The sequence below is a fragment of the Vibrio sp. Isolate34 genome (genome assembly GCF_022397915.1).
Taxonomy (GTDB): domain Bacteria; phylum Pseudomonadota; class Gammaproteobacteria; order Enterobacterales; family Vibrionaceae; genus Vibrio.
The window spans coordinates 115,344-172,079 of sequence record NZ_JAKEUO010000012.1 but is presented as its reverse complement, the minus strand read 5'-3'; the positions used below and the strand labels follow the sequence as shown (position 1 = coordinate 172,079).

Below are 56,736 nucleotides of genomic sequence, written 5' to 3'. Positions count from 1 at the left end.
CTCATAACGTATTGACGTTTACAGAGAGTCACTTCGTGTGTTTATCAACAAGTAACAATCCCCCCCAAAAAAAAGGTTCATCGCGGATTAGCGGGAACTAAAAACAAAAACGGTAGTAAGTGATATGGTTTAGTCGCCAAACAAAAATCATACACAAACTACCGTTTTCATGCCGAATCATACTTTCCTATCGTCATTCTGGGAAGGCTTTAAAATAGTAAAGTCTCACCAGACAGCATCACTTATTACACTAACTCTTAAACCGAACTCTGAGGCTAAATGCTTTTGCGGTCTTGAAGCCGAGGCTATCCATGAGTATCAATGGCGTCATGTGAAAGAGGCCATGTTGCTCGGTGTTCCTGTCGAACTTTCCGTTCAAACTCGAAGGATTAAGTGTCGTGACTGCGGCATAAAAACAGAGTCTCTATCTTGGTTGGAGCCTTATGCTCGTATAACGAAGCGCCTAAAAAGCTATATAGAACAACTACTGCCTCTTCTTCCCATTAAGCATATCTCCCAGTTAACGGGCGTTCATTGGCACACCATTAAAGAGATAGATAAACGTCGACTTCGCCAAGTTGTACCGTCAGTGAAATGGGAAGGGCTAAGGCCGTAGCCGCAAGGACATACGACCGTTCTTCGAGCAGTTAGGCAAGTATGGCAACAATATCGAAGCGGTCGCGATGGACATGAATACGGCTTTTGACCTTGAAGTTCAAGCGCACTGCCCGAACGCAAAAATCGTTTACGACTTATTCCACGTTGTTGCTAAGTTCGGTCGTGAGGTGATGGATAGAGTCAGAGTCGACCAAGCTAACAAACTCAAGCAGGATAAAAAAGCGAGGCAATGGGTGAAACGCTCACGCTGGGTACTGCTGAAAAACAGAGGTAATTTAAATGCACGACAAGATAGCTATCTTACTGAAATATTGAATATCAATAAGGACTTAATGACCACTTATATACTCGGCTCACAACTCAAAGAGCTTTGGTATTGTGAATCAGAAGCACATGCTAAGGGGCTCTTACCGCCAAGCCAGCTAGCGCCAACACTGCTGGATAAAGGTCAGTATATTGCATCTGAAGCCAGCTTTTATCGTGTGTTAAAAGCGGCAGGACAACTTAACCGTAGAGGCCGTCAACGTAGCCGTAAAAAATCATCGAAACCAACAAGCTACACAGCAACAGGTCCAAATCAGGTATTTACCTGGTATATAACGTGTCTACCTTCAGGTGTTCGTGGACAACATTATTACCTTTATCTCATTGAAGACATCAACAGTCGAAAAATCGTCAGGTATGACGTCTATACCGAGAGTGCGGAGAGATGGCATCTCAGCTGCTTCAGCGCACGCTGATGTGGGAGCAATGCTTCAATCAAGCGTTGGTGCTGCACTCAGATAATGGTACGCCAATGAAATCGTTAACGTTCAAGGCAAGAATGGAGGAGCTTGACATTACATCACCTTACAGTCGTCCTCGTGTGAGCGATGATAATCCGTATGTTGAGTCACTGTTCCGAACGCTGAAATATGTCCCAAGCTGGCCATCAAAAGGGTTCGAAAGCCTCAAACGAAGCCGTTCTTGGGTGGAAAGCTTTGTAATCTGGTACAACACCAAGCATAAACATAGTCGCCTGAATTACGTGACACGTTCAGAGCGACATAGTGGAAAAAGATGCTGAGATTTTAAGAAAAAGAGTAAAGGTGTTGATGGCTCATCGCCAAGCAAAACCAGAGCGTTGGTCAGGTAAAATACGCAACTGCGAACCAATCGGAGAAGTTCACCTGAACCCAGAAAAAGAAGCTGCTTGATAATTAGTCAAGTAGTGACAACTAGCTTGAAAAACGCCGAAAGCTGTAGTTCTTAATGTATAAACTTGAGGTTTTAGTGGTGTAGCAGTTGTAGGGAGAGGATGGTTCGATTGTAGGAAATGCCCTACATAAATCATTTAAGCTGTTATTAATCAGTATCTTAAGTTTAATGTTTGATTGTGACCAAATTGACTTGTTTTAGCTAGGCGGTAATCTAACTTTCTTAGTTAAGTTTGGTCTTTTTATGCGTTCGTTAATTCTTTTAGCATCCCTCATTGTTGTCTCTTTTTCATCTTATTCTCAAGCAGAAAATCTGTCTCTTAGTGCTCAAGAACGTGGGTTTATTGCAGAGCACCGAGTTATAACTGTTGGGTTGCTTTCACATGAACGGGCGCCATACGCTACAAGTTATGAGTCGGGTACTTCTTTTGGAATTAACAATGACTACATGCAGAACATTGCTCAAATATTAGGTTTTGAGCTTGAGTATCAGCCTTACCCGTCTGTAGATTCTTTGTTGGACGCAGTTGAAACAGGCAGTGTAGATATTGCTTTAGGAGTTAGATATACAGATGAGAGGAGCAATGTATTCCTATTCTCAGAACCTTTTTACAATGGTAGCGCAGCAACCTGGTACCGTAACAAAAAAGCGCAATTTATCTCTCCTAAACTGCTGAGTTGGAGCTGTGTCGAAGGCTCTGTTTATTGTGGGATTCTTGAAGAGAAAAAAATCCCCAACATTTTCTCTGTCCAACATTTTGACCAAGCCATCGCATTAGTGAATAGCGGAGTAGTAGATGCTATTGCTGGCAATTTCGTATCTATCAATTCTTATCTTAATGACCATGATGTTATTCGAGGTGCGGTTAAAATACCTGATTGGTTAGAGACAGATGCGCTTCATGCCATTGGCAATCAAAATCAAACACAGCTTCTTGCACTGATAGATAGAGTGCTTCAAAAAGAAAGAAAAGGTTTAAATCAACCTTCTATTCGCTCATTAAATCCATACCACTTGAGTGAGCAATTAGCTCGCGCGTATAAGCAAGCTCGAAAGAGTGACGCTGATATTGAATATTCAATGCAGTTTGACCTGTACCCGCTGTCTTTTAAAAACTCCAAAAATGAAGTAGATGGTTACTTCCATGACTTTATGGAGTTATTACAAGCACGATCAGGTTTACAGTTTTCGCTTAAACAATCAGATCATTACACCACATGGCAGATGCTAGAAAGAGGAGATATTGACGTCGCTCCTGTGGTGCAAGGTATTGGTATTGATAACGAAAAATACATTACCTCCGAGCCTTTCTTTACCCAAGTTTATTGGCCTGTGATCAAGAACCCTGGGATCATCGCTCGGATATTTGAGCCCACAAAGAGGGATCAAAAAGCTGGGGTATTAACTAACTCAAGCTCTAAAAAGTTTTCATATATAAAAATGGTTGTGAAGGGGGAGGTCGTTCCATATGACGATGTACAAGATCTTCTGGAAGATTTAGCCAATAACAAGATTGAAATTGCCTACATACCACAGGACATGACTCAGTCATTAGTTATACAAGACAAAAGCGATGAATTCTTGCTCGACCCTGATTATGCGATTGAGCTTGACCTCGTTTTTGCCATGAAGAAGAACAACTTGTTATTACAAGCGTTAATCAACAGCGTACTCAATACTATTGATAACAATGAAGTGGAAAAATTAAAGCATGGGTATCGCCAGTTTAAGGTCGTGAATGGGTTTGATAAGCATGATGTCTACATCATTGCTGGTGGTCTTTCGTCGTTTATTTTTTTCATGGGTACGCTGATCTATTTTGCAATCACCAACTTGAAATTAAAAATGCGCGTGACGCAACAACTTGCAGAATCGGCTGAATCAAAAAAGGAGTGGTTGAAAAGCATCGTAGAAGAGTTGCCAAGTACGATTTTTATTCAAGATGAACAGAATGAAATTGCTCACACTAACTGTAAATCATACCTAGCTAATGAATGTTCAGGCTGCTCGTTACTGTCTCAAAAAAATAATGACAATCATGCAGTGTGCACTTCTCAGAAAGTCATAGAAAGTAGTGCACCAGTAACCGATAGCTGCCAAGCCAAGAATTGTTTAATCGGTATCGAACAGTTTGAAAGAACAAGGAAAAAACTGAGCTCACCAGCCAGTGGTAAAGGTTACGTGCTTTCAATACTTAATGATGTAACAGAGCAAAAGCAGTATGAAGAGCAATTGATTGAGGCTACAAAAGCCTCAGAGCTTGCAACCAAAATGCGTGAGCAATTTCTCGCGACAATGAGCCATGAATTAAGAACCCCGATAGCAGCTTTAAGCAGTTCGTTGGAAATGATTGAACGTCATAACCAAGATGCGGGAATCGCGCTTATCACCCCATTAGCTCAACAATCCTGTGTGCACTTGAACCGATTGGTCGATGAGATTTTGGACTTCTCAAAGCTTAACGCCAATGAGCTTTCCATTGAGCCGACAGAACTGGATTTCTTACAACTAGTGAATGAAACGACTAAGCCATTTGAATCTCGTGCATTAGAAAAGGACCTACAATTTGCTGTCGATATTACCCAGAACGGTTCAGGTATCATCATGATTGATGGCGTCAGGTTCACGCAAATCGTCAATAATTTACTCTCCAATGCGATTAAGTTTACTCAGGTTGGAAGCATTAATGTACACAGTTATATTTCCAATAACACACTGTATTTCATGGTAAAAGATACTGGGATAGGTATGTCTACATCCCAACTCAATGATGCATTTAAGCCATTCACACAAGCCGATAATTCAATTGAACGCAGTTATGGAGGAACCGGCTTGGGTTTAAGTATTGTCGATCAACTCGTAAAAAATATGGGAGGAAAAATCATGGTCGAAAGTGCGCTTAACCAAGGCACTTCCATTGAGGTGACATTACCTATTACGGTAGTAACTAAGAGCCAGTCAAATAAAAACCTGAGCGTTAAACAAGATGCTGCAACCATAGCTCAGCAAGAGTTTGCAGCACTGAATTTACAGGTTTTGGTTGCAGAAGATAACGCAATTAATCGTCATTTGATGCAGATGCAGCTGAAAGATATGGGTATCAGCCCTGTGGTTTGCGTTAATGGGCAAGAAGCATACGCTCTATTGACTCAGCCTGAAAATAGCTTTGACGCACTGATTACAGATTGCCATATGCCAATACTTAACGGTTATGAGTTGGCATTTATTATCCGATCAAATGAGAAGTTAGCGGATCTCTTCGTTATAGGTTGTACGGCTGAAGATCCTAGGTTGACCGAAAAGAAAAATGGACAAAATTCATTCGATATTCTTCTCCATAAACCTTATGGGATTGAAGATCTTTACCAGCCTTTAAGCCTTGTTCAAAAGACAAAAGATCAAAAAGCCAAAGATCAAAAAACGAATGAATTACCACTGGAGGTCCGATGGCTGGACTCGTTCCCCAAGCATGAAGCGCTCACCATCGCTAATATTTTTAAGACCTCAATGGAAGAAGATCTTGAGGCGTTAACCCTTGCTGAATCAGAGAAAAAGATACGCTCAATCGCTCATCGAATTAAAGGTGGCTGTTTCGCCGTCGGCATTGAAGAATTAGGAAAGCGTGCTGGTGAATTAGAAATAACGAGCTCTTCAGAGGTCAATTCTCTTAGGGAGGATCTAAAGAACCAAATGAATGTTGAAATTATTAGAGTTAAAGCGTGGTGTAAAAACAATGGATAACATAAATATACTCATAGTCGATGATCAGCCATTGCAACTTCATGTTCTGGAGTGGCTTTTGCGTGATATAGGCATGACTGATGTAGACAGTTGCTTATCAGGCAAAGAAGCGATTCGGCAGGGTAAAGTTAATCAATACGACTTGATATTTGTTGACCTTAATATGCCGGATATTGATGGCGTCGAGCTACTTGTTGAATTGAATAAAATCGGATATGCCGGCGGGATAGTTATTTTAAGTGCGGTTGATGCTTCAGTTTTAAATACTGTTGGCTATCTTTGCCATAAGCTGAAATTTGGGTTTGTTCAAGAGTTAAGCAAGCCTTGCCAAACCAATGATTTGAACAAACTACTTAGTGACTTTGTTTACAGTCGACCAAAGCAAGGGGCTATTGCAGAGCTGTATTCGCCTAGCCAATTAGAACTGCAAGAGGCAATCGGGAAAGGGCAGCTGATTAATCACTATCAACCTCAATTTGATTTCAATAGCAGCAAACTTGTCGGTGTCGAAGCTTTAGTTCGCTGGAATCATCCAGAAAAGGGCTTAATTCCACCTCATGTTTTCCTTTCGCAAATAGAAAAGTTTGGCATGGATAAAGAACTGTTTGATGCCGTACTATCTAATGCGCTCACGGATATTTCATTAGGTCATATTACTTGTTCGGTATCCATCAACGTTGGGCAAGCCAGTATAGACCGTAGCCTTTTCTCCGATCATTTACTCGACTCTTGTCAGCAATTCAATGTCGATCCTGCAAGTTTAGTCATTGAGCTGACTGAAACCGATGCCTATAACGACAGTATTAACATACTCAAAAACTTAGCTAGGTTGCGGTTAAATAGAGTAGGGGTGTCTATTGATGATTTTGGCACTGGCTATTCATCACTTATTAAACTGGCACACTTACCTTTTACTGAGATGAAGATTGATAGAGGTTTCGTCACTGATTGTATTAATGATGAAACGAAAAAGACCATTATTGAAGCCACCGCTAACCTAGCAAAAAAGCTGAATATTCAAACAGTAGCTGAAGGTATAGAAGACCAAAACACTTGGAATCTTATTCACCAGTTTGGTGTAGATATCTGCCAAGGGTACTTCACGGGTAAGCCAGTACCAGTGGAACAAATAAAACCTTTATGTGCAGGCTTAAGGAAGGAGTACTGTGATGCTTAGGGGATTAGTGAACTGCTTGGTGGTGGATGATCATCCTTTAGTATGTGTGGCCATTGAGACACTATTAAAAAATATTGATTATATTCAATCAGTAACCAGTGTCCATAATGGCAACACTGCCCATAAAATAATAAAAAACAGGCCTATTAATTTGCTAATTTTGGATGTGAATTTAGGTGATTCCGACGGTTTCGACTTCTTGAGAAGAGCGAAAGCCCATGGTTATACAGGTAAAGTGTTGTTTATCTCATCAAGCGATAATTCTATACACACCAATACTGCATTTAAAATGGGAGCCGATGGTTATTTATGTAAGTCGGAAAACTTTCACTTAATCGCTGATGCCATTGATAGTATTGTAAAAGGCTATTCTATTTTCAAATTTAGAAATAATAACCAGAATGTTAGCACGACGGAACTTTCGAAAAGAGAAACAGTTGTTTTCAATTACTTAGTACAAGGAAAGTCAAATAAGTATATAGCAGATGTATTGTCATTAAGTGCTAAAACAGTCAGTACCTATAAACGTAGAATTTTAGATAAATATAAAGTTACTAATATTATAGAGATAATCAAAGCGAGTGAATGCTAAATGAGATTTTTATTGAAAAGGTTGTGGGATAACCTAATTTATTCTTTTTTAATTTCACTGTTCATTTCAACGTTTGTCACTTTTTATGCGGTGAATGATTTTGTTGAAAAGGAATCAGTGAAATTTCAATCTATCAAAAACAACTTCATTGGTAACAAATCAATCATTATATTGTTAGGAATGCTGACGGAAGAAGCAATAAACCACTCGAATACCGAACAAAAACCAAGCAAAATAGCCATGAATGGCTTTTCTGGTATCTATCGATATGGTACTGACTCTGAATTGTCAGAGCAAGAAGGGATCGTTTATGAAACCATGACTCGGGTAATTAGTCTTATGCCGCAAAGTATAGAAACTAATGTAACAATACTTTATCGCTCCTTTAAAAGCAGAAAACTCTTTTCTACAACAGATTTCAATAATTTAGTTCTGGGAGATAAAGCTTTCTCGCCCGAAAGGTGCGAAGTCTCAGGCACCTGCACTGTCAATGCCACTAAGAATCAACTCATTGACCGCGTGGTTGTCTCGCCGATTTATCAAAGTTTGTTCTCAAACCGTCTCACGCTAAGTATCACAACTCCGGTGTATTATTCTGGAGAAATCATTGGTGAGTACTTGGTTAATATGTATTTAGACGATATCCCCATTTTAAAAGGTAAAGAGATCAGTACTGAGAAAAGAGGGCTCTATAAAACAACAATCACTGAAGAACTGGATTACCCATTATCTGGCTTTTCATATGTACTAGAATTCATGACAGATAATCGCTCGCTATTAATCTACAAAATACCCTTCATAAAGCTAGTCATAGATACGCTTTGGATAAATGGCATTATTTTTTGTTTTGTCTTCACTTTGCTCTGGAAAATGAATCAACTGGATGTAAAGAAAGAAAAGTTAAAAAATGCAGAAAGAGTGGCTACCAGCGATGAGTTAACAGGCTTGTATAACCGAGCAATATTCAAGGATGATTCGTTTAAACTAGTGGTCGATAAATATGATTTATCCATCATTGCGATTGATGGAAATAAAATCAAAGCAATTAACGATACTTATGGTCATGCTGTAGGTGATGAAGCGATTAAACATATCGCAGCGTGTATGAAGCGTATTTTTAGAGAAAGTGACTACCTTATTCGAACTGGTGGAGATGAGTTTTTAGCTCTGTTACCTAACTGCAATATGGCTGTCGCCGTTATTCTTGCTGAAAAACTTAATGACGCGGTTTCTTCTTCGCGAGTAGCTTTTAGCCATATTAAAGTCAGCGTTAGCGCAGGCATTGTGGAGCAGCATATTGGTGAAACATTAGAGTCGGCAATTGGCCGAGCAGATTCTGAGCTTTATAAGGAAAAAAGCAGTTACAAGGGGAAAAGAGAGCAATGCACCTATGGAGAAGAATAGTCAGCTAAGTTAAGCTGTTAACAATCAATTTCGTTATTGGAATTCATAATGATTAATGACTTGAACTATAACCTTCTGCGAGAGCTTTCTTTACTTTATCGATACAGAAGTATGAAAGTAGTTGCTAACAAATTAGGGGTAACCGAAAGTGCCGTAAGTAAGCGTTTAGCTCACTTGAGGGCACATTTTGACGACCCTTTGTTTGTGAGAGTTGCCGGGGCACTGGAACCAACGCATTTTCTTGATGGTATTATGCCAGGGGTGAATCAAGGGCTGGAGTTACTTAATCAATCATTACGTCAAACGCAGAAATTCGTTGCTGCTGAATATGACGAAACGATCCGAATTGCTATTCATTCACTGACGATGGAACGCTATGGCTTAGAAATTTACAATGCGATCAGAGCACAATTTCCTAAACCTATGATCTCTATTGAGACATGGTCATCTCAAACTGAAAATGACATTTTGGATAACCGCATACAAATAGGGATTAACTTTTTCCATGAAGAGCGTAGAAAGTCTCTCTATCAAGCTCGCTTAGCTGAAATAAAAGCCGTTGTCGTAGTTTCAGCCAATAGTAATGTAAATACATGGGAAGAAGCCATCAAACTTCCCTTTATTTTTTTTCGTATCCCTGGTTGGAATGACGAGCACCACAGGTTTACTGATGAGTGTGCCAAGAAAGGTATCTTCTTCGATTATCAAGCAAAAACCGATGATATGGCAGTGGCGTGTCAGTTAGTGAATCAAAATGGTATGGCAGTGGTCAGTTTGGAGCGAGTCGTTGAACATTCTGATCTTAAAAGTATCAAAGTTCCGAGTGATTTTGCTTTTGACATCCCTATTATCACTTGTTGTCGTTTAGTGAATAGAACGAACCCATTGCACGATGCCTTGATTAACATAATCAAGGCAATAGTCGTTTAATGTAAATTATCGCGTGAGATAAGCTCATTGATTTTGATGAGCTCAACCACGGTTGAAGCTGAAAACTTTGAGAGCACACGAGATTTATACGTACTGATGGTCTTTTCACTTAAGAAGAGCAATTCTGCAATTTGCTTATTTTTGTAGCCTTTTATTAGATACTGAAAAACCGTTAACTCTCGACTCGAAAGGTTATCAGTGTTGATGTCGACTTTTGAATCGTCTTGCTTAAACAAATTGTAGCCGCGAAGAATATGCGACATTGCATCTCGCACAATAAGAGTCGGTTCTGTTTTACTAATATAGCCATTGGCACCATTCTTTTTAGCCAAAGCGGAATGCAGGCTGTAATCAAACCTTGAGATAAACAGAATTTTCCCTTGATAGCCCGTCGCTTTTGCTCGCTTCATTAACTCAAATCCATTGTCTTGACCTAACTCTACATCCATTGTTAAAAGGTCAAAACGTTCCTTCTTCAGTTGCGATAAAGTGTCTGCGACGGAGCTGGATTCTTTCACTTCAGCGACGGTTTCTAAGCTTAATAACTGCTGACTTAGTGTCTCTCTTACGAGTGGAAAACTATCAATGACTAAGCAGCGTTTGGGTTGAGTGCTTAACATATTTAACCTCTGTGGATGCAGGGAGCGGTAAATATATCGAATTTATGAAGGAATGTTTGGAATACCTAACTTGACGAAATGGAAAGATCACGAGTGAGCGTTTTTCTAGAGATAAAGATAGAGATAGAGTGAAAGTGGGTGGCTCACTCTATCTCCATGTGCTTTTGTCTATTGAAAACCTATCGGATTGGTAACGACTAGAACTGACATTAAAGAACTACTTGAGTTTAAAGAAGCTGATATTGTCCGCTAAAGTTACAGACATTTTAGCCAGTTCACTGGAAGCTTGGTTATTATCATTGGTCATAGATACCGTTTGTTCTACTCGGTCTTTAACCATAATAATGCTTTGGTTAATCATTTCTGCCGTTGCACTTTGTTCCTCGGTTGCCGTCGCAATCTGTGTATTGAGGTTGTTAGTTTGATTAATCTGCTCTTTGATCGTAGAGAACGCTTCATTGGCTAATTCAGCCTGTGTGACAGTATCAGTCAGCATTGCTTGGTTTTCATCAATAGAACTCACGACTTGATATGTATTCTTCTGTAATGTTGATATTTGGTCTCCGATTTTCTCAACCGCTTTTTGAGTCTGTTGAGCCAGTTGTCTTACTTCGTCGGCTACGACTGCAAACCCTCTACCTTGGTCACCAGCCCTTGCTGCTTCAATAGCTGCATTAAGCGCAAGCAAGTTGGTTTGTTCTGCAATGGTTTGAATCACTTCCATGACATCACTGACTTCTTCTGTCCCAACACGAAGCGTACTGACTTCTTGGCTAAGGTCACCCATTTGAACGACAAGGCTAGAAACTTTGCCCATCGCGTTGACCATAATATCGTGACCAACATCTGCCTGTTGTGTTGCTGATTCTGCTTCTGTAGAGGCCATATTCGCACCACTAGCAACTTCATTGATTGCAGCTGACATTTCATTAATTGCGGTGGCGACTTGTTCCGTTTCTAATTGTTGTTCTTGTGAGCCAATCAAAACCTGTTGATTGATAGATGAAAGTTCTTCAGAAGCTGATGCTAACAATTCAGAGCACTGAGTGATTTCACGTACAATGCTGTAGAACTTTACTTCCATGTCGCGTAAGGACTCACTCATTTGCGATATTTCATCTGAACCTTCAATTTCATACCATTGGATAAGTTCGCCAGACGCCATTCTATGCGTATGATTTCGTGCAAACTCAACCGGGCGGGTGATGCTCTTGGAGATGAAGTGAGCTAATACAAATACCACTGGCATTGAGACACTGATAATGGCAACTAACCATAAAATCGCGTTGTCAATTTCGTCTTGAATTTGCAAAGCATGGTTCTTTTGCAAAGAGAAAGCATGAGAGCTGATCAACTCGAGTTGTTCAGCTATTTTCGCTCCAGTAACGTTAAGTCCTTTATTCCAAACATCATTATTCTCACGTTGAATGTCTTTCACTTCCGACATTTTCTCAAACATGCTGCTATATAAAGTGACTAGGCGAGGTATCTCAATGTCTGGAAAGCTTTTATTAAAATCATCAAGTTCATCTAAAAGGTTCGAGTGTGATTTTTTATAGCTATCGTAATCTTCTAAATCGTGGCTTAACAAATACTTGGTCGATTGTTGAATGGTTTCTCTGTAATGGCTTTCTATGCGAGTGGTTGCTTTGAACAACTCTAAGTCATGTTCAGAATTTTTCTTCAATACATTAATCACTTGGCGAGTTTCACTATCAATCATCGTTAAATTGTCGGCTAATTTCCCTTGTATTTCGGAGAGCTCATTGGTGCGCATCAGTAACTGTTTGTATTGGTCAAGGTTCTCAATGATAGCTAGTGACTGCGCACTCTCCTTAGGATCTGTCATTTGTTCAAGTGCATTAGTCATCTCTAATTGAGTCGAATTGATGAGTAAGATTGCCTTATCAATATGAGTATCTTCTTGTGACACTCTGTAGGTAAGAGCATTGACTCGTGCTGTCAAAAGGGTTTCTTGGATCTCAGATGCGTCAATAGCGTGATGGTTGAGGTCATTAAATGAATAGAAGCTCTCTTGTATATCATCCATCGAATTGAACGAAACAATAGCGATAGTAATGGCAGCAAGGGAGTTAATAGCGATTAAAAGTAAAAACTTATGGGATATTTTTTTTATACGGTTGAACATAAGATCAAACCTTTGTTTGTGGTAATAATTTTGCGGAAAAGGTATAAAATATATAGGGGTGTGTAAAAATTCCCTATTATTGAGTAACGATTTAACCGTATGAATATAAAGTATAAATTTAGATTTGTAGGCGCTTTCTTACGCTAAATAAGTCTGTTTCTTAGCGGGGAGCGTAACTTTTCTTATCCGATGTAAGCTGTTGCATCAAGACACAACAGCTATTGAACGCTTAGACCTCGGCCGCAACCACGCGACCGCTAAAGTAATCGTTAGATATGATGTACTCGGCTGTTCTGGTGAGCTCGTCTTGAAGCTGGGCCCAGTGACAACGGTTGAACTTGCCATCGGCGTTGTGAATCGCAGGAACGACACCGCCAACACGGATCTTAAATGGGGTGAGTTCTTTGGCCCAGCTGTGGGTAAAACCGGTGATCATGGAATTGGCGCTTTCTAGTCCGGATACATCGTGAAAGTCGTCGTGCGATATGACATTCACGATAACCCCTTCTTTGTTTTCTTCTCGTAGCCTCTCAGCGCTGATTTGGCCAAAAGCAAAAAGGGTCGATGCCATAGAGGAAAGATCATTAATAAAGCTGCTGACGGGCTGATCACCAATTAGGCTCGGCATTGGTGAACTTATCCAGTTATTGACCAGTACATCGGGGGTGGTGTTGAAAGTGGTTTGGATAAAATCAAACACGCTGAGAATCGACTGGCTGTCATGGCTTTCGAGTGGGTAGTGGTAAACAGAATCAGAGAACCGAGCACATTGTAAATAAGTAGCCTGAAGCGCTTCGGTATCGTTATCACAAAGGATGACGGTGGCTCCAAGGTTCACAAAGTGGTTCGCAATCGTACCTCCCAGTCGCGAGCCGGCAGATGTCACCAATATGATTGAGCTTTTTATTTCCATCCCAGTACCTAAACAAATCATCCGTGTCGGATAAGAATGGGTTAAATTTCATACAGTGGGTGTGAATTGGTTCAAACTAAGGTGCGCCAATTAATAAGTTTTTATAAACTTAGTGGCACGTCACATTTTGTAGTAACTTCAAGCGGTAATCGACAACGAGAGTTTTGAGTATGCCCAAGGCTAGTGGTTCATATCACTCACGTGAATCATTCAAGAAAGTGAATTGATCAAAGCCGATAGAGATACAGAAATAAATCGAGAAAGCGGGGCTGAAGTTATGCCTGAGCTTGAATTTGATACTGACGTTGGGCAGTCGATAGTTCGTTGTAGAGTGTGGCATGAGGCAATTCAGGGACATGCTTGTTCGCCAGTTTACGTCGGTCGTGACCTGAAAGATTTTGGTAAACCTCTTCCGGGAAGTCAGCAGTATCTTCAGGCATAAAAGCCAAGGCTTCGGGTTTCAAGTAATGGCTGAGTTTTGCGCTGGCAAGGCTAGCCTGATGAAAATAATTAGATTGTTGCGCTGAAATCTCATACGAAGATTGGTTTGAACGCAGTTGCTGCGGTTCTGCTACGCCGAATTGCTTGCGTAGGCGATCTTCATTTGTTTCTGTAACTTCAATGGTATCGATAGGCGTGCAATCGCGAACATCATTAGAAAACATAGATAGCAGCAACGCGAAATCTGCACGGCGACCTTGCTCAACCGCTTGGCTGATTCCGATGCCGAACTTCAGTTCGTTGATGATTCCTGCTTTGTCTAAAGTATGTATTTGCATGACGCCTCTCGTTTGATACACCTTTAACGGCATGGAGTCGGCAAACTTTAGCCTTTAATTACAGGCGAATAGAGAATTCATGCAGGGCAATTAAGAAAGGTAAGAATAGGTTAAAAAGCAGGCTGGATTGGCTAATTTGTTTTGTATCTGTCGTATTGATAGGAATACGACAGATACAAAAAAGCTCACGCCGAGGCATGAGCTTTTAACAGGTAACTCGCTATAAATAGCGTAGCTTAAGTAATAGATTACTTAGCTAGGTTCTCTTCTACGAAAGACCAGTTTACTAGGTTCCAGAATGCAGCCATGTAGTCAGGGCGAACATTGCGGAAATCGATGTAGTAAGCGTGTTCCCATAGGTCAACAGTTAGAAGTGGAGTAACACCTTCTTCTGTTAGAGGAGTAGCAGCGTTAGAAGTGTTAACGATGTCTAGAGAACCGTCAGCTTTCTTAACTAACCAAGTCCAAGAAGAACCGAAGTTGTTGATTGCTGAATCAGTGAATTTCGCTTTGAATTCTTCGAAAGAACCGAATGCAGCGTTAATAGCTTCTGCAACAGCGCCAGTTGGTTCGCCGCCTGCTTTAGGAGCAAGACAGTGCCAGTAGAACGTGTGGTTCCAGATTTGAGCAGCGTTATTGAAAACACCACCAGTAGAAGTCTTAACGATCTCTTCTAGTGTTTTGCCTTCAAACTCAGTACCTGGGATAAGACCGTTTAGCTTAACAACGTAAGTGTTGTGGTGCTTACCGTGGTGGAAATCTAGCGTTTCTGCTGAGATGTGTGGTTCTAGTGCGTCTTTCGCGTAAGGAAGAGCCGGTAGTTCAAATGCCATTGCTCAATTCTCCATTGATATGAAAGAGTTAACTCTTTCGATTGCTTCCAGTGATATTATTATTCATGGCTCGCGATACTGCCAACCATGGTCAATTTGCTGACTTGCGATATAGTTTAGCAAGTTTTTACTTTATTAAAAGCTTATTTCATCACTTTTGTGTGAATTGTTAGCTTAGCTTATTAACCGCTTTTTTTATATGGTTTTTATTCTTTTGGTTTGGGGTAGAATAAAGGCAATAAAAGCCGTAATCCATTAACGAGGAAGCAATGGAAACTATCGATAAAATCAAACAGCAAATTGAAGAAAACACTATTCTACTGTACATGAAAGGTTCTCCTAAGCTACCTAGCTGTGGTTTCTCTTCTCAAGCGTCTCAAGCTCTAATGGCATGTGGCGAGAAATTTGCTTATGTAGATATTCTACAAAACCCTGATATCCGTGCAGAGCTTCCAGCTTACGCACAATGGCCAACTTTCCCACAACTTTGGGTTGAAGGTGAGCTAATCGGTGGTTGTGACATCATTCTTGAGATGTTCCAAAAAGGCGAACTTCAGCCAATCATCAAAGAAGCAGCAGCTAAAGTTGCTGGTGATGACACTGAGTAAGCTCTAGCCTTTGCGCTGAATAGTTAAAATGAGGGGCCTTAATTAGGCTCCTTTTTTGTTTGAATTGATCGAATCATTGACTCGATAAGGAACGAACAATGAACGTAAAACTTCATTATGTGCATGATCCAATGTGCAGCTGGTGTTGGGGATACAAGCCAACGCTTGAGTTATTGAAACAACAATTACCTGCGAGTATTGAGTTTAACTACGTAGTGGGTGGCTTGGCGCCGGATTCTGATGAGCCAATGTCAGAAGAGATGAAAGGCAAGCTGCAAGCGATCTGGAAGCAGATAGAAGCTAAGTTAGGTACCGAGTTTAACCACGAGTTTTGGACTGAGTGTAAGCCTGTTCGCAGCACTTACCCTGCGTGCCGTGCTGTAATTGCAGCAGGTTTTCAAGATCACTATGAAGCGATGCTGGAAGCGATTCAACACGCGTACTACCTTCGTGCGATGTTGCCACACAGCCAAGAAACGCATCTACAGTTGGCTGAAGAACTAGGCATGAATGTACAACAGTTTGAAAATGACCTTTCTAGTAAGTTATTGGAAAGTGAGTTAGATGACCAGTTAGGCTTTAAAGAAGCGATGGGGGTGTTTTCTTACCCAACGTTAGTGCTTGAAGTGAATGGCATTTTTAGTGAAGTTGAATTGGATTACCATTCAACGGAAGCGACGCTTAAGTCTATTCGCGAAATTCTAGTGAATAACGCTCCCGCTGCATAATCCAGCGAGAGCTGTCTGTATTGACGCAATGACTTCTAAGGCTTACTCATAAGAGTAAGCCTTTTTTGTTTGGCGTCGCTAGTTCATTGAGAGTGAAAGGAAGGAAGAGTGGAATGAACCCCCCAGAAACAAAAAGACCGCTCGAGGCGGTCTTGTTTAATGTATTGCTTCGTAGCTAAAGCATCGAATTACAGAAGCCTGACTACAGAACCATGGCTGCAATCCAACCGAATACGATCAGTGGGATGTTGTAGTGTAGGAACGTCGGTACTACGGTTTCCCATACGTGCTCGTGTTGACCATCAGCATTAAGACCCGATGTTGGACCTAATGTTGAGTCAGAAGCAGGAGAGCCCGCATCACCAAGCGCTGCAGCTGTACCTACTAGAGCGATCGTTGCCATTGGTGAGAAACCAAATGCGGCTGCTAGTGGAACGTATATAGTTGCAAGGATTGGAATCGTAGAGAATGAAGAACCAATACCCATAGTCACTAGTAGACCAACAATTAGCATAAGCAGTGCTGCTAGAGGCTTGTTATCACCGATGCTGGTTGAAAGCGCTTCAACCAAAGATTCAACGCCGCCAGTTTGCTTCATTACTGCTGCGAAACCTGCCGCTGCAATCATGATGAAACCGATCATTGCCATCATGTGAACGCCCTTGGTAAAGACATCTTGTGTCTCTTTCCAAGCGATTACGCCACCGAAGGTGAATACCATGAAACCAGCAAGAGCACCGATGATCATAGAACCCGTCGACAGTTGAACCGTTAGTGCTGCAACGATACCCGCCGCCGCTACTAGGATGTGCTTCTTGTTGATCTCTTTTGTCTCAGTTGAAACAATCGTGTGAGATGTTTCTTTGTACTGACGAGGCTTACGGTAAGTAAAGAATACTGCCGTTAGCAAGCCAAAGATCATGCCCGCAGCGGGTAAAAGCATCGCCATTGGTACTTGGCTTGCTACAACGTTTTCAAGACCATTGTCGTGAAGGTTTTTAAGCAGGATGTTGTTTAGGAAGATGCCACCAAAACCAATCGGCAAAACCATGTAAGGTGTAATCAAACCAAAAGTCAGCACACACGCAACCAGACGACGGTCTAGGTTCATTTTTGCGAATACGCCTAATAGAGGTGGGATTAAGATTGGGATGAAGGCGATATGTACCGGAATCACATTTTGCGAAGACATGGTCACTAAGATCAAAGACGCAAGGATGCCGTATTTAAGACCAGTCGATGCTGCACTGTTCTCTTTGCCGTGAATGCGTTTAATAACACTTTGAGCAAGTAGATCTGTGATACCAGAACGTGAGATAGCAACAGCGAATGTACCAAGCATAGCGTAACTAAGTGCGATCGTTGCACCACCGCCTAATCCACTTTCGAAAGCCGCGACTGCGTCGTTCAAGCTCATACCAGAGGCTACGCCGCCGATAATTGCACTGAACGTCAGAGCAACGACTACGTTTACACGCATCAAAGCTAAAACAAGCATGATGCAAACTGAAATTACAACAGGATTCATATTATTCTCGGGATGTTGTGTTTTTTATGAAGGCAATACGAAAAAACGTTTACCGACTCTATTTTTTATTCTTCGTCAACAAGAGGCCAACCACCAAGGGCTTTCCATTTGTTTACTATGCCGCAAAATAACTCTGTGGTTTTTTGCGTATCATACAAAGCAGAGTGTGCTTCTTTGTTGTCAAATTCCATCCCTGCAGTGCGGCAAGCTTTAGCCAAAACGGTTTGACCGTAGGCAAGACCACTAAGAGCTGCAGTGTCAAAAGTTGCAAATGGATGGAACGGGACGCGTTTAAGCTTACAACGCTCACTTGCCGCATTAACGAAGTTCAAATCGAATGTAGCATTGTGAGCGACCATGATTGCACGACTGCAATCTGAAGCTTTTTGTTCTTTTCTCACTAGCTTGTAGATTTCTTTAAGGGCTTCTTGTTCCGACACAGCACCACGTAATGGGTTAAATGGGTCTTTAATTCCGTTAAAGTCTAATGCTGCCTGCTCTATATTTGCGCCTTCAAAAGGCTCAATGTGAAAATGAAGCGTTGATGCAGGTTGCAGATCTCCGTTCTCATCCATTTTTAATGTAATGGCACAGATTTCTAATAATGCATCGGTTTCTGCGTTAAACCCTGCGGTTTCCACGTCGATGACCACTGGAAAATAGCCGCGAAAGCGTTTTTTTAGGGTCAGAGCTTCGTTTTCTACAGTCATGTTAGCCCAAATAAGTGTGATTAAGGCTGCATTATTGCAGATAATAGCAATGATAAAAACTAGGGAAGGGCAATAAATCATAAATTAGCCGACCCATTGCGGCTTGATAATTGCATATTTAAACGCGAGAGAAAAATGCGGCAATTGGCTGCATTGTTAAACGAATTGCTTAAGAGATACTCCACTTTATGAAGAAACAACTCATAACAGGTTCAATGCTATTTTCGCTTCTTATGTCGTCATCGGTAACGGCACAAGAAAAGCGTTACGGAGCATCTCCTCAACAGTCAACGTGGGAGATGGTGGCTAACACGCCACTAGAATGTCGCTTAGTTCATCCAATCCCAAATTTTGGTGACGCTGAGTTTTCATCTCGTGCGAGTAAAAAAATCATTTTGGACTTTGAGCTTAAAATGCGCCGGCCAATGGGTGCGACACGCAATGTCAGCTTGATTTCCATGCCACCACCTTGGCGTCCGGGCGAAAGTGCCGATCGCATGACAACCATTAAGTTCTTCCAACAATTTGATGGTTACGTGGGCGGACAAACCGCTTGGGGTATCTTGAGCGAGCTGGAGAAGGGGCGCTACCCGACATTCAGTTACCAAGAGTGGCAAAGCCGAGATCAACGTATCGAAGTGTCGTTGTCGTCGGTGTTGTTCCAAGAAAAATACAATGTGTTCAGTGATTGTGTTGCCAACTTACTGCCTTATAGCTTTGAAGATATCTCTTTCACTATCTTGCATTACGACCGTAACAGCGATCAGCTGAATAAGTCGTCACGTAAAAGGCTGAGCCAGATTGCCGATTATGTTCGCTACAACCAAGACATTGACCTTGTGCTGGTGGCAACGTACACCGACTCAGTTGACAGCAAGGGTATTAGCCAAAACCTTTCAGAGCGCAGAGCTGAATCGTTGAGAGAGTACTTTAAATCTTTAGGCTTGCCAGAAGACCGTATTCAAGTACAAGGTTATGGTAAACGTCGTCCAATTGCCGACAACAACTCGCCAATTGGTAAAGACAAGAACCGACGCGTTGTTATTTCATTGGGTAGAACGCAGGTTTAGCGCAAATAAAATCTAAAGCTCAAATTAAAAAGCCCGTCGCCACGGGCTTTTTGTATCTGAATCAACAGGCTAAGTGTTTCATCTGCGAAAGGAGCTTGCTTAGTTTAAGCGGAAGCGAGCGATCATTTCACAATTGGTCGCGGTATCGATCTTTTCCACCATAGAAGCAATTTTAGGGTTGGGATGGCGTTTCATGAAATCGATAAGCGCTTTCTTACAGCAACCAATTGAATCGATAAAGCTAGAACATTGCGTGTTAGGGCACTGAGGGATAAGAGTCAGCACTTTTTCTGAAGCTAATTGGAGATACTTAAGTTCGTACTCAGTATCACCGGCCCAGCGCCAGAATTGCGCAAGATTGTGGCAAGAAATCACTGAGATAAGTAGGCGTTCATCGGCCTGAATATCGGTACGTTCTGTAATTTCTTCGCTTAAGTTCAATGCTTGCTGATAGTGAAGAATACTTCGTACAGGATCATCGAGCTGCAATGCCGTATCGGCGAGTAACGTGTGTTTTTCCCATTCGCTAATCATTGTATTACCTCACTAATCAATAGGCTGTTAATTTAAATGATAATCATTATCATGTAAAGTTTCATCAGTGAGATTGTTAATAATATATAGGGCATGTTGACCTTTTGAGCTTGTTTTTGCAGCGAGTTGCTGGGTTTATATGGAAGGATGAGGCTTTGATACGTCGTTTTTTTGTAAGAGAAGTTGATAACGTAGTCGTTAATAACCAGCAAACGCTGCCCAAAGGGTTCGGCAAAAAGCGTTTTTCTCTTTGTTGAGGGAGACTTGCTTAAAATGACTAGGCTACGTCTCCCTCGCCGCGATTAAAACGCTTTTATCTCGAACAAAATTCAACCGCAAAACATCAACAAGCCCTAATAAAGAATATCGATTATGGGGAGAGTGATAAAAAAGAAGCGAGCATAGTGCTCGCTTCTCTGTTCATTTCATCAGGCGTTCTAGCCTAATCTTGCAAAGGTATTTAGGGATTAACCTTCTAGACCAGCGCTTGCTTGTTTGTTTTGAATCAGCTCAATCATATAGCCGTCAGGATCTTTAACGAATGCGATGTGCGTAGAGCCACCTTTTACTGGGCCTGCTTCACGAGTCACGTTACCGCCTGCTGCTTTAATCGCGTCACACGTTGTGTAGATGTCATCAACACCGATAGCAACGTGGCCAAACGCAGAACCAAGGTCATATTCAGTCGTGCCCCAGTTGTACGTTAGTTCAATCACAGCGCCTTGAGATTCGTCGCCAAAGCCAACGAAAGCCAGTGTGTATTCGTACTCTTTGTTTTCGTTCTTACGTAATAGCTGCATGCCCATTACTTTTGTGTAGAACTCGATAGACTTATCTAGATCACCAACGCGCAGCATGGTGTGTAAAATACGACCGTTTGACATGATTTGCTCCTAGCTTTAACTATGTTTACGTTTTTGTAATTCTGTTTTCTGCCGCGAGAAAAACGCGGCGATTTTTAGCCAATAGGCTGGTTAGCTTCTTTCGCTTAGGGCTAACAGCTTATGAGCCTAGACGTCTGTCTTCTCTTTGAACTCACATAGGTCTTCAATGATACAACTGCCACAACGTGGTTTGCGCGCGATACAGGTATAACGTCCATGAAGAATGAGCCAGTGGTGGGCATCCAATTTGAATTCTTTTGGAATGACTTTGAGAAGCTTAGCTTCAACATCGTCGACCGTTTTACCCATTGCTAGCTTAGTACGGTTTGATACACGGTAGATATGAGTATCAACGGCAATGGTTGGCCAACCAAAAGCGGTGTTCAATACTACGTTAGCTGTCTTACGACCAACGCCAGGAAGGGCTTCTAATGCCGCACGATCTTCCGGTACTTCACCGTTGTGTAGGTCAAGCAGCATTCGACACGTTTTAATGGTGTTTTCTGCTTTTGAATTAAATAGGCCGATTGTCTTGATGTACTCTTTCAACCCATCAACACCTAGGTCGAAAATGGCTTGTGGAGTATTGGCGACTGGGTAAAGCTTATCCGTTGCTTTGTTGACACTGACATCGGTTGCCTGTGCTGATAAAAGTACCGCGATCAGCAACTCGAAAGGGCTGTTCCAGTTAAGCTCAGTCTCTGGTTTTGGATTGTTTTCTCTTAAACGCTCAAGTATTTCTACTCGTTTTACATTGTTCATAGCGACATTACTTTCAAATAGTTAGGGCTTGAGTTCCGGAGTTGGTATTCAATAAACTCTCAATGCTCAGGCTTTATCATCGGTTACGCGCTCTTATGAGCGTCATTATTATGTGTACTTGGTCAATCTAATTACCTGCTGAGCGGTTGAGCTACTCAGCAGGGTTTAAGTTACTGTAACTTGTTAAGCATTGGTAACGCGAGCGCGTTCAATGACAGGTTTTTCTTGTTTAGGCTGTCTAGATTTTGCTTGGTTGTCGATGATGTTTTTCAAGGCAATCAAGAAACCAACACCAATAAAGGCACCTGGTGGAAGCAGGGCTAGCAAGAAGCTGTTATCAAATTGGAATATCTGGATTCGTAATACAGAAGCCCAATCACCAAGAAGCAGGTCTGCACCATCAAACAGAGTGCCGTTACCAATAACCTCACGCATTGCACCCAGTACAACCAGTACCGATGTCATGCCAAGACCCATCCAGAAACCATCTTGAGCAGCAGGCAGCACTTCGTTTTTAGAAGCGAAGGCTTCAGCTCGGCCAATGATGATACAGTTGGTTACGATCAGCGGGATGAAGATACCCAAAGACAGGTAAAGGCCATACGCGTAAGCATTCATCAGAAGTTGAACACAGGTTACCAGTGATGCAATGATCATTACGAATACTGGAATACGCACTTCTTTTGGTACGTGGTTACGAACCAGAGAAACAGCAACGTTCGAACCGACCAATACAAGCAGAGTCGCAATACCTAGTCCAAGTGCGTTCGTCACCGTTGAAGACACAGCCAACAGAGGACATAAGCCAAGAAGTTGAACTAGGGCAGGGTTGTTAGCCCACATGCCATTTTTGATTAGTGTTTTATGGTCACTCATTATTCACCACCACAATTTAGAGGTTGAGCAAGCAATGCTTGGTTGTTTTGGTTAACGTACTGAACCGCTTGCTTAACCGACTTAACGACCGCTCTTGGCGTAATGGTTGCGCCAGTAAACTGGTCGAAGTCACCACCGTCTTTACGAACCTTCCAACGGTCTAGATTAGAATCCGTCACTTGCTTACCTGCAAACGAAAGAATCCAATCACTCACACGTAGATCAATCTTATCACCCAAGCCAGGAGTTTCTTGGTGTGAAAGCACGCGAGTACCTAAAATCGTACCGTCGATTTTCATTCCAACAATGACTTTAATCGCGCCATTGTAGCCGTCTGGTGCAATCGCTTCGATAGCAATCGCGCTTGGCTCACCATTAAGTTTAGCGATGTAAGCTGGCATCGCTTGCTCAGTACCAAGTTCTTCTGCTTGAACCAAAGTACAAGACGAAAACAGTTCGTTGTCGTGAAGATCGTGTGGGATCACTTGGTTAAGAACAGACAGCAGTTGAGCCTGTTCTTGCTGTTTGATCTGATCTTTGGTCAGGTAGTGAGTCACCGCGACCAAACCTGTTGAAGCACACGCAAAAATCGCGAGTACAAGGCCGTTTTTCTTAATAGCATTTAGCATGGTATCCGCTCCTTAGTGACCGTATGTGCGAGGTTTGGTGTAGTAGTCAATCAGTGGAACACACATGTTGGCTAACAATACAGCAAACGCCACGCCATCGGGGAAACCACCCCAACTGCGGATAATAAACACTAACGCGCCAATCAGTGCACCAAATACCAATCGACCTTTTACTGTCGTTGAAGCTGAAACCGGGTCGGTTGCAATGAAGAATGCACCAAGCATGGTTGCGCCAGACAATAGGTGAATGGTTGGAGAAGCGGTTTCACCTGGAGTTAGGATTAAGAACACTAGGCTAAACAGAGCAAGGCTGCCGATGAACGCCACAGGAATATGCCATTGAATCACGCGTTGCTTGATAAGTACCAAGCCGCCAACTAGGTAAGCAAGGTTCACCCATTCCCAACCTACGCCAGCTAGCCAGCTAAATTGAGGTTGAGACAGAGCTTCAGACGCTGTGTTACCTGCCGTTAATGCCGTTTTGAATGCATCAAGCGGCGTTGCCATTGTAGTGCCATCAATACCAAGGCGTGCTTGTTGAAGAGACAAACCTTCGTTATTGAAACCCGTAAAGATCATCAAGAAAGAGTCAACAAAGCTTGTTGCTTCAGCGGTTAAGCTGGCTGGTGCATTCCAACTGGTCATTTGAACTGGGAATGAGATCAGCAAAACAACATAAGCCACCATCGCTGGGTTAAATGGGTTTTGCCCAAGCCCGCCATATAGGTGCTTTGCAATAATAATCGCGAAGAACATACCAATCACTAGAATCCACCACGGTGAGTGTGGAGGAATAGCGACACTGAGTAGCCAAGCGGTCACAACCGCACTGTAATCACGCAGCGCCATCACTGGCGGACGTTTTCTCAACAGCATTACGGCTGCTTCAAAGGTAAGAGCAAGTGCGATAGCAAATACTAACTGGATGAGCGTACCCCATCCAAAGAAGTAGGTTTGAGCTAGTAGACCTGGCAATGCACAAATAGCCACCCATTTCATGAGATCTGGGGTGCTTCTACGACTGTGTGCGTGCGGTGAGCTGGCGATAAAGAAGGCCACTACTCTTTCTCCTCATTGTTCTTTTTATCTTGCTCTTGCTGCGCTTTTCTTGCTTTAGCACGAGCAATTGCGGCAGCAACGGCTGCTTTCTTAGGATCGACGGGTTCTGATTGAGCCTCAGATTCAACCACAGTCTCTTTTTCAATTAAAGGTTCAGCTACAGGTTCGGGAGCGATTTCTTCAGCTTCGACCTGCTTAGCTTGCTGTGCTTTTTTCGCCTTAGCACGTGCGATAGCGGCAGCAACAGCGGCTTTCTTAGGATCGACAGCTTCTGGTTGAGCATCAGCTACTACTTCGATCACTGGTTCAGGCGTTTCTGCTGTCTCAGTCTGTTTCGCTTGCTGAGCTTTCTTCGCTTTAGCGCGTGCAATAGCGGCAGCAACAGCCGCTTTTTTAGGATCGACTGACTCTTGTTGAGTTTCAGCTTCAACTTCAATTACTGGCTCAGGCGTTTCTACTGTTTCAGCTTGTTTTGCTTGCTGAGCTTTCTTCGCTTTAGCGCGTGCAATGGCCGCAGCCACTGCGTCTTTTTTAGCATCGCCAGAGCTTCCAGTTGGAGCTTCACTTTCTGTTTGAATAGCCAATTCCGCTTGCTGTGCTTTCTTAGCTTTAGCACGAGCGATAGCTGCAGCAACGGCGTCTTTCTTAGCGTCGCCAGAGCTTCCAGTTGGAGCTTCACTTTCTGTTTGAATAGCCGATTTCGCTTGTTGAGCTTTCTTGGCTTTAGCGCGAGCAATAGCCGCCGCGACGGCGTCTTTCTTTGCATCGCCAGTACTTTCAGCAGGAGAGTCAGAGGCTGATTCTGCTTGTTGTGCTTTCTTGGCTTTAGCACGAGCTATTGCAGCAGCAACGGCATCTTTCTTAGCATCGCCAGTACTTTCAGTTGGAACGTCAGAAGCTGACTCCGCTTGTTGTGCTTTCTTTGCTTTAGCGCGAGCTATTGCAGCAGCGACAGCATCTTTCTTAGCGTCGCCAGAGCTTTCAGCTGAAGCATCAGAAGCTGATTCTGCTTGTTGTGCTTTCTTGGCTTTAGCACGAGCTATTGCAGCAGCAACGGCATCTTTCTTAGCATCGCCAGTACTTTCAGTTGGAACGTCAGAAGCTGATTCTGCTTGCTGTGCTTTCTTCGCTTTAGCACGAGCTATTGCAGCAGCAACGGCGTCTTTCTTGCCATCACTAGAGCTTTCAACCGGGGCCTCAGCCGAAGCTTGTTGCGCCTTGCGTTCTCGAGCTTGACGCTTACGCTCTTCACGTAGCTTCGACATTTCAGAGTTGTCTGGTTCAGCACCGTCTGCTTTCTGAGCCGCAGCTTGTTTCGCTTTTGCTTTAGCAATCGCAGCTGCAACCGCAGGTTTCACTGTTGGCTCTTCACTTGGAGCCTGATCAGCAGCGGCTTTTTGTGCTTTAACTCGTGCAATCGCAGCAGCAATTGCATCGTCACCGTCTGCCGCTTTCATGTCTTTGCGACGGTTATCCGCGGCTTTCTTGAAGCGGTTTTCGCGTTCTGCTTTGTCACGCTCCATACGAGCGTTTTTCTCTTCGAAACGAACCTTGGCGCGCTCTGCGGCCGTCGCTTCGTCTTTTCTTGTTTTGATTTCAGCTTTCGCTTGGCGATAGTACTGAACAAGAGGAATCTCACTTGGGCAAACAAACGCACAAGCACCACATTCAATACAGTCTTTAATGTTTAGCTCTTCGCATTTGTCCAGCTCATTGGCTTTCGCGTGCCATTGCAGCTGTTGAGGCAGTAGAGAGGCAGGGCAAGCTTCGGCACAAGCACTGCATCGAATACATTCCATCTCGTAAGTGCTTGGTGAAATTTCACGACGCGTTGGCGCTAAAATACAGTTCGACGTTTTCGTGATTGGCACATTGGCATGTGGCAAGGTGAAGCCCATCATAGGGCCGCCCAAAATCAAACGCGGCAGCTTTTTATCGGCTTTGTAGCCAAACTCTTCAAGCAACTCATGTACTGGCGTGCCTAATAACGCCCAAACATTACGAGGTTGTTTAAAGGTCTTACCGGTTAAAGTCACAACGCGGTTAACGACAGGTTCACCGTCGATTACTGCTCTCTTAATCGAGTAGAGAGAGCCTACGTTCTGAACCAAAACACCAATATCTGCAGGAATACCACCGGCAGGAACCTCTTTATTAGTGAGGATCTTGATGAGCTGTTTCTCACCACCAGAAGGGTATTTGGTTGGGATAACACGAATGACTATGTCTTTGTCTTTCGCTGCAATCTCAAGTGCTTTTATCGCGTCTGGCTTGTTGTCTTCAATGCCGATCACGGTCAGTTTTGGTTGAAGGATGTGTTCAACCACTTCGATGCCTTTGAGTACTTCTTCGGCATGTTCTTGAAGCAACTTGTCATCAGAGGTGATGTAAGGTTCACACTCAGCAGCGTTGACGATCAAAATGTCAGTACGACCAAGGCCTGACTGCAGCTTTTTCGCAGTAGGGAAGCCGGCGCCGCCCATGCCCGAAATACCGGCTTGACGAATCACATCAAGCAGTTCGTCTGAGGTCTTTGTTGAAAAGTCTTCAACTGGGTGTTTTTCAATCCAAGTGTCTAAGCCGTCAGGTTTAATGATTACACTGAGTTCGCTTAAGCCCGAAGGGTGAGCGGTAGTTCTTGGTTCGATAGCGGTAATCACACCTGACGTAGGTGCATGTACTGGTAACGTAAAACCCGTGTCCAAGGCTGTCAGTTGTTGGCCTTTTAGCACGGTGTCACCCGCAGCAACCAATAAGTTACCTGGCTTACCGATGTGCTGTTTGACAGGAAGAACGATTTCTTCAGGAAGCCTTGCATGAACGATGTCAGTGGTATTGGACTGTTTCTTGTTTTCAGCAGGGTGCACGCCGCCCGGGAAGTTCCAAATAGAGCCCGTGCGAATTTGTTCAATTAAAGAGATCATACTAACCCTACGCCTTAGGCTCTGACGCGGTCGCATCAGTTGCTTGGTTAGTGATATCTGTAACAGGAATGATGTTCATCTGCCATTTCCAATTTTCAGTCGTTGTTGCCACTGGAATCATTTCGATACAGTCAGTAGGGCACGGTGCGACACATAGATCACAACCTGTACATTCATCTTTGATAACTGTGTGAAGAGCCTTGGTTCCACCAACAATGGCGTCAACAGGACAGGCCTGAATACACTTGGTACAGCCGATACACATATCTTCATGAATGAAAGCAACGGTTTTTACTTTGTTATCTAAGTCATGAGCGGAGTCTTCAACTTCTACGCCCATTAAGTCTGCTAGCTTCTCTATGGTTGCTTGGCCGCCCGGAGGACATTTGTTGATCTTGTCTCCGTTAGCGATCGCCTCTGCATATGGGCGACAACCTGGGTAGCCACATTGGCCACATTGAGTTTGCGGTAAAATGGTATCGATTTGATCAACGATAGGATCAGCTTCTACTTTAAATCGGATAGAAGCAAAGCCCAAAATAGCGCCAAAAACAGCGGCTAAAACGGCTAGCGCAATGATCGCAATTAAAATGGTACTCATGCTTATTTCACCAACCCAGTAAAGCCCATAAATGCCAGAGACATTAGGCCTGCTGTGATCATCGCAATTGATGCGCCTTTGAATGGCATTGGAACATCAGCAACCGCAATACGCTCACGCATCGCAGCAAATAGGATCAGCACAAGAGAGAAACCCACCGCTGCRCCAAAACCATAGATGATCGATTGAATGAAGTTGTGGTTTTCATTGATGTTCAAAAGTGCCACACCTAACACCGCGCAGTTGGTGGTGATAAGAGGCAGGAAGATACCCAACAGGCGATATAGAGTCGGGCTGGTTTTGTGAACGACCATTTCCGTAAATTGAACAACTACCGCGATAACCAAGATGAAACTCATGGTACGTAGGTATTCAATACCCAGAGGGGTAAGGATGTAGGTTTCTACTAGGTATGCAGATACCGACGCTAACGTCAGAACGAAAGTCGTCGCGAGGCCCATGCCAATCGCAGTCTCCAGTTTCTTGGAGACTCCCATGAAAGGACATAGCCCTAAAAACTTCACTAGTACAAAGTTATTGACCAGCACTGTGCCAACCAACAACAAAAGGTATTCGGTCATAATGGATTAATTCTTGAGATTCCGATCCCGATATTATCCTGCTTTGCTCACCTAATAACAACCAAGGATCACTAGGGATTTAGACACTTGGTGAAAAAATCAACGAGTAAACGTTTGATTAAGACAGATCAGGTTAAGTATAGGTGGGTATTTGATGGGAATGAAAAATAAGATTAACCGAATGATAACTCATCAAATCAATCCTATTTTCTTTGTTGTAAAAAGTGTCAGGAATCGAAAACATCAAGCTCTAGTAACTGTTCGTTTTATGAAGCTACGCTTTAGTGCCCCGAGTATTCTTAACTGATGTTTCGAACCGAAGCTCTGCGCACCAGTATAGGCATAAACAACTTATGTTCTGATTGCTCTTTCGGTTCATCGCTTGCGAGTTGAAGAGATAATTTAACCGCTTGATTTGCCATGACTTGAATTGGGTAGCGAATGGTCGTCAATCTAGGGTAAATGAAGCGCGCAATGTGTCCATCATCAAACCCAATGACTGACATGTCTTCTGGAATTTGAATGCCGTTTTCTTGCAGCAGTGCCAAGCAGCCAGCAGCCATGTAATCGTTATAAGTGGCAATCGCTGTGATGTCGGTGTTTTTAGCCATTAGGTTAACCATGGCTTGTTCACCACCTAACTCGTCAGGCTCGCCGTATTCGATGTATTCGTCACTAGGTTCAATGCCGTTATCTTTCAGTGCATCCAAATAACCTGCTAAGCGATCATGAGCATCTTCAATGTTGTGACTCGAGCAGATGTAACCTATGTGCTTGTGCCCGTTTTTAATCAAGTATTCCGTCGCGATGTAAGAGCCGCGGCGGTTGTCGAGAGCAATACAGCGGTTTTCGATATCGGGAACAATTCGATTGATGAGAACCAAGCCGGGCACTTCATTCGCCAGCTTTACCAATTCCTCGTCGCTAATGCCCTTGCTATGAACCACGAGTGATTCGCAGCGACTGTTGATCAGCAAGTTAATTGCATTACGCTCTTTGGTCGCATCATGATATCCACTGCCAATCAGTAACTGTTTTTCTTGTTCACTCGCTACGGTATCAATGGCTTTGATCATCGAACCAAAGAAAGGGGCAGAAACATCATTAACCAGCACACCAATCGCATTTGAAGACTTACTGACCAGTGCTCGAGCGTTGGCATTTGGGCGATAGCCAAGCTTCTCCATTGCCGCTTTCACGGCTGTAATGGCGGTTTCACTGGTGTGAGGCGCATTGTTGATCACTCGAGAGGTGGTCGCAATTGACACGCCTGCTTCTTTCGCAACATCTTTAATGGTAGCCATTCCGCTCTCTTATTCTGAATTTAACGCTGTGTGGTGATGATGGTTGGACATTTAACAACGGATACTTAGGCAATTCAAACACTAAACGCTAAATATGACGGGGTTTGAGGGTTTATTTGGGGTTGTTCGACAGTTTAAAAATGAAAAGCCAAGCTCTTAGGTAGAACTTGGCTTTATAGTCACATTGGCGTGTGAATTAAGCGAATCAGGACATCGTAAAACCAAGCGGATTCAGGCTGAGCCGCTGGTTTAACTTTGCCTATGATGTGCTTTTTAGTATTACCTGATAACGGTATTGGTTTTCAGTGAGTTGGAATTCTTGATGAACACTTGGGCTCCAAGAGTCATCACCGCCAACGCCCATATGTTTATGATCAACACGTACGTAAATTTTCTCTTCTCGAGTGAGATCATTGGTGTGTTTGGCACTCGTCAATTGTTGCTGACTGTATTGACCGACACTGAATGAGAAGTCGCCTTCGACAGTGATGTTTCCGACGTTCAAGTGCTTAGTACCACAACGTAAGCCACTGTCTGTTGGGAAGATATAAGGCGTGTGCATTTGATCTAGGGTTTGCTTGTGTAACCCAAATCGAGCAGCGGCTAAGCGGTCAGGGTAGTTTTCGAACGGACCTAAACCTTGCCATGCAATCGGTGTTTTATTCGCAGTTTCGATTGGTAAAGGCAGTTCCATTTCAAGACCAATACGGGGCATTGGTGGTAAATGGTCGGTTAGGGTGACATCAACCGCAATGTGCATTTCACCTTGATTGTTTAACGTGTACAGCCATTTTGTCACAGCTTGGATTTGACCATTAAACTGGTAAGCGAACACAGAAGTCACTTGCACTGAATCCGCGAGACCTTGCATAACAAAACTAGTACATTGACGTTCCCATTGACCAATTCCCGCTAGCTCCCATCGACAAGCCCATGCGTTTGGGTCGATGTTGTCTATTTCGCTGATGCCAATGTCGTTATCAAGTGGCGCGCGATAGAAATTATCTTCAGGGGCTTTGAGTACCTGAGGTTGTCCATCGACAATCCAGTTCGTGAGTAATCCGCTTTGTGTATCCCATTGCCATTGATGTGTTTCATCTAGGCTAGACACCATAACGTGAGTGTCGTTTTGTTTCACTTGAGGTGCTAGGGCGTTCTTAGGCTCAGGAATTTGTAATCCAGCTTGGTTACGCAAGGCAAACTGTTCCGTTGTACAAACATGGCCTTCTTCCGCCCATTGGGTTGCATGAGTCAGAGTGACATCTGTGTTGAGGTGATATTGAGCCTCTGTTTTGGGTGCGAACGTAAGAGCTATTTCAAGCGCTTGTGAGCTGTCTGCTGCAATCGATAAAACTTGTTGCCCCGATTGAATCTCGATACCGTTTTCAAGCAATTGCCAGTTCAGTGTTTCATTGTCGGTCGCACGGAATAGGTGTTCATTGGTCACCGTTAGGCGGACTTGGTTTTCAGTTTGCTCATCCAGGGTCACGCTGATCATTCTTTGGCAGTATTTTGCTTCTTCCAAGGTTGGGTGTACGCTGCGATCTGGGAAGATCAAACCATTTATGCAGAACTGACGATCGTTGATCGTGTCACCGAAGTCGCCACCGTATGCCCAGAAGTGTTCGCCGTTTTCATCCCATTGGCTCAGGCCTTGATCAACCCAGTCCCAAATGAAACCACCTTGCAGGCGAGGGTACTCTCTGAATGCATCCCAGTAATCGTTAAAGCTGCCTAAGCTGTTGCCCATTGCATGCGCGTATTCGCAAAGGATCAGTGGGCGTTGCTCATTAGGTAAAGAAACCCATTTCTTGATAGACCATTTCGGAACCGCATCGTCTTCGATAGTGCTGTTAACACGAGCGTACATTGGAGCAATGATGTCGGTTGCTGTGGTGTTTGAACCGCCGCCTTCGTACTGAACTGGGCGAGAAGGGTCATACTGTTTTGACCATGCATACATCGCATTGTGGCTGCTGCCGTGTCCGGACTCATTCCCCAAAGACCAAATGATAATTGAAGCGTGGTTTTTATCGCGCATTACCATTTGTGTGTAGCGACTCATATACGCGTGTGCCCATTGTGGATCGGCAGATAATCGGTTCATCGGCTGCATGCCGTGAGTTTCGATGTTTGCTTCATCACACACATATAACCCATATTCATCGCACAGTTCGTACCATCGTGGATGATTAGGGTAGTGAGCTGTGCGTACAGCATTGAAGTTGTATTGCTTCATTAAACAGATATCACGGATCATATCTTCTTCTGTCATTACATGCCCAAGCTCTGGGTGATGTTCATGACGATTCACACCACGGATCAATAATGGTTTTCCGTTTAGCTTCAGCTGGCCGTCGGTCATTTCTACTTTTCGGAAACCGACTTGATAGGCTTCGCTTTCTATGTGGTTACCTTGTTCATCAAGTAGAGACACAACAACACGGTAAAGATTAGGAACTTCTGCGCTCCATTTTTTTGGCTCTCGGACATGAAGAGTTTGGAATACAACATCATCATAAGTACCGCGTTCATCAATGCGGCGATTGTGTGGACGGTCGATAATCGGTTCGGTCACCGCGTTCTCGCCTTCAAACAATTGAACCTGTACTTGGTAGGTGTCTGGTGCCGTAATTTTTGTCACGATAGACAGCGAACCATCGCGATAGCATGCGTCTAAGTCTGGCGTAACGAACACATCTTCAATGCACTGCTTTGGTTTTGCTAGCAAGGTAACATCACGGAAAATACCGCTTAACCACCACATATCTTGGTCTTCAAGATAACTACCATCACACCAACGCATCACCATGACTGAAAGGATATTTTCGCCAATGGTTAGGTACTGAGTTAGGTCAAATTCGGCAGGCAAACGGCTATCTTGGCTGTAGCCAACCCAGTCACCGTTACACCAGAGATGAAAAGCAGAGTTGACACCATCAAAGATAATGCGTTGTGTGTTTTCTAAATCTTGTTCCGTTAATGTAACTTGAGTGCGGTAACAACCGGTTGGGTTATCCTCTGGAACAAACGGTGGATTCACTTCAAATGGGTATTTTACGTTGGCGTAAATCGGCTTATCGTAGCCTTGAAGTTGCCAGTTAGCAGGAACGGTTATTTCGTCCCATTGCGAGTCATCAAAACTCGTTTCGATGAACTCACCGTTAACGTGCTCCGGAGCATCAAAGTATTTGAACTTCCATTGTCCATTAAGAGATTTACGTTGTGATTCAATGCCGTCTCGAGCGTGTTCGAGGCTGCGGTAGCTTGATAATGGGCTGTGCGCATTTAGGCAGTGGATATTCACAGACTGCGGGTTTTCCCAATCGCGTCTTTGGATGATGTTTGAAAATGCCTTCATGGTATTCCTACTCTTAAAGTGTTCAATATTGGTAATAATTCTATTGAGTCACCACTTTCTTAAGCTGTGGTGACCGTTGTTCAAATGGTTTGTATTACGTGTTTCTTTTGCTACTCAGCGAGTTGTTTTAGTAAATAACCTTTCGCTTGTGGCAAGCCCTGTTCGGCCGCTTGGTTAGCAATAAATGCGGCTTGTTTGACGTCGTTACTATCGAGTGCTCGGTCAATTTCTTGTTGAACGTTCAACTATTGTGCTTGTTGGTTCGTTTCGACAGGTGATGGCTGAGAAGGTAGCTGCGAACCTAAGGTTTCAGGTTGAATATTTGATGAAACACCAAGCTCAGCCAAGAGCGTCAAAACCGTACTGTTTGTAGATTTGCTCGCCGTAATATCAATGATTCCAACACTGCTAAATGTTGCGGCTAGCGGTAGTTGCTTATTGCCGATGATTTGCTGAGATTCTGAATACAGTTCTTCAGGGTGAGTACGACTGATAGTGCTGTCTAATTTGGTACTATCGGCACTAACCACAACATATTGTGTATTGTCTCGTTGAGGCATAAGTGAAATGGATACCTCAATTCTTTCTAGCCCTTGCATAGCGGTTGGGTAATAAGTGAAGTCGTTCGCGCTGTACTGGCCGAGCAGTTGCCATTGCTTATCAAAGATATAGATCGATGGAGCGAACAAGGCATCATCTTTTATGTATGAGCGCACTAACAGTGATAGCGATTCTGCATCGTCACTAACTTGATATGCGGTCGTTGGAAATCGTTGGTTATGTGCTGCTACATTTTCATTCAGTGTTGAAGCGGACAGGGTCGGCAAATCACCATCCATGATGACTTTCTGGTGGAATGGAATAGACAATTGAGTGACAGGGAGCGTGCTGAGTTGAGAGCAACATGCACTGCTATTGAAATCAGTATTGAGTTCTTGTTCTGGTATGCCGCTACATGCGCTTACAGTTAATGCCGCGACAATGACTACCAATGATTTTAATTTCATCTGATTACTACCTTTGTAAAGGGGGGAACCATTGGCTTCCCCATTAAATTTGCTATTCCAGTTTCAAGCGCCAACTCAATGGCTGAATTGACGCTTTGTTTCTGTGTTTACCACCAAGTTTCTACGTTGAAACCAAAGGTAATTTCATCGACGGTCTCTGCATTGATGCTCGTCGCCGTGCCATACACTTCGTTACCACGGTCCCATTCGTTGTTGGATTCAGAGTACGTCGCAAAAATACGAATAGATGGACGAGCCCATACCCCTTTTCCAGCTTGGAACATTTGAGCCACGGTCACTTTATACATATCGTTGGTGCCCGAGCCGTTTTGAGCTTCTACCGTTTCGTAACCCACCTCTAATGCTGTCGACATGTAATCTGTCCAAGCATATTGAGGACGAGCTCCGACACTGAACCACTTCTCACCATCGTTGTTATCTAGGTTTTTGTCTTGATAAGCGATGGAGTACATCACTTGAACATCTTCACTGATATTCAAGTCACCGTGGTTAAATAGGCGCCAGCTAGAACCATCGTGTTCCAAGCCCGTGCTGTATTTTCTGTTTGAACCACCTTCAGCGCTCATTAACCCGCCTGCCAAGGCATCGGTACCATATTGGAAGGCCAAAGTGTTTGAACCGTAGTTCCAAGCTTGACGGTAAAGAGCAGAGAGCATTGCGCCAGAAGTAGTAATGTCTTTATCGTCGTAGCTTGAGTTCTGCGTGGTCACGTAGTTTAGGCCGAGTGTTAGGTCCGCAGTTTCACTCAGTTCAATGCCACTTAAGCGGGCATCGATGTTATGAAGGCTGCGTCCATCGTCACTTGAAGAGTTTGGTGCCATCCAAGCTAAGTGAGCATCAGCAAAGCCGAGATCCCAATCTTCAATACCAAGACCGGTGCTGGATGTATCCCAGTACTTCACATCTATCATGTGGACTTCGTGGCGACGGTAAAAACGTTCACCTGCCCAAATTTTTGCGTTGGGTTGGCCGTCGATAAGCCCATGGCCTGCTGACCAAAGCTGAATCGTACTCACGTCTCCCCAGCTATCACCACTACCTAGATAAATCGTGGTGTCAAAATAGGCGTCATTGTCACGCCATACATCGGCTTTCACCCCCGCTTCCCACCAATTTAGTTCATTACCTAAACGGTAGTTACCGTAACCTTGGCCTGCTCGAATAACGTCGTTGCGTTCTCCTTTGCCCTCGTTATGTTGGTCATTGTCGGTATAGATGTTGCCCCATTTTGCATAACCAAAATACGTTACGTTCTCCACTGCAGCGAAGCTGACTAATGGGGCGAGGGACAGAGTGAATCCTAATGCTTTGACTAGCATTTTTTGTTTCATGAAGTGTCTCCATTATTTTTTATTTATGGATATTTTTATGTTTGAGTCCTAACTCGAGCGAGAGTGTAAATAAACCCTGGAAACGTTTTCATGATGAAGTTGGCATTTTTATGCTATTGATGGGTTTGTGATTATTTTGTGTGATTTTGATCTGGTTATTGGGCTTGTAGAGGCGGTTTTACGCAAGGATTTGTGATTTTTAAGTGGAATCGTTTTCTTTACTCAGTGCTGTGCGGTGGTTTAGAAGGAGTGATGATGCTGTTGGTTGTCTTGAAAGTAGAGGTGAAGTGGGCGTGGTGTGCTTTGAGTGTCAGTTGTTCGAGGGCTTTGGGGAAAAGCAGCCCAGTTAATGATAACTGGGCTCGTGAGACAAGGAAGTAAGTATCAAAGCAAATGCAGCAGCAAGGCTACAAGCATTGTGTTCTGTACCGTCAAGCTGGAATGTAAAAGTTAGGACCCAGAGAGACACTTCATAGATGTACTCGAAGATCTAAGAATACGAGTGTGATGTGATCAGTTCAAGAGGAAATGTATTTTAGCGTATGTGTTAATAGGATCTTTGAGTTAATTTGCTGAATTTAAAGGATTAAATTCCCGTTAATTATCGTTTTATATTGCTTTATTTAGAGTGGAAAGTTCAATTCTACCTAGAGGTAGGTAATATGAGATGGAATGGTGGTCAATCTAAATCTTTGAATTAGGAGCTATTTACCAAAGTTATCAGTCTTAGATATTTGCTGGAAACGTTTTCATGATTTCGAGTTTGATCACAGAAACTCTGGGCTTAATAATTATGATACGGGGTAATTAAACGCGTTAAGGTTAAAAAAATGACGAATAAATCCCTAATTGATATTACCGGTAAACACTCGCAACTGATTGTGGAACTTGGCGATTTTGCCGAAATTCTTCATTGGGGAGTCCCCGTTCGTGGTGATTTAGCCAACTTCCGTGTTTCTCTTGAAAGGCCTGTTCCATATGGCCGCCTTGATAATGATGTTGCAATGTCACTGAGTCCCGAGCTCGGACGTGGCGTTTTCAGCAGTCCTGCACTGGAAGGGCACCGAGATGGCATGGATTGGGCGCCTGTTTTTTCTATTACGGATATTCAACAAACGCCATCGAGCTTACTCATTGAGAGTGAAGACCTACGAGCCGGCTTACGTTTGAAAACGGAGCTATGCCTTGATGAACATGACGTCGTTAAATCCCGTCAAACGCTCACCAATATGAAACCTGGGCTTTACCAGGTGAGTCGTCTGGCAAATACCTTGCCGTTACCTGCTAGAGCCAATGAGCTTATGACGTATTACGGCCGTTGGGTTCATGAGTTCCAAACGGTGCGTCAACCCTTACAACAAGGCGGGTATCAACAAGAAAACCGTCGCGGACGAACGTCTCATGAGCATTATCCTGCAATGGTTGTCGGTACATCCAACTTCAATGAAATGAACGGTGATGTATGGGGGATTCACTTCGCTTGGAGTGGAAACCACAGATTACGTGCTGATGTAAAAGCAGATGGTCGTCGCTATGTGCAAGCCGAAGTGATTTATCTTCCGGGCGAGATCGCATTGGATGAAGGCGAAACCTTAACAACGCCTTGGCTTTACGCGAGCTTCAGTGCTGCCGGCTTAAATGGAATGAGTCACCAATTCCATTCACACGTACGCCACTCAATTTTGCCGGAATCTTTCGTACAAAAACCTCGACCTATCCACCTGAATACCTGGGAAGGTATCTATTTCGACCATGATCCTAATTACATTATGTCGATGGCTAGCCAAGCTGCTGAGATGGGAGTGGAGCGTTTTATCATTGATGATGGCTGGTTTAAAGGGCGTGATGGCGATAAAGCAGCATTAGGCGATTGGTTCTTAGATGAAGAAAAATACCCGAATGGTTTAAAGCCTGTTGTCGAACACGTGAATCAACTAGGTATGGAATTTGGCTTGTGGTTCGAGCCAGAGATGATCAACAAAGATTCAGACTTATATCGAGCGCATCCTGATTGGTTGCTGGCGGTTGACGGCTATGATCAGCCGACAGGGCGAAATCAATATGTTATCGATCTCCAGAATCAACAGGCATTCGACTTCTTGTTTGAGCGCCTTGACCATTTTTTGAGCCAATACAATATCGCTTACATTAAGTGGGATATGAATAGAGAAGTTGTACAACCTGCACACTTAGGCAAAGCGGCTGCTCACCAACAAACGGCTCGCTATTATGAGCTGGTCGACAAAGTGCGAGCAAAGCACCCAGCAGTCGATATTGAATCTTGTGCAGCGGGTGGTGGACGTATTGATTTTGAAGTCCTTAAGCGTACACAACGTTTTTGGGCATCTGATAACAATGACGCTCTGGAAAGACAAACGATTCAGCGTGGAATGAGTTACTTTTTCCCGCCAGAGGTGATGGGAAGCCATATCGGAGCAAGCCACTGCCACAGTACTCGTCGCCGCCATAGCATTGAGTTTCGGGGGCTCACGGCACTTTTTGGTCACATGGGTATTGAATTAGATCCTGTGAAAGAAGTCGAAGAAGAAAAACAGGGTTTTGAACACTATATTCGTTTACATAAGATGCTGCGTCCATTGCTGCATAGTGGACGAACCTGGCGAATTCCGACAGACGATAACGCTCATCAAATACATGCCGTGGTGTCAGAAGATACATCAGAGGCTGTTGTTATGGTGGCACAACTGGCGATGCCAACTAATTCATTGAGTGGGCATTTACGAATCCCAGGGTTAGATCAGCAAAGTATCTATAAGGTGTCTGTGATAGACAAGCCTGCTAATTACAGCGACATCGTTAATTATCAACCACCTTGGACGGAATCTGGTTGCGAACTGTCTGGAGCATGGTGTGCTGAGGTTGGTTTGACAATGCCAATCCTTGATGCTGAAACCGCGATGTTGATTAAGTTTGAGCGTATCGATTAACTCATATATATAATTTTGAAATCCATGAACCGCACAAGGAGACTTGTGCGGTTTTTTATTGCCATTAACAACGTTACTTTTGCTAAGCAAAAATGAATCGAGCTCGTTATTGTCAGTAAGAATCCATGTTGATAACAGGTCGTAGCATTCGTTTTATGTAATCGTTCTCATAAAGGTGAGTACGTAGTAGATGATTTTCATGACTAAAGTCGCGCTTATTCTCTAAAAATAAGAGTGATTTATTGTTTGATCTCTCACTTTGATAACTGGACTGAAAACGTTTCCATGAAGTGGTTGTTGATCACAGTATAAATTAAGACGAATGGTTACATTAGCGTCGGACTTGATACTTGAGTGTTTTAAGAAGCGACCAAAGAGTGGCTCTAAAACGGAACTAAAGTGGATGAATTATTATAAATAAAAGGTGAGCGTTTCAACGTCTGTTAGGAGATGGGGTTACGTGCCTGAAGGAAATATTATGTCTGATCAAATTACTCTACAAACCAAATTATCTTATGGACTTGGGGCTCTCGGTAAAGACTTTGCCTGTGCTCCGATCTACATCTTCCTGATGTTCTATTTTACGGACGTTGCTGGGCTTTCAGCGGCGTTCGTGGGTACCATCTTTTTAGCCGCTCGTATCGTCGATGCGGTAACCGACCCAATGATGGGCGTTATCGTTGATAACACACGTTCTAAGTTTGGTAAATTTCGACCTTGGATTGTGATTGGTACTTTATTAAATGCGGTAGTGCTCGTTGGTCTTTTCAGTACGCACATGTTCGAAGGCACTACATTATACATTTATGCGGCTGCTGCTTATATCCTATGGGGTCTTACTTACACCATTATGGATATTCCATACTGGTCTATGATTCCTGCGCTATCAAGTTCTCGCCAAGAGCGTGAAAAGCTTGTGGTATGGCCAAGACTGTTTGCTAGCTTAGCGTGGTTTATTACCGGTACTTACGGTTTACACATTGTTGGTAAGTTGGGTGATGGTGACCAAGGACAAGGCTTCTTCAACGTTGCTATGTTGATTGCGGTATTGTTCGTGATGAGCGCATTCTTGATTGCTCGTAATGTAAAAGAAAAATCCGCACCAGCGAACGCTAAACCTGCTGAACGTTTCAGTTTCAAAGATGTACTGGTTATCATTGGTAAAAATGACCAACTAAAAGCACTTATCGGTACAGTATTGTCGTTCCAAATTGCGAACTTGTTGGTGGGTGGTTTTGCTATTTACTACTTCTCTTACGCATTAGGTAACGCAGACTTGTTCCCAGTTTATATGATGGTTGCAGGTATTGCTGAAGTTGCTGGTGTGTTCTTGTTCCCTCGTATCGCTTCTGCATTACCACGTAAGCACCTATGGGTTATCGCTTGTGGTTTCCCTGTGTTGTCTTGTATCACTCTGCTAATCATGGGCTTCATTGCTCCAGGTAACGCGATTCTAATCGGTATTGCAGGTGCGGCAATCAAGTTTGGTGTGGGCATCGCGAACGCACTTCAAACGGTTATGCTAGCGGATGTTGTGGATTACGGTGAGCATAAAACAGGTCGTCGTAGCGAGAGTGTTATCTTCTCTGTTCAAACTATGCTTGTGAAGTTTGCTGGCGCAGCGGGTGGTTTCATCGTGGGTATCGGTTTATCAATCGTGGGATATGTACCAAACGTGGAACAGTCTGACAGCACAATTATGGGTTTACAATTCATGATGGTAGGACTGCCTGCCATTCTAATGACGGTAAGCGCTCTTGTTTACAAGCGTTACTACCATCTGCATGAAGGTTTTGATAAAGAACAAGTGGATCAAGAGACACAGGTGAATGCTGTTACTGCTGAAGCATAACCACACAGTTTAACCTAGAATAAAGCTCAGTTTAGTCACTAAGCCAAACGCCTCCTTGTGAGGCGTTTTTTTTTATGGGGGCTAGCTAATCAATGCCGTGTCTGTTGAGCTTTTGTTTCGACTAAAACGCAAAAAGCCGCATCGAGTGATGCGGCTTCTTTAAATTTGGCCCCCTTGTCGAGACTTGAACGCGGGCGGGTGGGACGGTCCGACGATTCGGGTGTGACATTAACTTGGAATAAGTTAGTCGCAATTATATACGAAAAAGGCCCAATCTTTCGATTGGGCCTTTTTCTGAATTTGGCTCCCCTTGCAAGACTTGAACTTGCGACATACGGATTAACAGTCCGCCGTTCTACCAACTGAACTAAAGGGGAATTGCTTGTTAGCGACGCGAATTCTAATAATAGTCCGTTTTTCTGTCAACAAAAAATAGCAGAAAAAAGTAAGATAAAAAACTTTACTTTCTGGAACGCCTTATTGGATTTGGCTTTGCTTTAGTTATCCACCAAAATTGTGGATAAGTGTGTGTGTGAAACTTTAACAACAATAATTGGGATAAATCTGAAAATGTAAAAAAATGATCTAACTTGATGTATTTAAAGAAATAGTATCAAAATATCACGGTTGTATAACTTTTCTAGATTATAAATTGAACAGTAAAACAAGCGGTATTTTTAGGTTTTTTGGGGAAAAGTAGTGGATTAAAATTCGAGTAATTTAGCTGGGGAAACTTTGCTGGGGCACGGATAATACCAAGTTCTAAAAATAAAAGCTATAACTGATCTCGAATCTTAAGAAGCATTTCTCTAGATAATAGTTGCAACGACACTCCTCCTAGAGTGACAATGACCTGATTAAAAAAACAGTATGGAAATGGCGACCTATGAGTAAACTCTTTGACTTGGTATCGGACTACAGCCCGTCCGGTGACCAGCCGACAGCGATAACCAAATTACTAGACGGATTAGATTCTGGTTTGGCACATCAAACTCTTCTAGGGGTAACGGGCTCAGGTAAAACCTTTACTCTTGCTAACGTCATTTCCCAATCTCAAAGACCTGCGATCTTGTTAGCACCTAATAAGACGTTAGCCGCTCAACTGTATGGCGAGATGAAATCCTTCTTTCCTAATAATGCCGTTGAATATTTCGTTTCTTACTACGATTACTACCAACCGGAAGCCTACGTTCCGACAACAGACACGTTTATCGAGAAAGATGCGTCTGTGAACGCCCATATTGAACAAATGAGACTGTCGGCAACCAAGGCCTTGCTAGAACGAAAAGATGCCATCATCGTCGCGTCTGTATCGGCTATTTATGGTCTGGGTGATCCTAAGTCTTACCTGAAGATGATGCTTCACTTGAGTCGCGGTGAGGTCATGGACCAACGTGATATCTTGCGCCGCTTGGCTGAGCTGCAATATTCAAGAAACGACGTGGCGTTCGAGCGTGGTCAGTTCCGCGTTCGTGGTGAAGTGATTGATATTTTCCCTGCTGAATCTGACCAAGATGCCGTGCGAATCGAAATGTTCGATGACGAAGTGGATTGCATCAGTATCTTTGACCCACTGACTGGCGCGGTTAAACAGAGAGACTTACCGCGCTTTACCGTTTATCCGAAAACTCACTATGTGACGCCAAGAGAGAAAATCCTTGAAGCGATTGAGAACATTAAAGACGAACTTCGAGACCGAGCTCAATACCTGAAAGACAACAACAAGCTTTTAGAAGAGCAGCGTATTTCTCAGAGAACTCAGTTTGATATCGAGATGATGACCGAACTTGGTTTCTGTTCTGGTATAGAAAACTATTCACGATACCTAAGTGGCCGTGCGGAAGGGGAAGCGCCTCCGACGTTATTTGATTACTTGCCTGATGACGGTCTGTTGATTATCGATGAGTCACACGTGACCGTGCCGCAAATTGGCGCCATGTACAAAGGTGACCGTTCGCGTAAGGAAACTCTGGTTGAGTTTGGTTTCCGTCTACCTTCTGCATTAGATAACCGACCAATGAAGTTCGATGAGTTTGAATCGATCGCGCCGCAGACCATTTTTGTATCGGCGACACCTGGTAATTACGAGATTGAAAAATCAGATGGCGAGATTGCCGATCAAGTCGTTCGTCCTACTGGCCTGTTAGACCCGATCATTGAAGTAAGACCGGTCGCGACTCAGGTTGATGACTTGTTGTCTGAAATCAGAATCCGTTCTGCGAAAGAAGAGCGTGTTTTGGTGACCACGTTGACCAAGAGAATGGCGGAAGACTTAACCGAATACCTAAGCGAGCATGGCGTTAAAGTGCGTTACTTACACTCGGATATTGATACGGTTGAGCGTGTAGAGATCATCCGAGATCTACGTCTGGGCGAGTTCGACGTGTTAGTGGGCATTAACTTACTTCGTGAAGGTTTGGATATGCCTGAAGTATCGCTGGTGGCGATTCTTGATGCAGACAAAGAGGGCTTCCTACGTTCAGAACGTTCTCTAATTCAAACCATTGGTCGTGCTGCACGTAACCTTGAAGGTAAAGCGATCCTATACGGTGACTCGATAACTAAGTCGATGAAAAAAGCGATTGATGAAACCGACCGTCGTAGAGAAAAACAGCAGGCTTACAATGAAGAGCAGGGTATTACGCCGCAAGCGCTTAAGCGTAATATCAAAGACATTATGGAACTGGGTGACATCACCAAGTCGAAACAACAACGACAATCTAAACAGGTTCCGTTGTCTAAAGTGGCTGAGCCTTCAGAAAGTTATGCGGTGCTTACACCACAACAGCTTGATAAAGAGATCAGCAAGTTGGAAGCGGCAATGTATCAGCATGCTCAGAACTTGGAATTTGAATTGGCAGCACAGAAGCGTGATGAAATTGAGCAGTTAAGAAAGCAATTCATTACCAATAGCTAATTTCATTTAATTGCGTGTCTTAGCTAAAGAATTAACTAAAGAAGTTCGCCTCAAAAGACAACATTTAAGAGTTTTCAGGCAAAAAAACAGCCAGTAGTAAATGTTCTACTGGCTTACGTTTGTGAACACTCAGTCCACTAACAACGTCAGTTGGCTAGGTGACCCGAAGGTCATCTCTATGACTGCATCGTTCGTGCCATATAGATAAAACATTGATTATTTGAAGCAAGTAAAAAAATACAATACAAATATTGTGGCTAATTTGCATAATGCAAAGCGGAATGCGACTATAATAAGAAATGCAAATTATAAATGGCTAGGATATGCAATCAAAAACGTTAGATAACAAATCAAAGTATTTGTTGATGGTGGAGGATACGGCTTCAGTCGCAGCGTTATATCGCTCGTATCTTACACCGCTCGAAATTGATATCAACATTGTTGGCACTGGCCGCGATGCAATTGAGAGTTTGAATCATCGAATCCCTGACCTCATTTTATTAGATCTACGTCTGCCTGATATGACGGGTATGGACGTACTCTTTGCTGTAAAACAAAAATACCCTGAAGTGCCCGTTATCTTCATGACAGCGCACGGTTCTATCGATACCGCCGTAGAAGCGATGCGTCATGGTTCTCAAGATTTCCTGATCAAACCGTGTGAAGCCGACCGACTTCGTATTACGGTAAACAATGCGATTCGTAAAGCCACCAAGCTTAAGAACAGCTCTGAACATCCGGGAAACCAGAACTATCAAGGTTTTATTGGTAGTAGCCAAACCATGCAGCAGGTTTACCGAACTATCGATTCCGCCGCATCGAGTAAAGCGAGTATTTTCATTACCGGTGAAAGTGGTACCGGTAAAGAGGTATGTGCAGAAGCTATCCATGCGGCGAGTAAACGTGGCGATAAGCCTTTTATCGCCATCAACTGTGCGGCAATTCCTAAAGACTTGATTGAAAGTGAGCTGTTTGGTCACGTAAAAGGGGCATTTACGGGCGCGGCAACCGATCGTCAAGGTGCTGCTGAATTGGCTGATGGAGGCACACTGTTCCTCGATGAACTGTGTGAAATGGATCTTGAACTGCAAACCAAGCTTCTGCGTTTTATCCAGACTGGTACCTTCCAAAAAGTAGGTTCGTCGAAGATGAAGAGTGTCGACGTTCGTTTTGTTTGTGCGACCAACCGAGACCCTTGGAAAGAAGTACAAGAGGGTCGCTTTAGAGAAGATTTATACTACCGTCTGTACGTGATTCCTCTGCATTTGCCGCCATTGCGTGAGCGTGGTGAAGATGTCATCGAGATTGCATACTCACTGTTGGGCTACATGTCGGTTGAAGAAGGCAAGGCGTTTGTTCGTTTTGCTCAAGAAGTGTTGGATCGTTTTAACCAATATGAGTGGCCGGGTAACGTTCGTCAGCTACAAAACGTATTGCGGAATGTGGTGGTGTTGAATAATGGTAAAGAGATTACTCTGAACATGCTTCCGCCACCATTGAATCAACCGATTGAAAACAGTCTGCGCCTGAAAGAGAAGCAGAGTGAAGACATCACAGTAAAAGATATTTTCCCATTGTGGATCACTGAGAAAACGGCAATCGAACAGGCCATAAAAGCGTGTGATGGTAACATCCCTCGCGCAGCTGGTTTCTTGGATGTCAGTCCATCAACGATATACCGTAAATTGCAAACGTGGAATGCGAAGCAGTAATCGCCAAACAATAAGAAAGAACGATGATGAAAATATTAAATCAGCAAAAAGTTGACGAGCTTGCCGGTGAGATTGGGCAAGAGAATGTCCCAGTGTTATTGGAAATCTTTTTAGGTGAATTGAAGGGATACTACGAGCACCTAGAGCTAAACAAAGATACTGATACGTCTAAGTATTTGGCCGATATCAGCCATGCGTTGAAGAGTAGTGCTGCGAGTTTTGGTGCTGATTCTTTGTGTAATTTTGCTATTAGCTTAGACGCAAAAGTGAAGCAAGCATTGCCCGTTACAGATATTGATTTTCAAGATATGCAGGAACTTCTGCTATCGACTTATACCGAATATCAACAGTTGATGACGGATCTCTAAAACGGCTAATTGCTATATCTACAGGTAGAGATACAGAGACTAAAAAAGGAGCATCATGCTCCTTTTTCGTTTTCTGATGTTTGAACTTATGAACTAAGCCAACTGAGCTTCGATCGCTTGTTGAAGCTTCACTCGGTCGTGTCGCCAATCTCGGTTTGCAGATGCAAGATCCGTGGTCACACAATTCCATTGGCCTTCTAGTTCTGGATGCGGTTCATTGCCTAGTACAACGTCTATCTTACGTGCTTTACAGGTACGTTCACACCACTCCAATTGCTCTTGAAGCGTCATTTTACCTGCAGGACCGTGTTCTGGAGACAGGTTTTCAATGAAGATAACTTTTGCCTTAGTGTTTCCTGCGATGGCTTTACCAATTTCAGGTAGTAGCAGCGGAGGCATCACACTGGTTAAAAAGCTGCCTGGGCCAAGCACAATACAGTCTGCTTCTTCCACCGCAGCTACGGCTTCTTTGGTTGCTGGGACTTCTGGCGACAAGTCCATCATGCGCAGCTTTTCTGTCATGTCATCAACGTTGGTTTCACCGGTTACCCAGCGGCCATCCATCGATAGGGCCGTGAGGTCAGAAGGGTGCTCTGTCATCGGCACGATATTAACGTCGACCTTAAGCATATTTCGAATCAGGTTAATCGCTTCCAATGGACGAACCGAGAGGTTGTCTAATGCTGTGAGCATCAGGTTACCCAAGTTATGACCGTCGAGTTCGCCTTGGCCGCGAAAGCGGTATTCAAACATCATCGAACTAATTGAAGGTTCAGTGATCAATTGGTTGATACAGTTGCGTGTATCTCCCCAAGCGATACCACCTTGGCAGTCTCGAATTCGTCCGGTTGAACCGCCATTATCCGTTGTTGCAACAATGCCAGTTGCGTTGTTACCAAAGTCTTTTAATGCAGCAAGCATACGACCTAAGCCATGGCCTCCACCAATTGCTACGACTTTCTTTGAAGAGTAAATATTCATTTTTTGTTCTTGTTAGATTATTACCAACTATAATTTAGGTTAAATGCTTCTCGCTATATACTCAACAAGAGTTATTTTGAGCGTTTGATACGTTTTTTTTGCCGATGTGACCCGTTTTTTACCATCAGAGCTAGATTCACGTAAAAATATTAAGTATTTTATTACTCAGCTACTGCGCGTATGAATATAACGTGCGGTTGCCATAACTCCGAGCTCTCGCATGCTAAGTCGCACAGTGGTATTTGCTGTACCGATACGCATCAAGAGCCAGTGACATGTTGTCACAAGGGCTTAATTGGAAATGATTATGCCTCCCGTGTTTGGAAAGGTGTTCCGTGGCGCAACAATTCGAAGATAGATTCCATCGCAAGTTTTATTACTTGCGCTTGTCGGTTACAGACGTCTGTAACTTTAAATGTACTTACTGCTTGCCGGATGGTTATAAACCGTCAGGGCAAAAAAACTCGTCTTTTTTAAGTGTTCCCGAGATCAAACGCGTTGTAAAAGCGTTTGCAGATTGTGGTACCTCAAAGATCCGCATTACAGGCGGAGAGCCGAGTCTGCGTAAAGACTTTCCTGAAATCATACATACCGTTGCTTCTACTCCAGGCATCGAAAAAGTAGCCACGACAACGAACGGCTATCGCATGGAGAAACAAGTAGGGCAGTGGCGTGATGCTGGTTTAACCCATATAAACGTGAGCGTGGATAGCTTAGATTCACGTATGTTCCATCAGATCACTGGTGAGAATAAGTTTACTGAGGTTATGCGAGGTATTGATAAAGCGTTTGAGGTTGGCTTTGAACAAGTCAAAGTAAACGTAGTATTGATGAAAGACCTCAATAGCCAAGAGTTACCTGCCTTCCTTAATTGGATCAAAGACAAACCGATTCAACTGCGTTTTATTGAGCTGATGAAAACCGGCGAGATGGACGAGTTGTTTGACAAGCACCATGTGTCAGGTGTTGCGATTCGTAACCAGCTAATTGCGAATGGTTGGTTGCTTAAAGTGAGAGCCGTTAATGATGGCCCTGCGCAAGTGTTCGTTCACCCAGACTACAAGGGTGAGATTGGTTTGATCATGCCTTACGAGAAAGACTTTTGTGAGAGTTGTAACCGACTGCGCGTTTCTGCGACCGGTAAGCTTCACCTATGTCTGTTTGGCGATCACGGTGTTGAACTGAGAGATTTGATTCAAGAAGATCAACAAGAGCAAGAGCTCATCGATCGAATACAGGCTCAGCTTCAAACCAAGTCCGTTAGCCATTTCTTACATGATGGCAACAGCGGCATGACTCCAAACTTGGCGTCAATCGGCGGTTAACCCGCTATATACTCTAACGCATTTTATCGCTCAGCTTCTCTAGGCTGGGCGAATCAGTCTAATTGAAAAATTTATATAGGTGAACAAATGGGTCACGCAGAAAGCAAATTCCAAGCAGCAAACATCGCAGTACTAACGGTTTCAGATACACGTACAGAAGAAAATGATACGTCAGGTGGCTACCTAGCTGAGCATGCTAAAGAAGCGGGTCACAACGTTGTTGATAAGCAAATCGTTATCGACGACATGTACAAGATCCGTGCGATCGTATCTAAGTGGATCGCTGATGAAAGCGTACAAGCGATCATGATCACTGGCGGTACGGGTTTTACTTCTCGTGACAGCACGCCTGAAGCGCTTAAGCCACTATTCGACAAAGAAGTAGAAGGCTTTGGTGAGCTATTCCGTCAAGTGTCTTACGAAGAGATCGGTACATCGACAATTCAATCTCGTGCGATTGCGGGCTTTGCTAACCACACAGTAATCTTTGCGATGCCAGGCTCTACAGGTGCTTGTCGCACAGGTTGGACTAAGATCATCAAGCAACAGATGGATGCTAGCCACCGCCCTTGTAACTTCATGCCACACCTTTCAGTATAAGGCGGTTTGAGTATGAGCCAATTTACACACATTAACGCGTCTGGCGAAGCAAACATGGTCGATGTGTCGGCTAAAGCTGAGACAGTACGTGAAGCGAGAGCGGAAGCATTCGTTCAAATGTCTGCTGAAACGCTAGAGCTGATTGTTTCTGGTAGCCACCATAAAGGTGATGTTTTCGCAACGGCACGTATCGCGGGTATTCAAGCGGCTAAGAAGACGTGGGATCTGATTCCACTGTGTCACCCTCTGCTATTAACTAAAGTAGAAGTGCAGCTTGAAGCTATCGAGTCTGAAAACAAGGTTCGCATTGAATCTGTTTGTAAACTTGCTGGTAAGACAGGCGTAGAAATGGAAGCGCTAACGGCTGCTTCTGTTGCTGCGTTAACGATTTACGATATGTGTAAAGCTGTTCAGAAAGACATTGTTATCGAGAATGTACGCCTGTTAGAGAAAACGGGTGGTAAATCTGGTCATTTTAAGGTGGAATCATGATTACAGTACTTTTCTTTGCTCAAACTCGTGAACTTGTTGGTGTGGACAGCGTTGAAGTTGATGAAAAGTTCAAGACGATTGAAGCGATTCGCAGCCACCTTGTAACACAAAAAGGCAAATGGGATATCGCTTTGGAAGAGGGCAAACTTCTGGCTGCGCTTAACCAATCCATTGTCCCTCTGACAACTGAAGTGAAAGATGGCGATGAAGTCGCTTTCTTCCCACCAGTGACTGGAGGCTAAGCATGGATCCAAGAGTATTAGTGACAGCAGAGGACTTCTCTGTAGGCGACGAATACGACTACTTGGCTCAAGGTACAGCTGCCGGAGCGATTGTGACGTTCGTCGGTAAAGTTCGCGACATGAACCTTGGCGATAATGTGATTGGTTTGTCTCTGGAGCACTACCCGGGTATGACAGAGAAATCATTGAGCGAGATCTGTGATCAAGCTGAGGCACGCTGGCCAATCCAAAAGATGCGCGTTATCCATCGTGTTGGTGACCTCGATATCGGTGACCAGATTGTTTACGTTGGCGTATCCAGTGCACATCGCGGTGCGGCCTTTGAAGCTTGTGAGTTTGTGATGGACTTCCTAAAAACCAAAGCGCCGTTTTGGAAAAAGGAACGTACCACTGAAGCAACTCGTTGGGTTGACTCTCGAGATTCAGATGCGAAAGCTGCAGAGCGTTGGGAAAAATAACCACCCAAGGTTACTCACCTACAGAACGAATATTAAAAGCCGACTATTAAAGTCGGTTTTTTTTGTGCATGCTACAAAGCTATTTATAAATAACTGGTGTATTAATAAATGGTTAATCATTCAAGTTGCATATAAATTCGGTGCGTGATTTTGTCTGTCTTGGTGCATTTCTAAATCTGTTTTGGTGCAGTGCATTATGCTGTTTTGTATAAAGTGATAATCCTCACAAATAGTGGAGTCTATTTAGGGGATATGTGATGTGCAATTAGATTTCATGTGGCATTAATGTTAATTTGCTGACCGAGTTATAGCATAAGATGCTAAAAAAAATTATCAACACAGATACATCAACACTAAAGGCTGTTTTTTAATTAATCCCTATGTGTAACTCACTATTCATTAGGCTTTTATTAGAGATTTACACTGTTACCTTGAGTAATTCGGAGAATTATCCGATTTTTTGCGACTTGTTTATGGCAAATTACTTCAATGGTTGATAGTGTGTGCCTCAATCTTTGTAAGGTTTTAGGTTTTTATGCTTAAATTTTGAGCTAAATAAATCTAAATCACTGCCGTTCAGTGAACCAAGCAAAGAAGTCATGGATGCAATACATAAAACTTGGAGTTTATTAAATGTACAAGAATAAAATCACTCAGGCCCTTCTTCTAGGTGCTGGTTTGGCAGTGGCTGCCTCTTCTACTCTTTCTATCGCTGCTGAAGTTCCAGCAGGCACTGAACTAGCAAAAGTTCAGGAACTGGTTCGCGGTAACGGTACTGAAGTAGCAACACTCGACCCTCACAAATCTCAAGGCGTACCAGAATCTCACGTAATTCGTGACCTTCTAGAAGGTTTAGTGAACCAAGATGGCGACGGTAATACTATCCCAGGAGTAGCTGAAAGCTGGGAAACGACAGACAACAAAACATTTACTTTCCACCTGCGTAAAGACGCTAAATGGTCTAACGGCGATCCTGTAACGGCAAATGACTTCGTTTACAGCTTTCAACGTGCGGTTGATCCTTTAACTGCTTCTCCATACGCTTGGTATATGGAATATACCAAGATGGCGAATGCGAAAGACATCGTCGCGGGTAAGAAAGACAAGAGTGAACTAGGCGTTAAAGCTTTAGATGACTACACGTTAGAAGTGACTTTAGATACAGCGGTCCCATATTTCGTAATGATGATGGGTCACACAACAGTGAAGCCAGTACACAAAGCAACTGTTGAAAAATTCGGTGACCAGTGGACTAAGCCTGAAAACTTTGTTGGTAATGGTGCATTTGTTCCAAATCAATGGGTAGTTAACGAGCGTCTTGAACTAGTACGCAACGAAAATTACTGGGATAACGAACATACAGTTCTTAACAAAGTAACATTCCTACCAATCGAAAACCAAGTAGCGGAAATGAACCGCTTCCTCTCTGGTGAACTAGATTTCACATACGAAGTTCCTAACGAGCACTTCCGTCGCTTACAGAAAGAATACTCAGAAGATGTAAACATTAAGGGTAACCTGTGTACTTATTACTACCAATTTAATGCACAGAAAGCACCTTTCGACGACGTGCGTGTTCGTAAAGCAATGTCTTACGCGATGGACCGTGACATCGTTACGAAAGCTATTCTTGGTCAAGGCCAAAAACCAGCTTACTTCTTGACTCCTGAAATTACTGCTGGCTTTGACCCGGTAACTCCAGAGTATGGTCAACTTTCTCAAAAAGAGCGTATTGCTGAAGCGAAGCGTCTTCTTGAAGAAGCTGGCTACACGAAGAACAACCCGCTTGAATTCAGCCTGCTTTACAACACATCTGAGAACCACAAGAAGCTTGCTGTAGCAATTGCATCAATGTGGAAGAAAGAGCTTGGTATTAACGCGAAACTCGAAAACCAAGAGTGGAAATCATACCTAGACAGTAAAGATACTGGTAACTTTGACGTTGCTCGTGCAGGTTGGTGTGGTGACTACAATGAAGCATCTTCATTCCTAACATTGATGGTTAGCCAGAATACAACTGCTGGTCAGCACTACAAGAGCGCTGAATATGACAAGGTTATCGATAAAGCCCTAAGCTCTACTTCAGAAGAAGAGCGTACGAAGCTATACATCGAAGCAGAAAAATTGCTAGCTAAAGACATGCCAATTGCTCCAATCTACCAGTACGTTACAACACGTCTTGTATCACCTCAGCTAGGTGGTTACCCAGAAGGTAACGCCGAAGATAAGATCTATTCAAAAGATCTTTATATCAAAGCAAAATAACCGCCTATAAAAATAAAATATAACTAACTTAGACCTGTGTGCGAGAAATCGCACACAGTGTCTATTTATTTTTTAATTGTCACAGACTGAAAAGAGTGAGTTTATGCTTAAATTCATTATGAAAAGGATATTCGAAGCGATTCCAACCATGTTGGTGTTGATCACTATATCTTTCTTTCTCATGCGTTTCGCACCGGGTAACCCGTTTTCAAGCGAGCGCCCATTACCGCCAGAAGTTATGGCTAACATTGAAGCTAAATACGGCTTAGATAAACCTGTTTTTGAACAATACACCACGTATTTGACAAATATCTTACAAGGTGACTTCGGTCCATCATTCAAATATCAAGATTACACCGTTAATGAGCTGATCGCAGTCGCACTTCCAGTATCTGCTAAGGTAGGCTTTATTGCCTTTATCTTTACCCTGATTATGGGAGTATCGGTCGGAACGATTGCCGCCTTGAAGCACAACACCTGGATAGACTACACCATAATGTCGACCGCCATGCTCGGGGTAGTAATGCCATCCTTCGTGTTGGCTCCGGCGCTTATTTACCTATTCTCTCTGCACTGGAACATATTCCCAGCAGGTGGTTGGCACGGCGGTACTTATATGTACATCGTGCTACCAGTTATCGCGATGTCTCTTCTTTACGTAGCCACATTTGCTCGTATTACTCGCGGTAGCATGATTGAAACGCTCAACAGTAACTTTATCCGAACTGCACGAGCAAAAGGCCTAAGTTACCGTTACATCGTTCTAAAACATGCACTGAAGCCAGCACTGCTGCCTGTCGTTTCTTATATGGGACCTGCGTTTGTAGGTATCATTACAGGTTCAGTTGTTGTAGAAACCATCTTCGGCTTACCAGGTATCGGCAAGCTGTTTGTTAACGCCGCGTTTAACCGTGACTACTCGCTAGTAATGGGTGTAACCATCTTGATTGGTTTCCTATTCATCTTGTTCAACGCAATCGTTGATATTTTGCTAGCGCTGATTGACCCGAAAATTCGCTACTAACAGGGACGCATGGTTATGTTGAAGAAAAAAGAAAATTTAGAAGCGATCGAAAAGTTCTCTGAGAGCTTAGAAATTGAAGGTCGCAGTTTGTGGCAGGATGCCCGCATTCGTTTTATGCGAAACAAAGCGGCAATGGTAAGCCTGTTTATCCTTACGCTTATGGTATTGGCAGTTATCTTCTTACCGATGCTGGCTCAGTACACTTATGATGATACTGACTGGTACGCAATGCATGCAGCGCCAAGTGCGGACCACTGGTTTGGCACTGATAGCTTAGGCCGTGATTTGTATGTTCGTACTCTTATTGGTGGCCGTATCTCATTAATGGTTGGTGTGATGGGTGCATTCGTAGCGGTACTGATTGGTACGCTTTACGGTGCAGCTTCTGGCTTCATTGGTGGTCGTACTGACCGAGTGATGATGCGTATCCTAGAGATCTTGTACGCGGTTCCATTCATGTTCCTAGTTATCGTTCTAGTTACATTCTTTGGTCGTAACATCATCCTAATCTTCGTTGCGATTGGTGCGATTGCTTGGCTAGATATGGCGCGTATTGTACGTGGTCAAACTTTAAGCTTACGTAGTAAAGAGTTCATTGAAGCTGCACACGTATGTGGTGTAAGCAAATGGAAGATCATTACACGTCATATCGTACCGAACGTGCTAGGCATCGTAGCGGTTTACTCTACGCTGCTTATTCCAAGCATGATCCTTACAGAATCATTCTTATCTTTCCTTGGTCTTGGTGTTCAAGAGCCTATGACAAGTTGGGGCGCGCTGTTACAAGAAGGCTCGCAAACAATGGAAGTTGCAATCTGGCAACTGGCATTCCCTGCGGTATTCATGGTAGTTACGCTGTTCTGCTTTAACTACGTAGGTGATGGTCTGCGCGATGCGCTTGATCCAAAAGACAGATAACGAAATAGCAATTAAAAGCTATAAAAGATTAAGGAAGCAATAATGAGCTTATTAGATGTCAAAGATCTGCGCGTCGAATTTACCACGCAAGATGGTATCGTAACTGCAGTAAACGACTTGAATTTCTCACTTAACCAAGGTGAAACGCTGGGTATCGTGGGTGAGTCAGGTTCAGGTAAATCACAAACGGTATTTGCACTGATGGGGCTGCTGGCTAAGAACGGCATCATCTCAGGCAGTGCAAAGTTTGAAGGCAATGAAATCCTTAACCTACCTGAAAAAGCGTTGAACAAAGTTCGTGCTGAACAGATCGCGATGATCTTCCAAGACCCGATGACATCACTGAACCCTTACATGAAAGTAAGTGATCAGCTGATGGAAGTACTTATGCTGCACAAAGGCATGGGTAAAGCAGAGGCGTTTGAAGAATCAGTACGCATGCTTGAAGCGGTTAAAATCCCTGAAGCACGCAAGCGTATCACTATGTACCCACACGAATTTTCTGGCGGTATGCGTCAACGTGTGATGATCGCAATGGCACTATTGTGTCGTCCTAAATTGCTTATCGCTGATGAACCAACAACCGCTTTGGATGTAACCATTCAAGCGCAAATCATGGAATTGCTAAACGAATTGAAAGATGAGTTCAACACGGCAATCATCATGATCACCCACGATTTGGGTGTGGTTGCAGGTTCATGTGACAAAGTACTTGTGATGTACGCGGGTCGTACAATGGAGTACGGCACGGTTGATGAAATCTTCTACGAGCCAAGCCATCCATACGCAGAGGGCCTACTGAAAGCGATTCCTCGTTTGGATACAGAAGGTGAAATTCTACCGACTATTCCAGGTAATCCACCAAACTTACTTCGCCTGCCAACAGGCTGTCCTTACCAAGACCGTTGTCACCGCGTAATGGATCGTTGTAAGCAAGAAGCACCTATTTTGACGCCATTTGGTAATGACCGTCAGCGTGCTTGTTTTTCTGACTGGGAGACTTGGACAAAATGAGTGTAGATAAACAGTTATTACTAGATATTAAAGACCTGAAAGTTCACTTTAGCATCGCAGCTAAATCAGCGTGGCCTTGGGCAAAACCGTCAAACCTGAAAGCTGTTGATGGCGTTGATATCCACCTTTACGAAGGAGAAACGCTGGGTGTAGTAGGTGAGTCTGGTTGTGGTAAATCGACATTTGCTCGTGCAATCATTGGTTTGGTTGAAGCGACAGACGGCGAAGTGATGTGGTTAGGCCAAGACTTGACTAAAATGCAGGAAGTACAGCGTCGCGAAACTCGTAAAGAGATTCAGATGATCTTCCAAGACCCGCTCGCATCGCTTAACCCGCGTATGTCTGTTGGTGACATCATTGCAGAGCCTCTAGAGACTTTTTACCCAGAGCTTTCTAAACAGGAAGTGAAGGACCGAGTTAAAGAGATGATGGCAAAGGTTGGTTTGCTACCAAACGTAATCAACCGTTACCCGCATGAGTTCTCCGGTGGTCAGTGTCAGCGTATCGGTATCGCACGTGCTCTCATCTTGAAGCCTAAGATGATCATCTGTGATGAACCAGTTTCAGCATTGGATGTATCTATCCAAGCTCAAGTAGTTAACCTTCTGAAGGAGCTACAAAAAGAGTTAGGTTTGTCTTTGGTATTCATCGCGCACGATTTGTCGGTTGTTAAACACATTTCTGACCGTGTGTTGGTGATGTACTTAGGCAACGCGGTAGAACTTGGCGAATCAGAAGCATTGTTCTCTGATCCTAAGCACCCGTACACCAAAGCGTTGATGTCTGCAGTTCCAATTCCAGATCCTCGCTTAGAGCGCAGCAAAACCATTCAGATGTTGGAAGGTGATCTACCGTCACCAATCAATCCGCCATCAGGTTGTGTGTTCCGTACTCGTTGCCCACAAGCGACAGAGGCGTGTGCGCAAACTAAGCCAACGATTCAAGGCGATGACGTTCACGCAGTATCTTGCTTGCACGTACAAGTCTAGAGCCTATTTAAAACGGTTCAGCCTGTGACAGGCTTAAGCGCGACTAGTTATTAGAGTCGCGCTTTTTTTGTCTTAGGTTTAGGCTTATTGGTCCGCTCAACAAGCTTCATCAAAATATTCGAACAACTAAGCCAACTTCTTCTAGTTTTGAAAAAGTTGGCTTTTTTTATACTAATACCAATCGTAGTAAATAACTGCTCATACTAGCTTGTTAAAACGCTCGATAACGGCGTTAGAATTTTTGATTGTAGATAGCTACTAACAGAAAAATTCTTCCTTGTTCTCAAGCCTTTTCTCTACGCTATTTCTGAACATTTACTTACTGTGATTGGTATAAAAAAGTTAGCATTACAGGGGTTTGGATATGGGTAAGTTAGTTGAAGGTGTTTGGCACGACGTGTGGTACGACACCAAAGAAAGCGGTGGTAAGTTCGTTCGTGAAGATGCGGGCTTTCGCAACTGGGTTGAAAATAAAGCCGGAGCGCAATTTGAGCCAGAAAGTGGTCGTTACCACCTATATGTATCGTTAGCTTGTCCGTGGGCGCATCGCACGCTGATCTTCCGTGAACTGAAAGACCTAACCGATCACATCGATGTGACAGTAGTTTGCCCTGACATGATGAGTGAAGGGTGGCAAATGGGCTTGCCTGAGCCTCTGTTCGGTCACACTCGCATGCACCAAATCTACACCCAAGCCAAACCGGACTATTCAGGTCGAGTAACGGTTCCTGTTTTATGGGATAAGAAAACCAACACCATCGTTAGCAACGAGTCGTCTGAAATCATCCGCATGTTCAATTCAGAATTTAATGAGTTAACAGGTAACACCGATGATTACTACCCATGGGAATTGGCGAGCAAGATTGACGAGTGGAACGACTACATCTATCCGAACATCAATAACGGCGTTTATCGTACCGGCTTCGCGACCACACAAGAAGCTTATGAAGAAGCGTATGACGCGTTATTTGAAGCGTTAGACAAAGTGGATACCCACCTTAGCGAAAACCGTTATCTGGCAGGTAACGAGATTACAGAAGCGGATTGGCGGTTGTTTACGACCTTGGTTCGATTCGATGCAGTGTATGTTGGCCACTTCAAGTGTAACAAGCAGCGAATTGAGGACTACGCAAATATTCAGGGTTACCTAAAAGAGCTGT

The 56,736-nt window shown here is 43.5% G+C and carries 47 protein-coding genes, 1 tRNA gene, 2 pseudogenes and 1 riboswitch (1 of these 51 cut by a window edge); of the genes and pseudogenes, 27 read left to right on the top strand and 23 right to left on the bottom strand.

Annotation, left to right across the window (positions count from 1 at the left end; translation table 11 throughout):
* The first annotated feature begins 169 nt into the window (after positions 1 to 169).
* From L1D22_RS14385 to L1D22_RS14350, 8 genes and pseudogenes are all read left to right on the top strand, one after another.
* Positions 170 to 616: a helix-turn-helix domain-containing protein gene (locus L1D22_RS14385; protein ID WP_239830286.1), complete on the top strand. Its 447-nt coding sequence runs from the start codon at positions 170 to 172 to the stop codon at positions 614 to 616.
* A gap of 10 nt (positions 617 to 626) precedes the next feature.
* A pseudogene (locus tag L1D22_RS14380) lies at positions 627 to 962 on the top strand (transposase); the annotation flags it as partial.
* 63 nt (positions 963 to 1,025) lie between these two features.
* Positions 1,026 to 1,814: pseudogene (locus L1D22_RS14375) on the top strand (integrase core domain-containing protein); the annotation flags it as partial.
* Positions 1,815 to 2,058: 244 nt separating this feature from the next.
* Positions 2,059 to 5,556, top strand: coding sequence for a transporter substrate-binding domain-containing protein (locus tag L1D22_RS14370; protein ID WP_239830285.1), 3,498 nt, complete (start codon positions 2,059 to 2,061; stop codon positions 5,554 to 5,556).
* Complete coding sequence (locus tag L1D22_RS14365; protein ID WP_239830284.1) at positions 5,510 to 6,733, top strand: EAL domain-containing response regulator; 1,224 nt, start codon at positions 5,510 to 5,512, stop codon at positions 6,731 to 6,733. Before L1D22_RS14370 ends, L1D22_RS14365 begins: the two co-directional genes overlap by 47 nt.
* Positions 6,726 to 7,325 carry a response regulator transcription factor gene (locus tag L1D22_RS14360; protein ID WP_239830283.1) on the top strand — a complete coding sequence of 200 codons (600 nt, stop codon included), beginning with the start codon at positions 6,726 to 6,728 and terminating at the stop codon, positions 7,323 to 7,325. Before L1D22_RS14365 ends, L1D22_RS14360 begins: the two co-directional genes overlap by 8 nt.
* Positions 7,326 to 8,729 carry a GGDEF domain-containing protein gene (locus L1D22_RS14355; protein ID WP_239830282.1) on the top strand — a complete coding sequence of 468 codons (1,404 nt, stop codon included), beginning with the start codon at positions 7,326 to 7,328 and terminating at the stop codon, positions 8,727 to 8,729.
* 48 nt (positions 8,730 to 8,777) lie between these two features.
* Positions 8,778 to 9,659 carry a LysR family transcriptional regulator gene (locus L1D22_RS14350; protein WP_239830281.1) on the top strand — a complete coding sequence of 294 codons (882 nt, stop codon included), beginning with the start codon at positions 8,778 to 8,780 and terminating at the stop codon, positions 9,657 to 9,659.
* On the opposite strand, the gene L1D22_RS14345 is transcribed toward L1D22_RS14350, so the two are convergent.
* From L1D22_RS14345 to sodB, 5 genes are all read right to left on the bottom strand, one after another.
* Positions 9,656 to 10,279 (bottom strand): response regulator transcription factor, encoded by a 624-nt coding sequence (locus L1D22_RS14345; RefSeq protein WP_239830280.1) that lies wholly within the window; start codon positions 10,277 to 10,279, stop codon positions 9,656 to 9,658. The two genes, L1D22_RS14350 and L1D22_RS14345, sit on opposite strands and share 4 nt — an antisense overlap.
* A 217-nt stretch (positions 10,280 to 10,496) precedes the next feature.
* Complete coding sequence (locus L1D22_RS14340) at positions 10,497 to 12,428, bottom strand: HAMP domain-containing methyl-accepting chemotaxis protein (protein ID WP_239830279.1); 1,932 nt, start codon at positions 12,426 to 12,428, stop codon at positions 10,497 to 10,499.
* A gap of 229 nt (positions 12,429 to 12,657) precedes the next feature.
* On the bottom strand, positions 12,658 to 13,341 hold the full coding sequence (locus L1D22_RS14335) for an SDR family oxidoreductase (protein WP_210473251.1): 684 nt from the start codon (positions 13,339 to 13,341) through the stop codon (positions 12,658 to 12,660).
* A gap of 275 nt (positions 13,342 to 13,616) precedes the next feature.
* The gene (locus L1D22_RS14330; RefSeq protein WP_275665063.1) at positions 13,617 to 14,120 is read right to left on the bottom strand and encodes a VC2046/SO_2500 family protein; all 504 of its coding nucleotides are present in this window, start codon (positions 14,118 to 14,120) and stop codon (positions 13,617 to 13,619) included.
* A gap of 248 nt (positions 14,121 to 14,368) precedes the next feature.
* Positions 14,369 to 14,953 (bottom strand): superoxide dismutase [Fe], encoded by a 585-nt coding sequence (gene sodB, locus L1D22_RS14325; RefSeq protein WP_004734050.1) that lies wholly within the window; start codon positions 14,951 to 14,953, stop codon positions 14,369 to 14,371.
* A gap of 269 nt (positions 14,954 to 15,222) precedes the next feature.
* Here sodB and L1D22_RS14320 point away from each other — a divergent pair, with 269 nt between their 5' ends.
* The gene (locus tag L1D22_RS14320; RefSeq protein WP_239830277.1) at positions 15,223 to 15,561 is read left to right on the top strand and encodes a Grx4 family monothiol glutaredoxin; all 339 of its coding nucleotides are present in this window, start codon (positions 15,223 to 15,225) and stop codon (positions 15,559 to 15,561) included.
* Between the two features lie 98 nt (positions 15,562 to 15,659).
* Positions 15,660 to 16,289 carry a DsbA family protein gene (locus L1D22_RS14315; RefSeq protein WP_239830276.1) on the top strand — a complete coding sequence of 210 codons (630 nt, stop codon included), beginning with the start codon at positions 15,660 to 15,662 and terminating at the stop codon, positions 16,287 to 16,289.
* A gap of 202 nt (positions 16,290 to 16,491) precedes the next feature.
* Here the strand turns inward: L1D22_RS14315 and L1D22_RS14310 are convergent, their stop codons facing one another.
* Together L1D22_RS14310 and rnt are read right to left on the bottom strand one after the other, a co-directional pair.
* Complete coding sequence (locus L1D22_RS14310; RefSeq protein WP_026084414.1) at positions 16,492 to 17,817, bottom strand: Na+/H+ antiporter family protein; 1,326 nt, start codon at positions 17,815 to 17,817, stop codon at positions 16,492 to 16,494.
* A gap of 65 nt (positions 17,818 to 17,882) precedes the next feature.
* Positions 17,883 to 18,527, bottom strand: a complete 645-nt coding sequence (gene rnt / locus L1D22_RS14305) for a ribonuclease T (protein WP_239830289.1) — start codon at positions 18,525 to 18,527, stop codon at positions 17,883 to 17,885.
* Positions 18,528 to 18,715: 188 nt separating this feature from the next.
* Here rnt and L1D22_RS14300 point away from each other — a divergent pair, with 188 nt between their 5' ends.
* Positions 18,716 to 19,597 carry an OmpA family protein gene (locus L1D22_RS14300; protein ID WP_239716306.1) on the top strand — a complete coding sequence of 294 codons (882 nt, stop codon included), beginning with the start codon at positions 18,716 to 18,718 and terminating at the stop codon, positions 19,595 to 19,597.
* A gap of 99 nt (positions 19,598 to 19,696) precedes the next feature.
* Here the strand turns inward: L1D22_RS14300 and L1D22_RS14295 are convergent, their stop codons facing one another.
* From L1D22_RS14295 to L1D22_RS14235, 14 genes are all read right to left on the bottom strand, one after another.
* Positions 19,697 to 20,131: a DUF2753 domain-containing protein gene (locus tag L1D22_RS14295; protein WP_004734047.1), complete on the bottom strand. Its 435-nt coding sequence runs from the start codon at positions 20,129 to 20,131 to the stop codon at positions 19,697 to 19,699.
* A gap of 467 nt (positions 20,132 to 20,598) precedes the next feature.
* Positions 20,599 to 21,015, bottom strand: a complete 417-nt coding sequence (gene gloA, locus L1D22_RS14290; RefSeq protein ID WP_019822356.1) for a lactoylglutathione lyase — start codon at positions 21,013 to 21,015, stop codon at positions 20,599 to 20,601.
* A gap of 126 nt (positions 21,016 to 21,141) precedes the next feature.
* Positions 21,142 to 21,777: an endonuclease III gene (nth, locus tag L1D22_RS14285; protein WP_239830275.1), complete on the bottom strand. Its 636-nt coding sequence runs from the start codon at positions 21,775 to 21,777 to the stop codon at positions 21,142 to 21,144.
* A 183-nt stretch (positions 21,778 to 21,960) separates the two neighbouring features.
* On the bottom strand, positions 21,961 to 22,653 hold the full coding sequence (locus tag L1D22_RS14280; protein ID WP_076656929.1) for an electron transport complex subunit E: 693 nt from the start codon (positions 22,651 to 22,653) through the stop codon (positions 21,961 to 21,963).
* Positions 22,653 to 23,282 carry an electron transport complex subunit RsxG gene (rsxG, locus tag L1D22_RS14275; RefSeq protein WP_048662060.1) on the bottom strand — a complete coding sequence of 210 codons (630 nt, stop codon included), beginning with the start codon at positions 23,280 to 23,282 and terminating at the stop codon, positions 22,653 to 22,655. Before rsxG ends, L1D22_RS14280 begins: the two co-directional genes overlap by 1 nt.
* 12 nt (positions 23,283 to 23,294) lie before the next feature.
* Entirely contained in the window at positions 23,295 to 24,341 is a 1,047-nt protein-coding gene (gene rsxD, locus L1D22_RS14270) for an electron transport complex subunit RsxD (RefSeq protein WP_239830274.1), read from the bottom strand.
* A complete protein-coding gene (gene rsxC / locus L1D22_RS14265; protein ID WP_239830273.1) occupies positions 24,341 to 27,265 on the bottom strand; it encodes an electron transport complex subunit RsxC in 2,925 nt (974 codons plus the stop codon). The genes rsxD and rsxC overlap by 1 nt, the downstream gene beginning before the upstream one ends.
* A 7-nt stretch (positions 27,266 to 27,272) precedes the next feature.
* Positions 27,273 to 27,866 (bottom strand): electron transport complex subunit RsxB, encoded by a 594-nt coding sequence (gene rsxB, locus L1D22_RS14260; RefSeq protein ID WP_004734040.1) that lies wholly within the window; start codon positions 27,864 to 27,866, stop codon positions 27,273 to 27,275.
* Positions 27,867 to 27,868: 2 nt separating this feature from the next.
* Positions 27,869 to 28,447 (bottom strand): electron transport complex subunit RsxA, encoded by a 579-nt coding sequence (rsxA, locus tag L1D22_RS14255; protein WP_004734039.1) that lies wholly within the window; start codon positions 28,445 to 28,447, stop codon positions 27,869 to 27,871.
* Positions 28,448 to 28,746: 299 nt separating this feature from the next.
* Complete coding sequence (locus L1D22_RS14250) at positions 28,747 to 29,751, bottom strand: substrate-binding domain-containing protein (protein ID WP_239830272.1); 1,005 nt, start codon at positions 29,749 to 29,751, stop codon at positions 28,747 to 28,749.
* A gap of 259 nt (positions 29,752 to 30,010) precedes the next feature.
* Positions 30,011 to 33,112 carry a beta-galactosidase gene (locus L1D22_RS14245; RefSeq protein WP_239830271.1) on the bottom strand — a complete coding sequence of 1,034 codons (3,102 nt, stop codon included), beginning with the start codon at positions 33,110 to 33,112 and terminating at the stop codon, positions 30,011 to 30,013.
* A 110-nt stretch (positions 33,113 to 33,222) separates the two neighbouring features.
* Positions 33,223 to 33,357 carry a hypothetical protein gene (locus L1D22_RS22315; protein ID WP_275665062.1) on the bottom strand — a complete coding sequence of 45 codons (135 nt, stop codon included), beginning with the start codon at positions 33,355 to 33,357 and terminating at the stop codon, positions 33,223 to 33,225.
* Complete coding sequence (locus L1D22_RS14240) at positions 33,358 to 34,119, bottom strand: MalM family protein (RefSeq protein ID WP_239830270.1); 762 nt, start codon at positions 34,117 to 34,119, stop codon at positions 33,358 to 33,360.
* A gap of 107 nt (positions 34,120 to 34,226) precedes the next feature.
* Positions 34,227 to 35,471 (bottom strand): carbohydrate porin, encoded by a 1,245-nt coding sequence (locus tag L1D22_RS14235; protein ID WP_239830269.1) that lies wholly within the window; start codon positions 35,469 to 35,471, stop codon positions 34,227 to 34,229.
* Between the two features lie 830 nt (positions 35,472 to 36,301).
* Between L1D22_RS14235 and L1D22_RS14230 the strand changes: the two genes are divergently transcribed.
* Positions 36,302 to 38,419 (top strand): alpha-galactosidase, encoded by a 2,118-nt coding sequence (locus L1D22_RS14230; RefSeq protein WP_239830268.1) that lies wholly within the window; start codon positions 36,302 to 36,304, stop codon positions 38,417 to 38,419.
* A 478-nt stretch (positions 38,420 to 38,897) separates the two neighbouring features.
* On the top strand, positions 38,898 to 40,271 hold the full coding sequence (gene melB / locus L1D22_RS14225; protein WP_239830267.1) for a melibiose:sodium transporter MelB: 1,374 nt from the start codon (positions 38,898 to 38,900) through the stop codon (positions 40,269 to 40,271).
* 301 nt (positions 40,272 to 40,572) lie between these two features.
* On the opposite strand, the gene L1D22_RS14220 is transcribed toward melB, so the two are convergent.
* A tRNA-Asn gene (locus L1D22_RS14220) sits at positions 40,573 to 40,648 on the bottom strand.
* A 509-nt stretch (positions 40,649 to 41,157) separates the two neighbouring features.
* Between L1D22_RS14220 and uvrB the strand changes: the two genes are divergently transcribed.
* The 3 genes from uvrB (at position 41,158) to luxU (ending at position 45,268) form a co-directional block, all read left to right on the top strand.
* Positions 41,158 to 43,188 carry an excinuclease ABC subunit UvrB gene (uvrB, locus tag L1D22_RS14215; RefSeq protein WP_017632951.1) on the top strand — a complete coding sequence of 677 codons (2,031 nt, stop codon included), beginning with the start codon at positions 41,158 to 41,160 and terminating at the stop codon, positions 43,186 to 43,188.
* 323 nt (positions 43,189 to 43,511) lie between these two features.
* On the top strand, positions 43,512 to 44,900 hold the full coding sequence (luxO, locus tag L1D22_RS14210) for a quorum-sensing sigma-54 dependent transcriptional regulator LuxO (protein ID WP_017632950.1): 1,389 nt from the start codon (positions 43,512 to 43,514) through the stop codon (positions 44,898 to 44,900).
* Between the two features lie 23 nt (positions 44,901 to 44,923).
* The gene (gene luxU / locus L1D22_RS14205; RefSeq protein ID WP_239830266.1) at positions 44,924 to 45,268 is read left to right on the top strand and encodes a quorum-sensing phosphorelay protein LuxU; all 345 of its coding nucleotides are present in this window, start codon (positions 44,924 to 44,926) and stop codon (positions 45,266 to 45,268) included.
* A gap of 93 nt (positions 45,269 to 45,361) precedes the next feature.
* Here luxU and L1D22_RS14200 read toward each other — a convergent pair whose 3' ends face one another.
* Positions 45,362 to 46,249: a YvcK family protein gene (locus tag L1D22_RS14200; protein WP_017632499.1), complete on the bottom strand. Its 888-nt coding sequence runs from the start codon at positions 46,247 to 46,249 to the stop codon at positions 45,362 to 45,364.
* 194 nt (positions 46,250 to 46,443) lie between these two features.
* Positions 46,444 to 46,596, top strand: a riboswitch (molybdenum cofactor riboswitch).
* Here L1D22_RS14200 and moaA point away from each other — a divergent pair.
* The 11 genes from moaA to L1D22_RS14145 form a co-directional block, all read left to right on the top strand.
* Entirely contained in the window at positions 46,585 to 47,574 is a 990-nt protein-coding gene (moaA, locus tag L1D22_RS14195) for a GTP 3',8-cyclase MoaA (protein ID WP_239830265.1), read from the top strand. It overlaps the preceding riboswitch by 12 nt.
* A gap of 87 nt (positions 47,575 to 47,661) precedes the next feature.
* Complete coding sequence (gene moaB / locus L1D22_RS14190; RefSeq protein ID WP_004734027.1) at positions 47,662 to 48,174, top strand: molybdenum cofactor biosynthesis protein B; 513 nt, start codon at positions 47,662 to 47,664, stop codon at positions 48,172 to 48,174.
* Between the two features lie 12 nt (positions 48,175 to 48,186).
* Positions 48,187 to 48,666, top strand: coding sequence for a cyclic pyranopterin monophosphate synthase MoaC (gene moaC / locus L1D22_RS14185; RefSeq protein ID WP_004734026.1), 480 nt, complete (start codon positions 48,187 to 48,189; stop codon positions 48,664 to 48,666).
* Entirely contained in the window at positions 48,663 to 48,908 is a 246-nt protein-coding gene (moaD, locus tag L1D22_RS14180; RefSeq protein WP_239830264.1) for a molybdopterin synthase sulfur carrier subunit, read from the top strand. The genes moaC and moaD overlap by 4 nt, the downstream gene beginning before the upstream one ends.
* A 2-nt stretch (positions 48,909 to 48,910) precedes the next feature.
* Positions 48,911 to 49,366, top strand: a complete 456-nt coding sequence (gene moaE / locus L1D22_RS14175; RefSeq protein WP_102332513.1) for a molybdopterin synthase catalytic subunit MoaE — start codon at positions 48,911 to 48,913, stop codon at positions 49,364 to 49,366.
* Between the two features lie 633 nt (positions 49,367 to 49,999).
* Positions 50,000 to 51,631, top strand: a complete 1,632-nt coding sequence (locus L1D22_RS14170) for an ABC transporter substrate-binding protein (RefSeq protein WP_239830263.1) — start codon at positions 50,000 to 50,002, stop codon at positions 51,629 to 51,631.
* A 103-nt stretch (positions 51,632 to 51,734) separates the two neighbouring features.
* Entirely contained in the window at positions 51,735 to 52,655 is a 921-nt protein-coding gene (gene oppB / locus L1D22_RS14165) for an oligopeptide ABC transporter permease OppB (RefSeq protein ID WP_019823600.1), read from the top strand.
* 15 nt (positions 52,656 to 52,670) lie between these two features.
* Positions 52,671 to 53,573 carry an oligopeptide ABC transporter permease OppC gene (oppC, locus tag L1D22_RS14160; RefSeq protein WP_239830262.1) on the top strand — a complete coding sequence of 301 codons (903 nt, stop codon included), beginning with the start codon at positions 52,671 to 52,673 and terminating at the stop codon, positions 53,571 to 53,573.
* Between the two features lie 42 nt (positions 53,574 to 53,615).
* A complete protein-coding gene (locus L1D22_RS14155) occupies positions 53,616 to 54,587 on the top strand; it encodes an ABC transporter ATP-binding protein (protein WP_210449175.1) in 972 nt (323 codons plus the stop codon).
* Positions 54,584 to 55,576: a murein tripeptide/oligopeptide ABC transporter ATP binding protein OppF gene (gene oppF, locus L1D22_RS14150; protein WP_239830261.1), complete on the top strand. Its 993-nt coding sequence runs from the start codon at positions 54,584 to 54,586 to the stop codon at positions 55,574 to 55,576. The genes L1D22_RS14155 and oppF overlap by 4 nt, the downstream gene beginning before the upstream one ends.
* A gap of 364 nt (positions 55,577 to 55,940) precedes the next feature.
* On the top strand, positions 55,941 to 56,736 hold the 5' portion of the coding sequence (locus L1D22_RS14145; protein ID WP_239830260.1) for a glutathione S-transferase family protein. It continues 146 nt past the right edge of the window; the window shows 796 of its 942 coding nt (coding positions 1-796); its start codon is at positions 55,941 to 55,943; its stop codon lies off the right edge, out of view.

What these genes read in the sequence shown, in the direction of transcription:
- L1D22_RS14230 (WP_239830268.1), top strand. Translation starts at nt 36,302, where the DNA reads ATGACGAATAAATCCCTAATTGATATTACCGGTAAACACTCGCAACTG.
- oppB (WP_019823600.1), top strand. Translation starts at nt 51,735, where the DNA reads ATGCTTAAATTCATTATGAAAAGGATATTCGAAGCGATTCCAACCATG.
- luxO (WP_017632950.1), top strand. Translation starts at nt 43,512, where the DNA reads ATGCAATCAAAAACGTTAGATAACAAATCAAAGTATTTGTTGATGGTG.
- L1D22_RS14310 (WP_026084414.1), bottom strand. Translation starts at nt 17,817, where the DNA reads ATGAATCCTGTTGTAATTTCAGTTTGCATCATGCTTGTTTTAGCTTTG.
- L1D22_RS14335 (WP_210473251.1), bottom strand. Translation starts at nt 13,341, where the DNA reads ATGGAAATAAAAAGCTCAATCATATTGGTGACATCTGCCGGCTCGCGA.
- rsxG (WP_048662060.1), bottom strand. Translation starts at nt 23,282, where the DNA reads ATGCTAAATGCTATTAAGAAAAACGGCCTTGTACTCGCGATTTTTGCG.
- luxU (WP_239830266.1), top strand. Translation starts at nt 44,924, where the DNA reads ATGATGAAAATATTAAATCAGCAAAAAGTTGACGAGCTTGCCGGTGAG.
- L1D22_RS14370 (WP_239830285.1), top strand. Translation starts at nt 2,059, where the DNA reads ATGCGTTCGTTAATTCTTTTAGCATCCCTCATTGTTGTCTCTTTTTCA.
- melB (WP_239830267.1), top strand. Translation starts at nt 38,898, where the DNA reads ATGTCTGATCAAATTACTCTACAAACCAAATTATCTTATGGACTTGGG.
- L1D22_RS14345 (WP_239830280.1), bottom strand. Translation starts at nt 10,279, where the DNA reads ATGTTAAGCACTCAACCCAAACGCTGCTTAGTCATTGATAGTTTTCCA.
- L1D22_RS14245 (WP_239830271.1), bottom strand. Translation starts at nt 33,112, where the DNA reads ATGAAGGCATTTTCAAACATCATCCAAAGACGCGATTGGGAAAACCCG.
- L1D22_RS14365 (WP_239830284.1), top strand. Translation starts at nt 5,510, where the DNA reads ATGTTGAAATTATTAGAGTTAAAGCGTGGTGTAAAAACAATGGATAAC.
- gloA (WP_019822356.1), bottom strand. Translation starts at nt 21,015, where the DNA reads ATGTCAAACGGTCGTATTTTACACACCATGCTGCGCGTTGGTGATCTA.
- moaC (WP_004734026.1), top strand. Translation starts at nt 48,187, where the DNA reads ATGAGCCAATTTACACACATTAACGCGTCTGGCGAAGCAAACATGGTC.
- L1D22_RS14340 (WP_239830279.1), bottom strand. Translation starts at nt 12,428, where the DNA reads ATGTTCAACCGTATAAAAAAAATATCCCATAAGTTTTTACTTTTAATC.
- uvrB (WP_017632951.1), top strand. Translation starts at nt 41,158, where the DNA reads ATGAGTAAACTCTTTGACTTGGTATCGGACTACAGCCCGTCCGGTGAC.
- L1D22_RS14295 (WP_004734047.1), bottom strand. Translation starts at nt 20,131, where the DNA reads ATGATTAGCGAATGGGAAAAACACACGTTACTCGCCGATACGGCATTG.
- L1D22_RS14235 (WP_239830269.1), bottom strand. Translation starts at nt 35,471, where the DNA reads ATGAAACAAAAAATGCTAGTCAAAGCATTAGGATTCACTCTGTCCCTC.
- L1D22_RS14300 (WP_239716306.1), top strand. Translation starts at nt 18,716, where the DNA reads ATGAAGAAACAACTCATAACAGGTTCAATGCTATTTTCGCTTCTTATG.
- moaE (WP_102332513.1), top strand. Translation starts at nt 48,911, where the DNA reads ATGGATCCAAGAGTATTAGTGACAGCAGAGGACTTCTCTGTAGGCGAC.
- rsxB (WP_004734040.1), bottom strand. Translation starts at nt 27,866, where the DNA reads ATGAGTACCATTTTAATTGCGATCATTGCGCTAGCCGTTTTAGCCGCT.
- L1D22_RS14170 (WP_239830263.1), top strand. Translation starts at nt 50,000, where the DNA reads ATGTACAAGAATAAAATCACTCAGGCCCTTCTTCTAGGTGCTGGTTTG.
- L1D22_RS14315 (WP_239830276.1), top strand. Translation starts at nt 15,660, where the DNA reads ATGAACGTAAAACTTCATTATGTGCATGATCCAATGTGCAGCTGGTGT.
- oppC (WP_239830262.1), top strand. Translation starts at nt 52,671, where the DNA reads ATGTTGAAGAAAAAAGAAAATTTAGAAGCGATCGAAAAGTTCTCTGAG.
- L1D22_RS14385 (WP_239830286.1), top strand. Translation starts at nt 170, where the DNA reads ATGCCGAATCATACTTTCCTATCGTCATTCTGGGAAGGCTTTAAAATA.
- rsxC (WP_239830273.1), bottom strand. Translation starts at nt 27,265, where the DNA reads ATGATCTCTTTAATTGAACAAATTCGCACGGGCTCTATTTGGAACTTC.
- L1D22_RS14250 (WP_239830272.1), bottom strand. Translation starts at nt 29,751, where the DNA reads ATGGCTACCATTAAAGATGTTGCGAAAGAAGCAGGCGTGTCAATTGCG.
- L1D22_RS14320 (WP_239830277.1), top strand. Translation starts at nt 15,223, where the DNA reads ATGGAAACTATCGATAAAATCAAACAGCAAATTGAAGAAAACACTATT.
- L1D22_RS14360 (WP_239830283.1), top strand. Translation starts at nt 6,726, where the DNA reads ATGCTTAGGGGATTAGTGAACTGCTTGGTGGTGGATGATCATCCTTTA.
- L1D22_RS14330 (WP_275665063.1), bottom strand. Translation starts at nt 14,120, where the DNA reads ATGCAAATACATACTTTAGACAAAGCAGGAATCATCAACGAACTGAAG.
- L1D22_RS14350 (WP_239830281.1), top strand. Translation starts at nt 8,778, where the DNA reads ATGATTAATGACTTGAACTATAACCTTCTGCGAGAGCTTTCTTTACTT.
- nth (WP_239830275.1), bottom strand. Translation starts at nt 21,777, where the DNA reads ATGAACAATGTAAAACGAGTAGAAATACTTGAGCGTTTAAGAGAAAAC.
- L1D22_RS14240 (WP_239830270.1), bottom strand. Translation starts at nt 34,119, where the DNA reads ATGAAATTAAAATCATTGGTAGTCATTGTCGCGGCATTAACTGTAAGC.
- L1D22_RS14155 (WP_210449175.1), top strand. Translation starts at nt 53,616, where the DNA reads ATGAGCTTATTAGATGTCAAAGATCTGCGCGTCGAATTTACCACGCAA.
- oppF (WP_239830261.1), top strand. Translation starts at nt 54,584, where the DNA reads ATGAGTGTAGATAAACAGTTATTACTAGATATTAAAGACCTGAAAGTT.
- L1D22_RS14280 (WP_076656929.1), bottom strand. Translation starts at nt 22,653, where the DNA reads ATGAGTGACCATAAAACACTAATCAAAAATGGCATGTGGGCTAACAAC.
- moaD (WP_239830264.1), top strand. Translation starts at nt 48,663, where the DNA reads ATGATTACAGTACTTTTCTTTGCTCAAACTCGTGAACTTGTTGGTGTG.
- L1D22_RS14200 (WP_017632499.1), bottom strand. Translation starts at nt 46,249, where the DNA reads ATGAATATTTACTCTTCAAAGAAAGTCGTAGCAATTGGTGGAGGCCAT.
- rnt (WP_239830289.1), bottom strand. Translation starts at nt 18,527, where the DNA reads ATGACTGTAGAAAACGAAGCTCTGACCCTAAAAAAACGCTTTCGCGGC.
- sodB (WP_004734050.1), bottom strand. Translation starts at nt 14,953, where the DNA reads ATGGCATTTGAACTACCGGCTCTTCCTTACGCGAAAGACGCACTAGAA.
- L1D22_RS14355 (WP_239830282.1), top strand. Translation starts at nt 7,326, where the DNA reads ATGAGATTTTTATTGAAAAGGTTGTGGGATAACCTAATTTATTCTTTT.
- moaB (WP_004734027.1), top strand. Translation starts at nt 47,662, where the DNA reads ATGGGTCACGCAGAAAGCAAATTCCAAGCAGCAAACATCGCAGTACTA.